The organism is Methylorubrum rhodinum, from assembly GCF_014199935.1.
GTDB lineage: Bacteria > Pseudomonadota > Alphaproteobacteria > Rhizobiales > Beijerinckiaceae > Methylobacterium > Methylobacterium rhodinum.
Genome location: NZ_JACHOP010000026.1, coordinates 1 through 57,144, shown reverse-complemented (window position 1 = coordinate 57,144; position 57,144 = coordinate 1). Strand labels below are relative to the sequence as shown.

Below are 57,144 nucleotides of genomic sequence, written 5' to 3'. Positions count from 1 at the left end.
CGCACGATTGCCCCGACACCTGCTCGATGCTGTTCGACGTCAAGGACGGCCAGCTCCAGGGCGTGCGCGGAAACCCGGATCATCCGATGACCCGCGGCGGCCTCTGCGTGAAGCTGAAGGATTACGAGAAGCGCCACTACCATCCCGACCGGCTGCTCTACCCGATGAAGCGGGTCGGCCCGAAGGGCTCGAAGGCGTTCGAGCGCATCAGCTGGGACGAGGCGCTGGACACCATCGTATCGCGCTGGAAGGGCATCATCGACCAGTACGGCCCGCAGGCCATCGCGCCCTACAGCTATCTCGGCAACCAGGGCCTCGTGCACGGGCTCAACGGTGGCGACGCCTTCTTCAACCGCATGGGCGCCACCGTCACCGAGCGCACCTTCTGCGGCGAGGGCTCCTGCACCGCGTGGCTCCTCACCGTCGGCCCGACCGCCGGCCTCGACCCGGACAGCTACATCCACTCCAAGTACATCGTCATCTGGGCCTGCAACTCGGTCAGCACCAACCTGCACCACTGGGCGATCGTGAAGGACGCGCAGAAGAAGGGCGCCAAGGTCGTCGTGATCGACACCTACGCCTCGCGCACCGCCAAGGCCGCCGACTGGCACATCGCCCCCAAGCCCGGCACCGACGGCGCGCTCGCCATGGCGCTGATCAACTCGATCATCGAACAGGGGCTGGTCGATCAGGACTATGTCGACAATTACACGGTCGGCTTCCCCGAGCTGAAGGAGCGCGCCAGCACCCGCACGCCCGAATGGGCCGCCGAGATCACCGGCGTCTCCGCTGACGACATCCGCAAGCTCGCCCGCGAGATGGCGACCGAGCAGCCGGTGGGCATCCGCATCGGCGTGGCGCTGGAGCGGCATTACGGCGGCGGCCAGACCATCCGGGCGGTCGCCTGCATCCCGGCGCTGACCGGCGCGTGGCGCCATGTCGGCGGCGGCATCACCCAGTTCGGCGTCTGGGAGCACCCCTACAAGTTCGACGTCATCTGCCGCCCGGACCTGATCCCGGAGGGCACCCGCGTCGTCTCGAACCTGCAGATCGGCCGGGCGCTGACCGGCGAGATGCAGCTCGACCCGCCGATCCTATCGATGATGTGCTGGAACTCGAACCCCGTCACGCAGGCGCCCGAGACCGACAAGATCGTCGAGGGGCTGATGCGCGAGGACCTGTTCATGGTCTCGGCCGAGCATTTCATCTCCGACACCGCCTCCTACGCCGACATCCTGCTGCCGGCGACCATGGGCGCGGAGATGGAGGACATGATCCTGTCCTGGGGCCACCTCTACCTCACCTACAACACCAAATGCGCCGAGGCGCCGGGCGAGGCGATCCCGAACAACGAGATCTTCCGCCAGCTCGCCGCGCGGCTCGGCTACGAGGAAGAGAACTTCAAGTGGACCGACTCGGAGTGCCTCGAGCACTACGTCGATTGGTCGTCGCCGGCCTGCGAGGGCATCGATCTGGCCTACATGCGCGAGCACGGCTTCGCCCGTCTCAAGGTCGGCACGCCGGACGACCGCGCGCCGCACCGGAAAGGCAACTTCCCGACGCCGACCGGCAAGTGCATGTTCATGGTCGAGGGCGCCACGAACTTCGTCGCCCCCCCGTTCCGGCAGATGTACGAGGGCTTCCAGCCCGGCGAGGCGCTCGACCCGCTGCCCGACTACCTCGGCCCGCGCGAGTCGCACACGAACGATCCCGAGCTCGCCAAGCGCTTCCCGCTCAACATCGTCTCGCCGAAAAGCCACTACTTCCTGAACTCCTGCTACGCGAACATGGAGGACAAGCAGAAGGGCCAGGGCGAGCAGTTCGTGATGATCAACCAAGCCGACGCCGACGCCCGCGGCATCCGCAACGGCGACCGGGTCCAGGTCGGCAACGACCGCGGCGCCTTCAAGGGCGTGGCGCGCATCACCGACGACGTGAACGCCGGCATCGTGGTGGCGACGCTGGGCTACTGGCGCCAGCTCAACGAGGGCACGGTCAACAGCATCTCGTCGGGCGCCTTCACCGACATGGGCCACGCGCCGTCCTTCTCGGACAATCTGGTCGAGGTCTCGCGCTCGAACTGACCAGCGCTTCTCTCCTCCCCCTTGCGGGGAGGAGTTGGAGGTGGGGGTGGTTCAGGAGGGACCGCGACGCCTCATCCTGCCCGACCCCCACCCCGAACCCCTCCCCGCAAGGGGGAGGGGACGTGCCTTACCGTCCCGACGGCTGCCCCTTGGCCCGCCGAAACGCATCGGCCAGCGCCCCACCCCGCTCCGGCTGGGAAGCCTGCGGCGCCGGCTTATGCGCCACGGGAGCCGGTCGCGGCCCGGCATTACGCGGGGCCGCCAGCGTCCCGTCCACCGGATCGTCCAGCCGCATCGACAACCCGATGCGCTTGCGCGGCCCATCCACCGACAGCACCAGAACCCGCACCACGTCGCCCGCCTTCACCACCTCGGCAGGGGAGGCGATGCGGCGACGCGCCATCGCCGAGATGTGCACGAGTCCGTCCTGATGGACGCCGACATCGACGAAGGCGCCGAAGGCCGCGACGTTGGTGACGACGCCCTCCAACTGCATCCCCGGCTTGAGGTCGGAGATCTTTTCGACGCCCTCCTGAAAGCTCGCGGTCTTGAAGGCGGGGCGGGGATCGCGGCCGGGCTTTTCCAACTCAGCGATGATGTCGCGCACGGTCGGCATGCCGAAGCGCTCGTCGGCGAAGCGCTCAGGCGCGAGCCCGCCGAGGACAGTCGAATTGCCGATCAGCACCTTGATGTCGCTCTTCGTCGCTTCGAGGATGCGCCGCACCACCGGATAGGCCTCCGGGTGGACGCCGGAGCGGTCGAGCGGGTCGGCCCCGTCGGGGATGCGCAGGAAGCCCGCGGCGAGCTCGAACGTCTTGGGGCCGAGCCCCGGCACTTTCTTGAGCGCCGCGCGGGTGCGGAACGGGCCATTGCCGTCGCGGTGGGCCACGATCTTGGCCGCCACCGACTCGCCCAGGCCCGACACCTGGGCGAGAAGCGGCACGGAGGCCGTGTTCACATCGACGCCGACCGCGTTCACCGCGTCCTCGACCACGCCATCGAGCGAGCGCGACAGCTTCTGCTCGCCGATATCGTGCTGGTACTGGCCGACGCCGATGGATTTCGGGTCGATCTTCACGAGTTCGGCCAGCGGGTCCTGAAGGCGGCGCGCGATCGAGACGGCGCCGCGATGCGACACGTCGAGATCGGGCAGCTCCTTGGAGGCGATGGCGGAGGCGGAATAGACCGAGGCGCCGGCCTCCGAGACCATCACCTTGGCCATGGACAGGTCGGGGTTGGCGGCGAGAATCTCGGCGGCGAGCCGGTCGGTCTCGCGCGAGGCGGTGCCGTTGCCGACCGCGATCAGCTCGACACTGTATCGGCGGCAGAGTTTTCCGAGCGAGGCCACGGCCTCGTTCCAGCGCCGCTGCGGCTCGTGCGGATAGGTGGTCTCGACCGCGAGCACCTTGCCGGTGGCGTCCACGACGGCCGCCTTCACGCCGTTGCGGTAGCCCGGATCGAGCCCGAGGGTGGCGCGGCCGCCCGCGGGGGCGGCCAGCAGCAGGTCCTTGAGGTTGCCGGCGAACACCTTCACGGCGGCGTCCTCGGCGCGCTCGAACAGGCGGGTGCGCAGGTCCGCCTTGATGCCGGTGCGGATCTTGGTGCGCCAAGCGACCCGCACGGTCTCCAGCAACCACGCATCGGCCGGGCGCCCGCGGGCCGAGACGGCGTGGCGGCGGCACACCGCCAGCTCGAACGGGCCGGGGAGGCCGGAGGGCGAATCCTCGCCCTCGGCCGCGAGCCCGATCTCCAACACCTCCTCGGCCTCGCCGCGAAACAGCGCCAGCACCCGGTGCGAGGGCATCTTCTCGAGGCGCTCGCGCCAGTCGAAGTAATCCGCGAACTTCTGGCCCGTCGCCCCCTTGCCCTTGCGCACGCGCGAGACCGCCTCGCCGGTGCGCCAGAAGTCCTCGCGCAGGCGCCCGATCAGGTCGCCATCCTCGGCAAAGCGCTCGATCAGGATGGCGCGGGCGCCCTCCAGGGCGGCCTCCGTGGAGTCGATGCCCTTGTCGGCCGCGACATAGGCTTGCGCCGCCCGCTCGGGATGCGTCTCGGGCTTGGCCAGCAGAATGTCGGCGAGAGGCCCCAAGCCAGCTTCGCGGGCAGTCTGCGCCCTGGACCGGCGTTTGGGGCGGAACGGCAGGTAGATGTCTTCCAGCCGCGCCTTGGTCTCGGCGCCGGCGATGGCCGTGGCGAGGTCGGGCGTCAGCTTGCCCTGTGCCCGGATGCTCTCGGTGATGGCGGCGCGGCGCTCGGCGAGGTCCCGCAGGTAGACGAGGCGCTCGGCGAGCGTGCGGAGTTGCGCGTCGTCGAGCGAGCCGGTCGCCTCCTTGCGGTAGCGGGCGACGAAGGGGACCGTGTAGCCGCCGTCGAGCAGCTCGACCGCCGCCGCGACCTGCCCCTCGCGGACGCCCAACTCCTCGGCGATGAGCCCGTTCACGCTCTTCGTCACGGCCATCGAGCGGTCTCCATCGCGCCGGCAGGGGGGATGGGGATAAAGCGATGGCGGGCAGACGCAAGGCGAAAGCGGGTCAGGGGAGAGCGCCCGACTTGGCACGACGCCGTGCTGACCAGCGCCTCAAAACCACCGCCGTCATTCCGGGGCCGCGCAGCGGAACCCGGAATCCACCCATGATGCGGGATGCCCGGTTTGAGCTGCGCCGTCGCGGCCAGTCGTGGATTCCGGGTTCGCTTATCAGCGCCCCGGAATGACGGGGAGGTCCTCGGAAGCCCTGGCGATCAGGACAAATCATCATCCGGCGCGATCAACAGCGCGTCGCGCCGCATGGCAGCCCGCTCGTCCGCCTCCTCGCGGCACTTCAAGACATGGCCGGCGCGGTTGACCACCTGCAGGTTCGGCGCGCCCCAGTAGCCGAGCAGGAACGGCCAGGGCAGGTCGCGCTCCTCGCGCCAGACCCGGTAAAGCGGCAAGCAGTGATCGACCTCCGCACCCCGCAGCAGGCGCTTGCCCGTGACGGCGCAGCGGTGGCGCTGGCGCGCCTTCAGCGCCTTGAGATGGTCGCTCGGCGCGCACCAGAATTCCCAGGCGATGACACAGGCGGCGTGCCAGCCGGCCCGCCGGCTCGGCGCGCCGTCGCCCGCCAGATCGCGGTGCCAGCCGAAGCGGAAGACCGCCCCGCCGCAGACGCGGCAGGCGCCGGGGCCGGGGGCGTGGGCATCCTCGCGGTAGGGCGCTGGCGGCACCCGGAAGCTCGCGGGCCGGCCCTCGCCACCACCCACTTGCCACGTCCAGCCCTCCGGCGCGCCGGTGCGGGCGGCGAGCGCGCGGGCGAGGCGGTCGGCGCGCAGCACGTGATGGCGCCAGTAGCTCGCCACCGCCCGGCTCGGCGTCGGCGGGATCAGCGGACGCGTCAGCGCATGGTGCAGCACATGCGCGGGAAAGCCCGGCCGCAGGGATTTTTCCAGCCGCGCTCGGGCCGCCGCGTTGCGGCTCTCGCGCCATTCCGATGTCGCCATGGGAGTGGCCTAACCCGACGCGCCGGGGCGGGCGCTCGGGGTTGTCGATGGCGATGGAACGATCAGGGTCATGGCGCGCGCATATCCCTCCCCCTTGCGGGGAGGGGTAGGGGTGGGGGTCGGGCAGGATCGAGCGACGCGGTGCCGTCTGCACCACCCCCACCTCCTACCTCCTCCCCGCAAGGGGGAGGAGAGCGCGCGTGCCGTCCATCGCGAGATGCGGTCGGGAATGCGGAGATGGATTGCCCGCCGTCGCTTCCGGGCCACAGGCGGGCCGGATCGTGCCCCTCCGCACACCCAACTCAGGCACTGAGAATGAACGTTCATTGACATGAGAATGAACGTTCACTATCAACCTCCACAGCGCAGGAGGTCCCCGTGAGCGTCTCTCTCGATCGTCATTGGGAAGCGGCTACCGTTCGCCCGAACCGGCTTCAGCTCCGGGTCCTGCGCGTCGCCCAGGAAATTTGCACGCCGGCCAACCTCGCCCTCTGCCTCGTGGTGGCCCTGGCATGGCTCGCGCTGGTCGGCTGGACCGGAGCCGGCCAGACGGGCTGGCAGGCACGGCTCTGCGCCGACCTCGATCTCCAGCCCCGCGCCTGCGCCCTGTTGCCCGGAGCCTCCTCGTGAGCGCGAGCGCCGCCATCGAGCCCCGGATCGAGCCGACCTCCGCACAGGCCGCGCGGCAGGCCCACATCCTCGACGCGGCGGAAGCCTGCTTCGTGCGCAACGGCTTCCATCGCACGACGATGCAGGATCTCGCCCGCGAGGCGGCGATGAGCCCCGGCAACATCTATCGCTACTTCGATTCGAAGGAGGCCGTCGTCCTGGGGCTGGCCGAGCGCGACCGCGAGCGCGGCGCCGTGCTGGTCGAGGCGCTGGAGCGCAGCGGCGACCGCCGCGGCGTCCTCTTTGGCATCTTGGCTGCCTACTTCACCGAGATGAGCCGCGGCGCGGCGATCCTGCGCCTCGATCTCTGGGCCGAGGCGACCCGGAACCCGGCCATCGGCACGATGATCGAGCGCGGCGACGCGGAAGGGCGCACGTGGCTGATCGAGACGTTCTCGGCCATCGCGCCGGGATGCGACGCCGCCGGCCTGTTCGCGGCACTCGCCCCCCTGATGAAGGGGATCATCGTCGATCGCGCCCTCGACCCTCATTACGAACCCGGCCCGGCCGTCAGGCAGTTGCTCGCCCTGATCGATGCGGGCCTTGCCGAGAAGGCCGCCGCATGAGCGCCGCCCGCCGCCTCTTCCTCTTCGCCGCCGCAGGTCTCGCCATCGCGGCGGCTCCGGCAGTGCGAGCCGAGACCGCGCCCGCCGTGACGCCGCGCGCACCCGCGGTCAGCGTGGTCGAGGCCGCGCGCCGCGAGATCGTCGAGAGCGTCGTCGTCACCGGCACGCTGGTGCCCCGCGACGAAATCCTCGTCTCGCCGGAGATCGACGGCTATCGCATCGTCGAGCTGCTGGTGGAGGAGGGCGCCCGCGTCGCCAAGGGTCAGGTGCTCGCCCGCCTCAACCGCGAGCTGATCGACCGCCAGCTCGCCCAGCAGGCGGCGCTCGTCGAGAAGGCCAAAGCCGCCGTGCCGCAGGCGCAGTCGAGCATCGAGCAGGCCGAGGCCGCCGAGACCGAGGCGCGCCTGTCGTTCGAGCGCGCCAAGTCCCTGATGCAGACCGGCAATGCCACGGCGGTGGTGATGGAGAGCCGCACCGCCGCGCTCCGTCAGGCCGAGGGCAAGCTGACCTTTGCCCGCAACGGCCTCTCGATCGCCAAGGCCGACCTCGCCCAGGCTTTAGCCCTGAAGGCCGAGCTCGAATTGCGGCTTGCCCGCACCGAGATCCGTGCCCCGGAGGCCGGCATCGTCAGCCGCCGCACGGCGCGGGTCGGCATGGCGGCCTCGTCCGCCGCCGAGCCGCTGTTCCGCCTGATCGCGCGCGGCGAGATCGAGCTGGAGGGCGAGGTGATCGAGACCAAGCTGCCGCTCCTGCGCGAGGGCGCGCCCGCCTTCATCGAGATCGGCGAGGGCGAGCGCGTGTCGGGCTCCGTCCGCGTGGTCTATCCGGAGGTCGACCGGGCAAGCCGGCTCGGCAAGGTGCGGGTGCGCCTCGATCCCGATCCGCGCCTGCGCATCGGCACCTTCGTGCGCGGCGCGGTCGAACTCGCCCGCACCCGCGGCGTCACCGTACCCCAGGCCTCCGTCCTCTACGGTGGGGCTAAGCGCAGCTCCGTCCTCGTCGTCGCCGACGACCGGGTGGAATCGCGCGAGGTCCGCACCGGCCTGTCCGACGACGACGACATCGAGATCCGCGCCGGGTTGAACGACGGCGAGCGCGTCGTCGCCCGCGCCGGCAGCTTCTTGCGGGACGGCGACAAGGTCCGCCCGGTCTCCGTCGCGGCACGGGCTCCGGCGGTCGCCGCCGCCCCCGCGCCGCGGGCCACCGCCGACGCGCGCTGAGGCGCGTCCGCTTCTCCTGAAAGACATGAGCGGGTCGCCCCGATGCGCCTGAACGTCTCCGCCTGGGCGATCCGCAACCCGATTGCGCCCCTGGTCCTATTCCTCGTGCTGATCGTGCTCGGTCTCGTCAGCTTCCGAGGGCTGGCGGTCACGCGCATGCCCAACGTCGACGTGCCGATCGTCTCGGTCACGATCACGCAAGGGGGCGCGGCGCCCTCCGAATTGCAGACGCAGGTCACGAAGTGGGTCGAGGACTCGATCGCGGGCGTGCGCGGCGTCAAGCACATCACCTCGGCGATCACGGAGGGCTCCTCCGTCACCACGGTCGAGTTTCGGCTCGAAGTGAACACCGACCGCGCCGTCAACGACGTGAAGGATGCGGTGTCGAAGATCCGCATCAACCTGCCGCGCACCATCGACGAGCCGGTGATCCAGCGGGTCGAGATCACCGGCCTGCCGATCCTGATCTACGGCGTCACCGCGCCGGCCATGACGCCCGCCGAACTCTCGTGGTTCGTCGAGGACAAGGTCGCCCGCACCCTCCAGGGGGTGAAGGGCGTCGGCGGCGTCGAGCGCGTCGGCGGCGTGGCGCGCGAGATCCGCATCACGCCCTTGCCCGACCGGTTGCTCGCGCTCGGCATCACCGCGGCGGAGGTGAACCGGCAGGTGCGGGCCACCTCCGTCGACATGGCGGGCGGGCGCGGCGAGATCGGCGGGCGCGAGCAGTCGATCCGGACGCTCGCCGCCGCCCGCACCATCCGCGACCTGAAGGCCACCACCATCGTCCTGCCCGGCGGGCGCAAGGTTCGGCTCGACGACCTCGCCACGGTCGAGGACGGCATCGAGGAGCCGCGCACCTTCGCCCGCTTCAACGGCGAGCCGGTCGTCGCCTTCTCGGTCTCCCGCGGCTCCGGCGCGAGCGACGCGGAGGTGGCGAAAGGCGTCGAGCAAAAAATCGCGGAGTTCCGCGAGAGCTATCCCGACATCCGCTTCGAGACGATCGATTCGTCGGTCGCGGCCACCATCGGCAGCTACGATTCGGCCATGCACACCCTGATCGAGGGCGCGCTCCTCGCCGTGATCGTGGTGCTGCTTTTCTTACGCGACTGGCGCGCCACGCTGATCGCCGCCATCGCGCTCCCGCTCTCGGTCTTCCCGACCTTCTGGGCGATGGACGCGCTCGGCTTCACCCTCAACGGCATCAGCCTGCTCGCCATCACGCTGGTGACCGGCATCCTGGTCGACGACGCCATCGTCGAGATCGAGAACATCGTCCGCCACATGCGAATGGGCAAATCACCCTACCGCGCGGCGATCGAGGGCGCCGACGAGATCGGGCTCGCCGTCATCGCCATCACGGCGACGCTGATCGCGGTGTTCGCGCCGGTCTCGTTCATGGGCGGCATCGCCGGGCGCTACTTCATCCAGTTCGGCCTGACCATCGCGGTCTCGGTGTTCATGTCGCTGCTCGTCGCGCGCCTGATCACCCCGCTGCTCGCCGCCTACTTCCTGCGCGACCACGGCCATGCGGAGGAGCGGGAAGGGCCGGTGATGCGCGCCTACGGCCGGCTCGTCGGCTGGTCGGTGCGCCACAAGTGGATCACGCTGTTCGTCGGGCTCGCGCTTTTCGTCGGCTCGCTCGCCTCGACCAAGCTCTTGCCCTCGGGCTTCATCCCCAAGCAGGACAACGCCCGCACCCTGTTCATGATCGAGCTGGCGCCGGGTGCGCGCCTGCCCGACACCATCGCGGTCGCCGACCGGGTGGTGGAGCGCATCCGGGCACTGCCCGAGGTCACCTCGGTCTTCGTGGACGGCGGACGGCAGGCCGGCGGCAAGAAGGAGACGCGGCTCGCGACGCTGATCGTCAACCTCACGCCGAAGAACCAGCGCGACAAGCGGCAATGGACGCTGGAGGCCGAGATCGCCGGCCTGCTCGCCGACGAGCCCGACATCCGCTCGTGGACCCTGCGCGACAACGGCCAGCGCGATCTGGCCCTTGTCGTCGGCGGGCCGGACGTGGCGGTGGTGAGCGAGGTCGCGGCCAACCTCCAGCGCGACATGGCGGCGATCCCGCACCTCGTCTCGGTGATGTCGACGGCACCCCTCAACCGCACGGAGGTGCGCATCCGCCCCAAGCCCGGAGCGGCGGCCGATCTCGGCGTCGCGACCGACACCATCGCCGAGACCGTGCGCGTCGGCACCATCGGCGACATCGGCCTGAATCTCGCCAAGTTCAACGCCGCCGACCGGCAGGTGCCGATCCGGGTGCAGCTCCCCGAGAGCGCCCGCGGCGCGGTGGCGCGGCTCGAAAACCTCAAGGTCCCGGCCAAGAACGGCACCGCCGTGCCGCTCGCGGCGGTGGCCGACATCGAACTCGACCAGGGGCCGGGCGCGATCGAGCGCTACGACCGCGTCGTGCGCGTGGCGGTGGAAGCCAACATGGAGGGCTCGGACGCCCTCGGTTCGCTCATCGAGCAAGCGTTGAACACGCCCACCGCCAAAAACCTGCCGCCCGGCGTCACGATCCGCCAGACCGGCGACGCCGAGATCATGCAGGAGGTGTTTTCCGGCTTCCTCCTGGCGATGGGCGCCGGGATCATGATGGTCTACGCGGTCCTCGTGCTGCTGTTCGGCAATTTCTTGCAGCCGCTCACCATCCTGTTCTCGCTGCCCCTCTCCATCGGCGGCGCCATCCTCGGCCTGTTGATCTTCAAGATGCCGATCTCGATGCCGGTCGTCATCGGCATCCTGATGCTGATGGGGCTGGTGACGAAGAACGCGATCATGCTGGTGGACTTCGCCGTGGAGGAGATGCGCGCGGGCGTGGACCGCGTCACCGCCATCGTGGATGCCGGCCGCAAGCGGGCGCGCCCCATCGTCATGACCACCATCGCCATGGCGGCCGGGATGGTGCCCTCGGCCATGGCCTTCGGCGTCGGCGGCGAGTTCCGCGCGCCGATGGCGGTGGCGGTGATCGCGGGTCTGATCGTCTCGACGCTGCTCTCGCTCGTGTTCGTGCCCGCGGTGTTCCTGCTGATGGACAGTTTTGGGAGTCTGGTCGGGCGTCTGCTGGGCCGCTTCGTCGGCCCGCGGGACGAGGCGCCGTCCCACGGGCACGCCGTCGCGCCGCATCCGGGAGAGTGACGACCTGGGTTCGGGTGAGGAGCGATTTGGCCAAGCCTCACCGCCGTCATTCCGGGGCGCCGATAGGCGAACCCGGAATCCACGACTGGGCACGACAGTTCAGCTTCAGCCGGGCACGCGCATCACGGGTGGTTTCCGGGTTCCGCTGCGCGGCCCCGGAATGACGGCCCGAAGATGGGAAAGGCAGCCCAGCGGTCCGCGCTGACGCGGGTGCCTCGCCTTGTCGCCGCGAACCCTGATGAAGGGCGCGGCTCACGCCATCGCGCGTCCTCACGGACCGCGATACGCCGACCGGCCCGCGCATCGCCCCCTCGCGCGGGTCGGCCGGTCGTGTCAGACGGACAACAGCGGGCAGGGGAGTTCTTCGAGGTGGGGCAGGCGGCGGAGGCGGCGGGCGGGCGCCCCTGGACGCGGGCGCGCCCGACCCTGCGGCAGTTGCGCCTCGCCAGCGGCCTCGTGCTGTTCGCCTACGTGCTGAGTCACCTGCTCTGCCACGCGCTCGGCAACGTTTCGCTGGGCGCGCTCCATGCCGGGCTGAAGGTGAAGGTCGCGCTGTGGCGCAACCCGGCGGCGCTGGTCCTGCTCTACGGGGCGCTCGCCGCCCATCTCGCGCTGGGCCTGCACGCCCTCTACGAGCGGCGGCTTTTTCGGCTGCGGCCGGGGGAGACGGCGCAGCTCCTGCTCGGGCTCGCGGTACCGCTTCTCCTCCTCAACCACGTCGTCGGCACGCGGGTCGCCTGGGGCGCCGAGGGGCTGGAGCGGGGCTATCCGCAGGTGCTGTGGATGTTCTGGGTCGCGAGCCCGGCGGGCAGCGGCGTCTCGCTGACGCTCGGGCTCGTCGCCGCGTGGCTGCACGGCTGCCTCGGCCTGCATTTCTGGCTCCGGCTGAAGCCCGCCTATCCGCGCCTCGCCCCCTGGCTGCTCGCGGGCGCCGTGCTGGTGCCGGTGCTGGCTCTGCTCGGCGCGGTGCAGGGCGGGCGCGCCGTGGCGCTCGCCGCCGCCGACCCGACGTGGCGCGAGCGGGTGTTCGATGTCCGGCGCGTCGGCGACGCAGGCCAGATCGAGCGGCTCGACGCCATCCGGCGCGGACTGTTCGGGAGCTACGTCGGCGCGCTCGTCCTCGTGCTGCTGGCGCGCGGCCTGCGCACCCTCGCGGAGGTGCGCGGCGGCCTCGTGCGGATCGGCTATCCCGACGGGCGCGTCGTGCGGATGCCGCGGGGAGCGAGCGTCTTGGAGGCGAGCCGGCGCGGGCGCATCCCGCATGCCAGCATCTGCGGCGGGCGCGGGCGCTGCTCGACCTGCCGCATCCGCGTGGTCGACGGGGAGCGCGGGCGCTTCCTGCCCCAGCCCGAACGCACCGAGCGCATGGTGCTGGAGCGCATCGGCGCGAGCCCCGGCATCCGGCTCGCCTGCCAGCTCCGGCCCGACCGCGACCTGACCGTGGCGCCGCTGTTCACGCCCCATGCCCGCGGCGCGATGGCGGGCCTGTCGGAGCGGGCCGGGACCGGCGAGGAGCGCTTCGTCGTGGTGCTGTTCGCCGACCTGCGCGGCTCGACCCGGCTCGCCGAGGAGCGGCTCGCCTACGATACGGTGTTCGTCATCAACCGCTTCCTCGGCGCCGTCGGCCACGCGGTGCGGGCGCAGGGCGGCAGCGTCAACCGGCATCTCGGCGACGGTCTGATGGCCCTGTTCGGCCTCGACGGCGATACGCAGAAAGCCGCCCGCGCCGCGCTCGCCGCGGTCGAGGTCATCGAGCGGGAAGTCGAGCAGCTGAACCGCATGCTCGCCGCCGACCTCGGCGAGCGCCTGCGCTACGGGCTCGGCCTGCACGCGGGCACCGCCATCGTCGGCGAACTCGGCGACGAGGCCGACGCCCGCTTCACCGCGCTCGGCGACACGGTCAACGTCGCCGCGCGGCTGGAATCGCTGACCAAGCCGATGGGTCAGGTCGCCATCGTCTCGGAGGCGGTCTACCGCGCGGCGGGCATCGAGCCGGGTGACCTGACCGAACTGACCCTGACGGGCCGCGCCCAGCCGCTGCGGGCGCGGCTGATCGGGGCGGGCGGGAGGATTCGGAACGGTTGAGGTTCCCCCGTCGTTGAGAGCCCGATTTCATCTTTCGGAGGACGCTATGCGGAACACTCTTCTCGCCGCCGCCGCCCTGACGCTGGCCGGCCTCACCGGCGCCGGCGCACAGACCACCGTGATCGAGCGCGACGCGCCGGACCGGGTCGTGGTCGACCGCCCCGCCACCACCTCCTCCACCACGGTCGAGCGCCGCGAGAGCACCACCACCGGCTGCTCCAGCAAGACGGTGACGAAGGAGAACGACATGGGCGACCGCAAGACGGTCACCAAGGAGACCTGCGACTGATTCCTGTTGGAATTTTTGGGTCCTGAACGAAAGAACCCGCCGCGATCCCCCGCGGCGGGTTCTCTTTTTGTCGTCGTGACGGCGCGGGGCGGCCCCGAGGCGATCCACCGGGGACCGCCTCGGGTCTTCCATCCTCAGGCGTGGGCCAAAATCGCCAGCAGCAGCAGGGCGATGATGTTGGTGATCTTGATCGCCGGGTTCACCGCGGGGCCGGCCGTGTCCTTGTAGGGGTCGCCGACGGTGTCGCCGGTCACCGCGGCCTTGTGGGCCTCGGAACCCTTGCCGCCGTGGTGGCCGTCCTCGATGTACTTCTTGGCGTTGTCCCAGGCGCCGCCGCCGGACGTCATCGAGATCGCGACGTAGAGGCCGGTGAGGATCACGCCGAGCAGCGACGCGCCGACGGTCGCGAAGGCCTGCCCCTTGCCGGCGATGGCCTGGATCACGAAGAACAGCACCACCGGCATCAGCACCGGCAGCAGCGAGGGGATGATCATCTCCTTGATCGCCGCCCGCGTCAGCATGTCGACGGCCCGGCCGTAATCGGGCCGGTCAGTGCCCTGCATGATGCCGGGCTTCTCGCGGAACTGACGGCGGACTTCCTCGACCACCGCGCCGGCGGCGCGCCCCACCGCCGTCATCGCCATGCCGGCGAACAGGAACGGGATCAGGCCGCCCAAGAGCAGGCCGACCACGACGTAGGGGTTGGAGAGCGAGAAATCGACCGTGACGCCCTGGAAGAAGCGGTACTGCGTCGGGCTGGCATTGGCGATGAAGTAGTTCAGGTCCGAGGTGTAGGCGGCAAACAGCACCAGGGCGCCGAGACCCGCCGAGCCGATGGCGTAGCCCTTGGTGACGGCCTTGGTGGTGTTGCCGACCGCGTCCAGCGCGTCGGTCGCCTTGCGCACGTCGCCTGGCAGGCCCGCCATCTCGGCGATGCCGCCCGCGTTGTCGGTGACGGGGCCGAAGGCGTCGAGCGCGACGATGAAGCCGGCCAGCGCCAGCATGGCGGTCACCGCGATGGCGATGCCGAACAGGCCGGCGAGCGCATAGGTGGCGATGATGCCCGCCACGATGACGATCGCGGGCAGGGCGGTCGATTCGAGCGAGATCGCCAGTCCCTGGATCACGTTGGTGCCGTGGCCGGTGACCGAGGATTCGGCGATCGACTTCACCGGGCGGAAGTTGGTGCCGGTGTAGTACTCGGTGATGACGACGATCAGCGCCGTGATGACGAGGCCGAGCACCGCGCAGCCGAACAGGGCGCCCGACGAGAAGGTGAGACCGGTATTCGTCGTGAAGGTGGTGGAGAAACCGCCGAACAGGGCGAAGTTGACGGCCGCGATGGCCGCGACCGAGAGCACGCCCGCCGCGATCAGGCCCTTGTAGAGCGCGCCCATGATCGACTGGTTGGCCCCGAGCTTGACCGCGTAGGTGCCGGCGATGGAGGTGACGATGCAGGCCGCGCCGATGGCGAGCGGATAGATCATCATGGTCTCGAGCACGGCCGGGTTGCCGGCGAAGAAGATCGCGGCGAGCACCATGGTGGCCACGACCGTGACCGCGTAGGTCTCGAACAGGTCGGCGGCCATGCCGGCGCAATCGCCGACGTTGTCGCCGACATTGTCCGCGATGGTGGCCGGGTTGCGCGGATCGTCCTCGGGGATGCCGGCCTCGACCTTGCCGACGAGGTCGCCGCCGACATCGGCGCCCTTGGTGAAGATGCCGCCGCCGAGGCGGGCGAAGATCGAGATCAGCGAGGCGCCGAAGCCGAGCGCGACGAGCGCGTCGATGACCTCACGGCTGCCCGGCGCCAGCCCCGCGCCGCGGGTCAGGTAGAGGTAGTAGAGGGCCACACCCAGGAGCGCGAGGCCGGCGACCAGCATGCCGGTGACCGCGCCCGACTTGAACGCCACGTCGAGGCCGCCGCCGAGCGACTGCGTCGCGGCCTGCGCGGTGCGGACGTTGGCGCGCACCGACACGTTCATGCCGATGAAGCCCGCCGCGCCCGAGAGGACCGCGCCGATCAGGAAGCCGATGGCGACCTTGATCCCGAGGAAGTAGGCGAGGAGCCCGAACAGAAGGATGCCGACGAGGCCGATCGTCAGATACTGGCGCTTGAGATAGGCCTGCGCGCCCTCGGCGATGGCGCCTGCGATCTCCTGCATGCGCCGCGTTCCCGCGTCCCGTCGCATCACGTCGCGGATGGTCACGACACCGTAGGCGATGGCACAGAGCCCCCCCGCGATGATCAGCAAGAGTGCGGTCATTCGTGCGTCCTTGGATTTTGATTGTGGTGTTCCGAGCCTGGCCGGGATGGCCGTGGGACGTGCTGCTCGGGTCTTTGAGGCGCCCTCCCTGAAAGAGCGGCACTTGATTGCCAAACTTCAGCGTGGAGCGCAAACGCCCGACACGGCCGAAACCCGTTTCGTCGGCGAAGTTGAGCGATCGCAACAGAATTTTACTTTTTGCAGCGCAGTCATTGCGGCGCACAAGAGGCGCGCTTCTTATGAAATGAGAAGAGTTCCGATCGCCGGCTCCGGGTTTCCGCTTCACGCCGGCATTGCGCGGCGCAGCCGAAGCAATCGAGAGCGCGACGCTACCGAAAAGGGCGAAACGGATCGTCGGAAGATCTGTTTCAGCCGCACGACCCATGCGGATGGTGCGGAGCGCTGGATCGCTCCGGCTCCGCCTCGCGACGGACGGCGCGGGTCTCCCGAGACGATCGTCGCGCGCGGACGGCGGCGATGCTAGAGGGATCGCCCGCGTAAAGAACCCCGAAGGCCAGCCGCCCCGTGAGCCGACCCGAAGCCGAGATCGACGTCGCCGTCGAGGATCCCCGCTGGGCGGAGGCGGTGCCCGACCTCGAAGCCTTCGCGGTCCGGGCCGTCGCGGCGGGGCTCGCCATCGCCCCCGATTCGCCGAACGGCCCGGTCGAGGTCAGCGTGCTGCTCACCGACGACGCTTCGGTGCGGGACTTGAACCGCACGTGGCGCGGCAAGGACAAGGCGACCAACGTCCTCTCCTTCCCGGCACCGGCGCAACCCTGCCATCCCGGCGCGCCGCGCCCCTTGGGCGACGTCGTCCTTGCGTATGAGACGCTCGTGCGCGAGACTGGCGAGCAGTCGAAGCCGCTCGCGCATCATCTCGCCCACCTCCTGGTCCATGGCACCCTTCACCTCCTCGGACAGGACCACGAGACCGGCGAGGCGGAGGCCGAGGCCATGGAGGCGCTCGAAGTCGCCGCCCTTCGCACCCTCGACATCCCCGACCCCTACGACGGGTGAACCGCGGTCCCTCCGGCCGTCCCGATCCCTCCGACACAGAGACCGATGACCAACGACCGAAGTCGCGGCGCGGCCCTTGCCGCGCCGACCGCCGACGCCGAACCGCCCCCGCGCGAGGCGTGGTACGACCGTCTGCTCAGCGTCTTCCACCTGCGCCCGCGCGATTCGCTGCGCGCCGGCATCGAGGAGGCGCTGGCCGAGCCCGATACCGGCGAGGATGCGTTCTCGCCCCTCGAACGGGCCATGCTCAAGAACGTGCTGGGCCTGCACAAGGTGCGGGTCGACGACGTGATGCTGCCCCGCGCCGACATCGTCGCGGTCGCCGTCGAGACCAGCCTCGGCGACCTGCTCAAGCTGTTCCGCACCGCCGGCCATTCGCGCCTGCCGGTCTACGGCGAGACGCTCGACGATCCCCGCGGCATGGTCCACATCCGCGACTTCGTCGAATACCTCGCCGCCAAGGCCGAGGCCGCCCCGCGCCGGGCCTCGCCACAGGCCGCCGCGCATGCCACGGCAGGCGCGCCGGACGCGGCGGCGGAAGCGAAACCCGCCCCGCGGCCCCGGCGCCAGCCCACCGCGCGGGCGCTGCGTGGGCTCGATCTCGGCAAGGTCGATCTCTCGGCGACGCTCGCCTCCACCCGTATCCAGCGCCCGGTGCTGTTCGTGCCGCCCTCCATGCCGGCGATCGATCTGCTGGTGCGGATGCAGGCGACCCGCACCCACATGGCGCTCGTCATCGACGAGTACGGCGGCACCGACGGGCTGATCTCGATCGAGGACCTGATCGAGATGGTTGTCGGCGACATCGAGGACGAGCACGACGTGGCCGAGGGCCGCCTCGTCCTGCGCCTGGAGGGCGAGTCGGAGGCCTTCGTGGCCGATGCCCGCGCCGGCCTCGCCGAGGTCGCCGAGACCACCGGCGTCGATCTCGTCGCGGCGGTCGGCGAGATGGCCGAGGAGATCGATACGATCGGCGGCCTGATCGTGACGCTCGCCGGCCGCGTGCCCTCCCGCGGCGAGGTGATCGCCGGGCCCGGCGACATCGAGTTCGAGGTGCTCGACGCCGATCCCCGCCGGGTGAAGCGGATCAAGCTCCAGCGGACGCCGGCGAAGATCGGCACCGTGGTGCCGCTCGCCCTGCCGCCGCCCCGCTCGGCCGTTCCGGACGGGCCGCAGGCCGCCGAATCCGGCCATTGATCCCGTGACGAACCAGCCGTGAGCCGGTCATGACAGCGCGTTCCGTCCGCGTGGCCGGCGAGGCCGCGCGCCCGGATGCGGCGCGCCCCGGCCTCCTCGACAGGCTGGCCCATTGGGTCATCCTCAGCCACGGTTGGGGCCGGTTCGCGCTCGCCGTCGCGGCGGGCGCGCTCGGCGCGCTGGCGATGCCGCCCTTCGGACTATTCCCCCTGCTCGTCGTCTCGCTCACCCTCGCGGTCTGGCTGATCGACGGGGCGACCGTCGGCGGCTCGCTCCGGCGCACGCTCCAGAGCAGCGCCGGGCTCGGCTGGGCCTGGGGCTTCGGCTACTTCACCGCGGGCCTGTGGTGGCTCGGCGCCGCCTTCCTCGTGGAGGCGGACCAGTTCGCCTGGGCGATGCCGCTCGGCGTGCTCGGTCTGCCCGCGGTGCTGGCGCTATTCTTCGCTCTCGGATTCGCGGCCGCGCGGCTGCTGTGGTCGCGCGGGCCCGCCCGGATCGCGGCGCTCGCCTTCGGGCTCGCGGGCGCCGAGTGGCTGCGCGGGCACCTGTTCACGGGGTTTCCCTGGAACACGCTCGGCATGGCGCTCGGCTCCAACCTGTGGACGATGCAGGCCGCCTCGCTGATCGGGCTCTACGGGCTGACGCTGCTCACCATCCTGATCGCCGCCGCCCCGGCGACGCTCGCCACCGGCACCACGGCGCGCGGACGTTTTGCGCCCTCGCTCGCGGCCCTCATCGCGCTGGCGGGGCTCGCCGGCTACGGCGCCCTGCGGCTGCCCTCCGCGCCCGACCCGACGGTGGCGGGGGTGCGCCTGCGGCTGATCCAGCCGAACGTGCCGCAGGACGCGCGCTTCCGCGCCGACATGCGCGACGAGATCGTCGGCAAGTATCTGGAGATGAGCGACCGGGCGCTCTCGCCGGAGCGCACCGGCATCAGTGACGTCACCCACCTGATCTGGCCGGAATCGGCCTTCCCGTTCCTGATCCAGCGCGACCCGCAGGCGCTCGGGCGGATCGGCGCGGCGCTCCCCGAGGGCAAGCAGATCGTCACCGGCGCGGCGCGGGGGCGCGAGCCGCTGACCCGCGAGACCGCGGTGTTCCACAATTCGATCCTGACGATCGGCCCCGGCGGGCGGATCGGCGAGGTCTACGACAAGGTCCACCTCGTGCCCTTCGGCGAGTACCTGCCGGGGCCGCTCGACGCGATCCTCAGGGCGGTGGGCCTGCGCCAGTTCGTGGCGGTGCCGGGCGGCTTCACGCCGGGCCACCGCGAGGGCCAGCGCATCCTCGCCGTGCCGGGCCTGCCGCCGGTGGCGGCGACGATCTGCTACGAGGCGATCTTTCCGGGCGCGATCCTGCCGCCGGTATCAGGCGACGCAGCCCCCGCGGTGCCGGGGCTGATCCTCAACCTGACCAACGACGCATGGTTCGGCGACACGCCGGGGCCGCGCCAGCACTTCGCCCAGGCCCGCCTGCGGGCGGTGGAGGAGGGGCTGCCGCTGGTGCGCGACGCCAATTCCGGCATCTCGGCGGTGGTGGACGGCCACGGCCGCATCCTCGGAAGCCTGCCGCTCGGCACCGAGGGCGTGCTCGATTCCGCCCTGCCCCAGCGGTTGCCGGGGCGCACCCTCTACGCGGGCCTCGGCGATCTGCCGTTCGCCCTGATGCTGTCCGCCTCTCTGCTGACGGCGCTGGCCGGGCGTTTCCGCCAAGTCTGATGAGACGATCCGGCAATTGAGGCAGCGCCGGATTTAATCCCATCACTTTCAATCACCTGAGACACTTAGCCGTCGGAGCCCAATACGGTCTCGGACGTTTGAACCGGAGAGAGGAGGCGTGCGGCCGGTCACGAGACCGCAAGACGACGCCTCCGGGAACGGGAATTCACAAAATGAAGCGTATTCTCATAGGCTCGGCAGCCCTGGTCGGAGCGTTCGCCTTCCTGCCCGCGGGCGCCGACGCCCGTCCGGGCGGCCCGGTCATCGGCGCGGCCGGCATCGGCGGCGGCCTCGGCTCCGGCGGCATCGGTCGTGGCGGCGGTGGCTTCAGCGGGGGCGGTGGCGGCTTCAGCGGCGGTGGCGGCGGCTTCAGCGGCGGCGCGATCCGCGGCGGCGGCTTCGGCGGGGCCGGCCTGGGCCGCGGCGGCTATAGCGGCGGCGCCCTGACCGGCGGCGGCATCAACCCGAACGGCGGTGCGATCGGCGCGGGCGGCTATCCGGTTGGCACCAATCTCGGCGGCGGCATCCGCCCCGGCAATCCGGGTTACGGCGGCGGCGTGGGCGGGGTCCGTCCGGGCAATCCCGGCTACGGCTACAACCGTCCGGGCTACGGCTACGGCAACCGCTACGGCTGGCATCGCGGTCGCGGCTACGGCTATGGCGGCATCGGTCTGGGTCTCGGACTCGGCCTGGCCGGGGCCGGCTATTACGGCGGCTACGGCTATCCGGGCTACGGCTATGGCGGCTACTACGATAACGGCTACTACGCCCCGGCCGGCTATTACGGCACGGAGACGGTGGTGGAAGCCGCGCCCGCCCGCGACGACGAGTACTGCGCCCGCCGCTTCAAGACCTACGATCCGGCGTCCGGCACCTATATCGGCAAGGGTGGCATCCGCCGCTCCTGCCCATAACCGGCGCGACGGGAGGCCGGCCTCGCCGGCCTCCTCGCACAAGAAAATCCCGCCCGACCTCAGGTCCGGCGGGATTTTCTTGTGCCGATCCCTCGGGCGGCACGCCGCCCGAGGGAAGACTTCCAAAAGACTTACTCGGCGGCGACCTTGTGCGAAGCCTGGCTGCCATCGGTGTAGGTCTCAGGCGTCAGGCGCTTGCCCGGGGCGGCGCGGCCCGGCAGCGGCGGCAGGGCCTTGGCCTTCTCCAGATCGATCCCGGCGCCTTCCGCGACGCGTCGGCCGTAATCCTCGTCGGCGTGCCAGAAGTGCCAGACCATCCGCAGTTGGATGGGCTCCGGGCACTGCTTCATGTCGGCGACGAGGTTGGCGATCAGGTCGTCGCGCTCCCAGTCCTCGAACGAGCGGTAGCGCACGCCGGCCTGGGTGTAGTCGTCCTCGGTGCGCGAGGTCTGGTAGCGGCCGAGCCGCCCCTCGACCGGCTGGTGGTAGTCCTTCGCGGGCTTGGGCGCCTCGGCGAGGCCCTCGCCGATCGTCGAGGGCTCGTAGTTGATGTGCCGGTTCTTGCCCGTGCCGTCGACGCCGTAGGTCATCTGGCCGTCGCGCTGGTTCGAATAGACCTTCACGCCGGGCTGCGGCGCGTTGATCGGCAGCTGGAGGTAGTTGGCGCCGACGCGGTAGCGCTGCGTGTCCGAGTAGGACAGCGTACGGCCCTGGAGCATCTTGTCGTCCGAGAAGTCGATGCCGTCCACCAGCACGCCCGTACCGAAGGCCGACTGCTCGACTTCCGCGAAGAAGTTGTCCGGCACGCGGTCGAGCACCATCCGGCCGACGGGCAGCAGGGGGAAGTCCTCGGCCGGCCACAGCTTGGTGTCGTCGAGCGGATCGAACGACAAGTGGTCGTTCGGGCCGTCGGGCATGATCTGCACGCAGAATTCCCACTCGGGGAAGTTGCCGGCCTGGATGTTGTCGTAGAGGTCGCGCGTGGCGTGGCCGACATCCTTGCCCTGGATCTCCGCGGCCTGGGCCGAGGTCAGGTTGCGCACGCCCTGCTTCGGCTCCCAGTGGAACTTGCAGAGCACCGCCTCGCCCCGGTCGTTGACGAGCTTGTAGGTGTTGACGCCCGAGCCTTCCATCTCGCGGTAGTTGGCCGGGATGCCCCAGGGCGACTTCAGATGCGTCACCATGTGGATCGACTCGGGGTGCTGGGCCACGAAGTCGAAGAAGCGCCACGCCTCCTGGCGGTTCGTCACCGGGTCCGGCTTGAACGCGTGGATCATGTCGGGGAACTTGATCGCGTCGCGGATGAAGAAGACCTTGAGGTTGTTGCCCACGAGGTCCCAATTGCCCTCGACGGTCTTGAACTTGACCGCGAAGCCGCGCGGGTCGCGCTCGGTCTCGGGCGATTCCTTGGCGCCGGCCACGGTGGAGAAGCGCACGAACATCGGCGTCTTCACGCCGGTCTCGTTCAGCACGCGGGCGCGGGTGTACTTGGAGGCCGGCTCGTTGCCGATCTTGCCGTAGGCCTCGAAATAGCCGTGCGCCCCGGCGCCGCGGGCGTGGACCACGCGCTCGGGAATCCGCTCGCGGTCGAAATGGGTGATCTTCTCGATGAACTGGTAGTTCTCAAGCGTCGCGGGCCCCCGCTCGCCGACCGTGCGCGTGCTCTGGTTGTCGCGGACCGGATGGCCCTGGCGGGTCGTCAGAATCGGGCGGTTCTCGCTCATGCGGTACTCTCTCCTCGGTGGAACGGCGGGCGGCCCGGCCCCGTGGGGCAGGCGAATAGCCTGGAACCGTTCTGGGTTGCCGGTATGACCTCTGGATGACCCATTGGCAAATGCATCGTCACAAAGAACATGATAGATGCAGCCTATGAACCTCTCCGGCCTCTCGCTCCGTGACCTCGAATACGTCGTGGCTGTCGCCGACGAGGGCCATTTCGGCCGCGCGGCCGAGCGCTGCAACGTCAGCCAGCCGACGCTCTCGGTGCAGGTGCGCAAACTGGAGAACACGCTGGGGCTGGCCTTGTTCGAAAGGTCCAACCGCGGCGTGCTCCTGACCCTGGCCGGGCAGGGCATCGTGCGGCAGGCCCGCGTGGTCCTGGCCGAGGCGCAGCGCCTGCTGGCGCTCGCCGTCGAGGGCCGCGGCTCGCCGCTGACCGGGCGGCTCGTGCTCGCCGCGATCCAGACGCTCGGGCCCTACTACTTCCCGCTGATCCTGCGGCTGCTGCGCCAGGAATTCCCGCTGCTGACGCTGGCCCTCTCCGAGGCCCGCACCGCCGAGATCCTCGATGGGCTTCGCGACGGGCGCATCGATGCGGCTTTGCTCTCGCTGCCGGTGGCGGCCTCGGGGCTGACCCTGTCGCCGCTCTTCGTCGAGCCCTTCCGTCTCGCCTGCCCGGTCGATCATCCGCTGGCGCAAGGGGCGCCGCCGCGGGCCGATATGGTCGGCGGACCGGACCTGCTGCTCTTGGACGAGGGGAATTGCCTGCGCGACCAGACCATCGCGGCCTGCGGCGCGCCGCGGGCGGTCGGGCGCCACGCCACCAGCCTGGAGACCCTGCGCTCGATGGTGGCGGCGGGCGCGGGCTACACCCTGATCCCGGCGCTCGCGGTTCCTGCCGGCCCCGATCCGAGCGGGCTCACCGTGACCCGCCCCTTCGAGGGGGAGGGGCCCGGCCGCACCGTGGCGCTCGCGTGGCGCTCCAGCGATCCGCGGGCGGCCGGGCTCGCCGCGCTCGCCGCGTTCTTTCGCACGCACGCGCCCGCGAGCACGCGGGCGTTTCGGGAGGGGGAAGAATTGGCGGGCGGCGCCTCAGCCTGATCCAACCCGACCGCCCCCGGCCAGCCCCCCGATCCGCTCCGCCGCGAACCGCTCGCGCAGCCATGCGGCGGCCGGGCCGCAGGGGCGCTGCTTGTGCCAGACCAGTTCCAGCGCGATCGGCCAGTCGCCCTGGTCGAACTGCAGGTCCGGCGTGACGAGGTAGGGCGCCGTCTGCGAGGCGGCGATGACGTGGTCGGTGACGAAGGCCCAGCCGATGCCGTGCTTGACCATCTCCAGGATCACCCAGTGGCTCTCGACCCACCACACCTCGGCGGCGACCCGCAGGCGGCGCTTCTCCGGGCCGTCGCTGCGGGCGGCGACCAGGATCTGGCGGTGGCGCTTCAGCTCCTCCCACTCCACCCGCTCTTTCGCCAGCGGATGGTCGCGCCCACAGACGAGCTTGAGCGGCACCCAGCCGATGGTCTGGAAGCCGAGTTCGGTCGGCAGCACCTCCTGGCGCCACATCACGCCGAGATCGGCCGCGCCCGACTGCACCATGCGGCTGACATCCTCCATCAGCGGGAACAGCAGTTCCAGCTCGACGAAGGGGAAGCGCTTCGCGAAGTCGGCGAACAGGGCGCCGAGCGCGTGCTCGGGATAGATCTCGTCGATCGCCACGATCAGACGGCTCTCCACCCGCCGCTCCAGGCTGCGCGCCACGCCGATCAGGTGCTCGCGCCGCTCGAGCACCACGCGGGCCTCCGAGAGCAGCCGTTCGCCCGCCGCGGTGAGCACCGGGTTGCGCCCGGCCCGGCTGAACAGCTCGACCCCGAGATCGGTCTCGAGGTTGGCCACCTGCGTGCTCACGGCGGACTGCGCCTTGCGCAACGTCCGGGCCGCCCCGGAGAAGGAGCCGGCCTCGGCCGCCGCGACGAAGGCCTGGAGCTGATCGAGCGAGACCGCCATCCATCTGTTTTTCCGATACGTCCTAACTTGATCCTCGGGTTACCGCAGATAGAACACCCCGGACAACTTCTCTCACCCGAGGGCCAGACCATGCGCAGCACGCGCGACCGTATTCGCCACGCCATCCTGTTCGAGCTTCTGGGGCTCGCCCTCATCATCCCGCTCGGCAGCCTGCTGTTCGGCCTGCACGGCTCCGACATGGGCGTGATCGGCATCGGCAGCGCGCTCGCCGCGACGATGTGGAACTATCTCTACAATCTCGGCTTCGACCGGGCGATGCAAAGGTGGATCGGCCATACGCGCAAAAGCCTCGGGCTGCGGGTCGGTCACGCCCTGCTGTTCGAGGCGGGTCTGCTCGTGATCCTGCTGCCGCCGATCGCGTGGTATCTCGACATCAGCTTGGCCCAAGCCTTCGTCATGGATCTGGCCATCGCGATCTTCTTCGTGGTCTACGCCTTCACGTTCAACCTCGGCTACGACCGGGTCTTCCCGCTGCGCGGCTGGGAGGGGGCCGCGGCGCAGCCGTCGCGCTGACCCCATCCGCGGCGCGCCGTGACAGGCGCGCCGAACCGGTGTAGCGGCGGCTCGACGTTTTTCGCCGCTCACGCTCCCCTTGATCGACAGACCGCAACTTTTGGGCTGGGCGGCGCTCGTCGCGGCCTCCGGCCTGCTCGGCTGGACCTTGAGCCGTGCGGGCTTTCCCGCCGCCTTCCTGCTCGGGCCGATGCTGGTCGCGATCGTGTTCGGCGTGCGCGGCGCGCCGATCCGGGTGCCGCGGCTCGGCTTCCTGGCGGCGCAATCGTTCATCGGCTGCCTCGTGGCGCATTCGGCGACCGGCGAGATCGCCCGGACTCTCCACGACGACGGCCTCGTCATCCTCGCCGTCGTCCTCGTCACGGTGGCGGTCGCGGCCGGCGTCGGCGTCGTGCTCACCCGCTTTCAGGTGCTGCCCGGCACCACGGCGGCCTGGGGCTCGTCGCCGGGCGGGGCCGCCGCCATGGTGGCGATGGCGGAGGATCACGGCTCCGACGCCCGGCTCGTCGCCTTCATGCAATACGTGCGCGTCGCGGTGGTCGTGGTCTCGGCCTCCCTCGCCGCGCGGCTCCTGACGGATGGGTCAGCGTCGGCATCCGCCCCCGGCCATGCGGCGCCCGCGGCCCTCTCGGTCGCCGCCACCCTGGTCATCGCGGTGGTGGGGGCGAGCGTCGCGACGTGGCTGCGCCTGCCCTCGGCGGCGCTGATCGGGCCGATGGGGCTCGGCGCCGGGCTCCACGCCGCGGGGCTCGCCGACCTCGCCCTGCCCGAGCCGCTGCTGGCGGCGGCCTATGCCGGCATCGGCTGGTATGTGGGCCTGCGCTTCACGCGAGCCACCGTGCGCACGGTGCTGCACGCCCTGCCGAGCGTGCTCGCCGCGACTCTGGCGATGGTGTCGATCTGCGCGCTTTGGGCCTGGGGCCTGACCGGGTGGCTGTCCATCGACTACCTCACGGCCTTCCTCGCCACGAGCCCCGGCGGGCTCGATTCGGTGGCGATCATCGCGGTCGGCTCGAAGGTGGACGTGCCCTTCGTGCTGGCCGTGCAGACCCTGCGCTTGTTCGTGGTGCTGCTCACCGGGCCGATCCTCGCCCGGTGGATCGCCCGCGCGGCGCCGGAGGGCAGATGATGACGGCGCTGTGGCTCGCCTTCCTGAATTCCTGGCGCGGCCTCATCTACGGCGCGCGCACCGAGCGGGCGATCCGGCTGGAGCTGGTGCTGCTGGCCCTCGGCGTGCCCGCCGCGCTGATGCTCGGCGGCTCGCTCTGGGTCCGGGTCGCGCTGCTGGCGAGCCTGCTGCTGATGCTCGGCGCCGAGTTCCTCAACACGGCGGTCGAGAAGCTGTGCGACCACCTCCACCCGGACCGCCACGCCCGCATCGGCATCGTCAAGGATCTGGCCTCCGCGGGCGCCTTCCTGACGCAGGGGATCGCCGCGCTGGTCTGGGCGGCGGCGGTGATCGACCGGTTCTGACTCAGTCCGCGGTCAGCGGCATCGCCTCGACGACCGTCTCGGCGAGACCCCGCCCGGCGAGCGCGCGGGCGAGCGCCGAGTTGAGACCGGTGCCGCCGGTGAAGACCGCGAGCCCTTCCGGCGCGTCCGGCGCATCGGCCGGCTCGCCCATGAGCTGCACCACCCGGCGGGCGATGGCGGGCGCCGGGTCGATCCACGTCACCGGCCAGGGGGCGAGACGCTCGAAGCGGGAGAGCAGCAGCGGATAATGAGTGCAGGACAGGCACACCACGTCGGTGCGCCGCCCGTCCTCCCGCTCGTCGAAGCAGGGGGCGATCTCGGCGAGGATGTCGGAATCCGCCACCTTTGCGCCGGCCATCTCGGCCTCGGCGTAGCGGGCGAGGTTGACCGAGCCGACGAGGCTCACCGTGCAGGTCGCGGCGTAGCTCTTCACGAGGTCGCGGGTATAGGCGCGGGCCACGGTGCCGGGGGTGGCGAGCAACGAGACCAGCCCGGAGCGGGTCAAGGCGGCCGCCGGCTTGATCGGCGGCACCACCCCGACGAAGGGCGTGACGAAGCGCTGGCGGAGTGCGGGCAGTACGACCGTCGAGGCGGTGTTGCAGGCGATCACCACGAGATCGGGACTGTGGAGCGCGATCAGCCGCTCCATCACGGTCAGCACGCGGGCGACGAGCTGCGGCTCGCTCAAGCGGCCATAGGGGAAGGCCGCGTCGTCGGCGGCGTAGAGATAGGCCGCGTCGGGCCGGGCGCGGCGCACCTGCTCCAGCACGGTCAGTCCGCCGAGGCCCGAATCGAACACGAGGATCACCGGCGGCAGGTGGTGCGCCGGACGCATCGCGGCACGTGTCGCGGAATTCGTCGCGGAATTTGTAGCCCCTGCCATCAGATCGATCCGCATGACCGTCACCCGGGCCCGCTCACGGCGAATGGAAGAGAACAGTCTCCGGGCCGGACGGTTAAGGACACCTCACTGCGGCTGCAAAAAGGCCGCGCTTCCTCTCGGCCAAGGGCCGGGTGCGACGAACGGGCCACCGCCCTCGAACGTTGCCCTGCAGCAAACACTGACTATTTGCGCCGCTCGACGGGGGAGGAGTTTTTTCGCATGGCCGCCAGCGCAGCACTTCCTCACTCCGGGCCGCCGAGAGCGGCCTTCCCGCCACCGCCCCTTGACGCCCGGCCCGCCGACCGGGACGCCTGGATCGCCGCCTTCCGCGCGGTGCGCGACGAGACCGAGCGGCGCGCCGCTCTGCTCTCGCCGGAGGACCAGCAGATCCAGTCGATGGAGGATGCGAGCCCGACCAAGTGGCACCGCGCCCACACGACGTGGTTCTACGAGCAGTTCCTCCTGGCCGAGCACCTGCCGGGCTACCGCGCCTACGACGAGCGGCTGCACTACCTGTTCAATTCCTATTACGTGCAGGCCGGGCCGCGGCAGCCGCGCTTCCTGCGGGGGATGATCACCCGGCCGACCGCCGAAGAGACCGCAGGCTACCGCGCCCATGTCGACCGCGCCGTCACCGTGATGCTGCGCGAGGCCTCCGACGAGGCGCTCGAAAAGATCCTGCCGGTGCTGGAGATCGGGCTCTACCACGAGCAGCAGCATCAGGAATTGATGCACACCGACATCCTGCACGCCTTCGCGCAGAACCCGCTCGATCCGACCGTGGACGCCGCCTGGGCGATGCCCAAGCCGCAGGCAAAGCCCGGCCGATCTGCCTTGGAAAAGGGCATCGTCCGGATCGGCCACGACGGCACCGGCTTCGCCTTCGACAACGAGAGTCCGCGCCACGAGAGCCTGATCCTCGGCGGCGCCATCGACCGCGCGCTCGTCACCAACCGCGACTGGCTCGGCTTCATCGCCGACGGCGGCTACACCCGGCCCGAGCTGTGGCTCAACGACGGCTGGCTCTGCGTCCAGCGCGACGGCTGGGAGGCGCCGGGCTACTGGCGCCGCGAGACGGACGGCTGGTCGATCATGACGCTCGCCGGCCGCCGGCCGGTCGATCCGGACGAGGCGGTGCGCCATGTCAGCTATTTCGAGGCCGACGCCTATGCCCGCTGGGCCGGGCGCGACCTGCCGACGGAAGCCGAGTGGGAGGTCGCCGCGCGCGAGGGCCTGATCGACGACGCCTTCGGCCTCGTCTGGCAATGGACCCGCAGCGCCTACGGCCCCTATCCGGGCTATCGCCCGGTCTCCGGCGCGCTCGGCGAGTACAACGGCAAGTTCATGTCGGGCCAGGTCGTGCTGCGCGGCTCCTCGGTGGCGACGCCCGAGGGCCATGCCCGGATCGGCTACCGCAACTTCTTCTACCCCCACCAGCGTTGGCAGTTCACGGGCCTGAGGCTCGCGGACGCGACCGCCTGACGCCGGAGCATCGGCCCGAAAGGTGGGACCCAGCTTTCGGAAAAAGCCGATGCGGCACAAGTATCTAGCGACCCCTATCGCCTTCCGCTCTACCGGAGTGTCTGCGTGACGATCGATCCCCGCCTGAGCGCCGAAGCGCCGACCGTATCGCTGCCCGAGAACGGCCTGTTCCTGACAGATGTATGGGACGGCCTCGCCGCGAACCCCAAGACGCTCTCGGCCAAGTACTTCTACGACGCCGCCGGCTCGGCCCTGTTCGAAAAAATCACGGTCCTGCCGGAATATTACCCGACCCGCACGGAGCTGCGCATCCTCGACGAGCGTGGCCCCGAGATCGCGGCACACCTGCCCGAGGGCGCGGCGCTGGTCGAATTCGGCAGCGGCTCCACGGTGAAGCTGCGCCGCTTGCTGCGGCACCTGCCGGGCCTGTCGGCCTACGTGCCGGTCGACGTGTCCGCCGAGTTTTTACGCGAGCAGGCCGAAGCGCTGCGGGCCGACCTTCCCGCGCTGCCCGTCGCGCCGGTGGTGGCCGACTTCACCCGGCCCTTCGCCCTGCCGCAGAGCCTATCCGACCGGCCGCTCGCCGGCTTCTTCCCCGGCTCGACCATCGGCAATTTCGAGCCCGCGGAGGCCGCTCGCCTCCTCGACGGGTTCGGCCGCATCCTGGGGGAGGGGGCGACGCTGATCGTCGGCGTCGATCTGGTGAAGGACCGCGCCGTGCTGGAGGCCGCCTACGACGACGCGGCCGGCGTCACCGCGGCGTTCAACCTCAACCTGTTGCATCGGATCAACCGCGAGCTGGCCGGCGACATCGATCCCGAAACCTTCGCGCACCGCGCCGTCTTCACCGAGGCGGAGTCGCGCATCGAGATGCATCTCGTCAGCCGTGTCGCACAGACGATCCACGTCGCGGGCCGCGCCTTCGCCTTCGCCGAGGGCGAGTCGATCCACACCGAGAACAGCTACAAGTACACGATTGCCAGCTTCCGGGCGCTCGCGGCGCGGGCCGGCTGGTCGGCCGTGGAGGCCTGGACCGATGCCGACGGGCTGTTCTCGGTCCACGCCCTGCGCCGGATGGGCTGAGGGCACAGGTCCCGGCTCAACCGTTCGGCCGCCGTCGTTCCGGGTTCCGCTCCGCGGCCCCGGAACGACGGCGGCGACGATGGAATGCGCACCGTGTCGATCAAATCCTGCAAGCGCCCGCCAGCGCCTCGTTCTCCGCCTGCGAGAACAGCCGCGAGCGGATGTGGAACCGCTTCTCGCGGCCGTTTTCCAGGGAAAACATGCCGCCGCGGCCCGGCACCACGTCGAGGATGATGTGGGTGTGCTTCCAGACGCCGAACTGCGAGCGCGAGATGAAGAAATCCGCGCCACCGACTTGGCCGAGATGGACGTCGCCGTCGCCGGTGATGAAGTCGCCCACCGCGTAGCACATCGGCGAGGAGCCGTCGCAGCAGCCGCCCGACTGGTGGAACATCACCGGGCCGTACTCGGATTTCAGCTCCGCGATCAGTTCCAGCGCGGCCGGCGTCGCCGTGACGCGCAAGGGCGTGCCCGCGTTGTCGGCCTGCTCGGCGGTGACCGGATCGACGGTCTCGGCCGGGTGGGGCGCCTGCTCGCTCATGGTCGTCTCTCCCTGTTCGTCTCTCGTCTTATCTGCGTCCGGCTCGACGGAAATCCACGAATCCGGTGCTTTTGGACGAGAGTAGCAGAGCGAAGGAGCGTCCGGACATTCGCCCTTGGGCTCACCCGACCCAACCTTCGTCCCCCCTTCGGCGATGCGCCGGCTCAGCCTCGCATGGGATTCACGCGCATGATCACCGGCCCGATCCTTGCTCGGCTCCGCCCCGTCCGGTGACCGAGAAGAATCCGCCGAGGATCCGTCATGACCCAACCCACCCCCGCTCTCGCCGCGCCCGCGGTGAAGACGACCTGCCCCTATTGCGGGGTCGGCTGCGGCGTGCTGGCCACGCCGGACGGGCAGGGCGGGGTGGGAATCGCGGGCGATCCCGAGCATCCGGCGAATTTCGGCCGCCTCTGCTCCAAGGGCTCGGCGCTCGGCGAGACCGTCGACCTGCAGGACCGGCTGCTCAAGCCCATGGTCGACGGTCAGGCGGCGTCCTGGGAAGGCGCGCTCGGCGCCGTCGCGGGCGGCCTCAAGCGCATTGCCGAGCGGCACGGGCCGGATTCGATCGCCTTCTACCTCTCGGGCCAGTTGCTGACCGAGGATTACTACGTCGCCAACAAGCTGGCGAAGGGCTTTCTGGGCACGCCCCACGTCGACACGAACTCGCGGCTCTGCATGTCGTCGGCGGTCGCGGCCCACCGCCGCGCCTTCGGCTCCGACACGGTGCCGGGCTGCTACGAGGATCTCGACGAGGCCGACGTGATCGTGCTCGTCGGCTCCAACGCCGCGTGGTGCCATCCCATCCTGTTCCGCCGGATGATCGACGCCCGCAGCAAGCGCGGCACGCGGATCGTCACGGTCGATCCCCGCCGCACCCAGACCGGCGAGGAAGCCGACCTCCACCTCGGCATCGACCCCGGCACCGACACCGCCCTGTTCTCGGGCCTCCTCGTCCACCTCGCGAATGCCGGGAAGCTCGATGTCCGCTTCATCGAGGAGCACACCGCCGGCTTCGAGGGCGCCATCGAGCGCGCCCGCCAGATCGCGCCGAGCGCCGCGGCCACCGCGCAGGCGACCGGGCTCGCGGAAGCGGACGTCCAGGCCTTCTTCGATCTGTTCGCCAAGACCCAGAAGGTCGTCACCGGCTTCAGCCAGGGCGTGAACCAGTCGGCGCAGGGCACCGACAAGGGCAACGCCATCATCAACTGCCACCTCGCCACCGGGCGGATCGGGCGACCCGGCATGGGCCCGCTCTCGCTGACGGGTCAGCCCAACGCCATGGGCGGGCGCGAGGTCGGCGGCTTGGCCAACATGCTGGCCGCCCACATGCATTTCGCCCCCGAGGAGGTCGACCGCGTCCGCCGGTTCTGGAAGGCACCCAACATCATCACCGGCGAGGGGATGAAGGCGGTCGCCCTGTTCGAGGCCATCGAGCGGGGGAAGATCAAGGCGCTGTGGGTGATGGGCACCAACCCGCTGGTCTCGATGCCGCGGGCCGACCGCATCCGCGAGGCGATTGCCGGCCTCGATCTCTACGTCGTGTCGGAGGCGATCGCGACCAGCGACAGCGCGCGGGCGCGTGCCAAGAAGACCGTGCTGCTGCCCGCGCTCGCCTGGGGCGAGAAGGACGGCACAGTGACGAATTCCGAGCGGCGCATCTCGCGCCAGCGCGCCTTCCTCAAGGCGCCGGGCGAGGCGCGGGCTGATTGGGCGATCATGGGCGACGTCGCCCGCCGCCTCGGCTTCGGCGACGCCTTCTCCTACCGCACGGCGGCCGAGATCTTCCGCGAGCACGCCGCGCTCTCGACCTTCGAGAACGACGGCACCCGCGACTTCGACATCGGGGGGCTGGCCGAGATCACCGACCGCGCCTACGACGCGCATCCTCCGGCGCAATGGCCGCTGCCGAAGCGCGAAACCAAGGGCCGCGCCCGGCTCTTCACCGACGGGCGCTTCTTCACCTTCGACCGGCGCGCCCGCTTCGTCGCGGTGCAGCCCCCGGCTCTGGCGCAAGCCGCGAGTGCGGCGCGCCCGCTGGTTCTCAACACCGGCCGGGTGCGCGACCACTGGCACACCATGACCCGCACCGGCAAAAGCCAGCGGCTCTCGGGCCACCGCGCCGTGCCCTTCGTCGAGGTCCATCCCGACGACGCGGCCCGCTTCGGCCTCAAGGACGGCGGCTTCGCGCGGGTGACGACGGAAGCCGGCCATGCCACCGTTGAGGTGACCGTGACGGACGGCGTGCGGCCGGGCTCGGTCTTCGTGCCGATGCACTGGAGCGACATGACGGCCTCCGACGGCCGCGCCGCCGCGCTCGCCCGCGGCGTGCCCGATCCGGTCTCCGGCCAGCCCGAGCTGAAGGCGACGCCCGCCGCCATCGAACCGATCGCCTACCGCTCCCGCGGCTACCTGCTCACCCGCACGCCGCTGAGCGCGCCCGCCGGCTGGTGGTGGGCGCGGGCAACCGTTTTGGGCGGCTCCGGCCTGATCTTCGCCACGCAGGAGGGCTCGCGCGAGATGGCGCTGGCGATCCGCGGGCTGTTTCCGGGCCAGGAGTTGGCCGAATACGTCGATCACGCCCGCGGGCTCTACCGCTGCGCCGTCTACTCGGACGGAAAACTCGTCGCCGCCCTCTCGGTCGCGCCGGGCGACCGGCGGCCGGACTGGGAACTCGCCAAGCAGGTGTTTGCGCAACCGGACATCGAGGCGGTGGATCGGCGCACCCTGCTCTCGGGCCGAGCGGCCGGTGCCTCCTCGGGCCCGGTGGTCTGCGCCTGCCACGGCGTCGGGCTCGACGTCATCACGGCGGCCATCGCGGGCGGCGCCGGCTCGGTCGAGGCGGTGGGCGCGGCCTGCAAGGCGGGGACGAATTGCGGCTCGTGCATCCCAGAGATCCGCAAGCTCCTGCCCGGAGCGCTTGCGCGCAACGCCGCCTGAGCGCACATTTTTGGCGAGCCGTCCCACTCCCGCCCTCATCCTGAGGTGCTGGAGCGAAGCGGAAGCCTCGAAGGAGGCCTCCAGGGATCGTGCGTCTTCTGGAGCCCTCCTTCGAGGCTGAGCGACCGCTCAGCACCTCAGGATGAGGGCGCGGATGGGACGAAGAGGCGACCCCTCCCTCGTCCCCGATTTAGATCACGGATACGGCGTCTCTCGTCATGAGCACACCCCGCCAACCCATTGAGACCCGCGCCGGCCTCGAACCGCTGGCCGTGCTGCCGGTCTTCGTGCCGCTTCAGGACAAGCGGGCGGTGCTCGCCGGCTCCAATGCGGGCGCGCCATGGAAGGTGAAGCTCCTGGCCGCCGCGGGCGCCCGCGTCGATGTCTACGCGGAAGAGCCGAGCGAGGAGTTGCGCGGCGTGCCGGCCGAGATCGCCGCCGGCTCGGTGACCCTGCACGAGCGCCGCTGGACCCCCGAAGACCTGCACGGCGCCGCCTTCGCCATCGGCGCCATGGAGGACGAGGACGATTGCGTCGCCTTCGTCGCCGCCGCACGAAAGGCCGGCGCCATCGTCAACGCGGTGGACCGGCCGCATCTGTGCGATGTGAAGTTCGGCGCCATCGTCAACCGTTCGCCGCTCGTCGTCGGCATCTCGACCGAGGGCGCCGCCCCGGTCTTCGGCCAGACCGTGCGGGCGCGCATCGAGGCGATGCTGCCGCGCGGCTTCAAGCACTGGGTCGGCGCCGCCCGCGACTGGCGCGAGACCGTCTCGGCCCGCTTCCACGGCTTTTCCGAGCGCCGCGGCTTCTGGGAGCGGTTCACCGATCGCGCCTTCGCCGAGCCGGATCGCGCCCCGACGCAGGCCGATCTCGACGATCTGATGGGGCAGGCCGAGGCGCTGCCGATGGGCGGGGCCGTCACGCTGGTCGGCGCCGGACCGGGCGACGCCGAACTCCTGACCCTCAAGGCGCTGCGCAGCTTACGCAACGCCGACGTGATCCTCTACGACGACCTCGTCGCCCCCGAGATTCTGGACTACGCCCGCCGCGAGGCCCGCACGATGCTCGTCGGCAAGACCGGGCACGGCCCCTCCTGCCGCCAGGACGACATCAACGCGCTGATGGTCTCGCTGGCCAAGACCGGCAAGCAGGTGGTGCGGCTCAAATCCGGCGATCCGCTGGTGTTCGGCCGGGCCGGCGAGGAGATCGAGGCCTGCCGGCTCGCCGGAATCCCCTGCACCGTGGTGCCGGGCGTCTCGGCAGCGCAGGGGGCGGCGGCTGCGCTTGGCGTCTCCCTGACCCACCGCGACGCGGCGCGGCGCCTGCAATTCGTCACCGGCCACGACCGCCGCGGGGCGCTGCCGGACGACCTGAACTGGGGCGCGCTGGCGGACAAGAGCGTCACCACCGTGGTCTACATGCCCAAGCGCACGCTCGGCGCGCTCTTGGAGCGGGCGATCACGGAGGGTCTCGCGCCGACGACGCCGGCCCTCGTCGTCTTCAACGCCACCCGCCCCGGCCAGCAGACGGTCGCCGGCACCGCCGCCGACCTCGCCGAGAAGGTCGAGGCCTCGGGCTACGAGGGCCCGGCGATCCTGATGGTCGGCGAGGCGCTCGGCCGCCGCGAGGCCGGCACGGCGCTGCCGGGGCCGGAATTGCAGGCGGCGGCATCGTAGGCCGCCCCACCGCCGTCATCCCGGGGCCGCGCAGCGGAACCCGGGATCCACCCGCGATGCGCGGCGTCATGAAGCGTCGTGTCCAGTCGTGGGTTCCGGGTTCGCTTCGCGCCCCGGAATGACGGGCCGTCGTGATCGTCCAGACGGCCATAAGCCTTGCGGACGCCACTCGCTCAGCCGAGTCGGAACTCCCACCGCGGCATCCGAGGGGCTTGCCGTGGACGGATCAGCCGTGATGATGCGCGCGCCCGATGCCGCTCCCCCCAGGCGAAGAACACCATGTCCCCGTCCCGCCGCGTCCTCCTGCCCATCGCCGCCTTCGTGGCGGGCCTCGTCGCGCTGTCCGCGGCGGCCGTGATCACGCTGGTGCCGCAGGCGCGCCAGGGGGTCGCCGCGAGCGCCATCGGCGGGCCGTTCACCCTGGTGAACCAGGACGGGAAGACCGTGACCGAGCGCGACTTCGCCGGCACGCCCTACCTGATGTTCTACGGCTTCACCCATTGCCCGGACATCTGCCCGACGACGCTTCAGCAGATCAGCGACGTGCTGGCCGCGATGGGCCCGAAGGCGGACCGGCTGAAGGTCGCCTTCGTCACCGTCGATCCCGAGCGCGACCGGCCGGAGACGCTGAAGACCTACCTGGCGAGCTTCGATCCGCGCATCGTCGGCCTCACCGGCAGCCCGGAGCAGGTGGCCGCGGCGGTGAAGAGCTTCCGGGCCTACGCCAAGAAGGTGCCGGGGCAGGGCGACGACTACACCATGGAGCACACCGCCCTGGTCTACCTGATGGACGCGAACAATAGGTTCGTCGGTGCGGTCGCCCTCAACCGGCCGCCGCAGGAGACGGCCGCGGAGTTGAGCAAGCGGCTGTGACCCCTCTTCCCAGGGCGCCGGAGCGCGACGTGCGGGACAGGCCGTGCTCGGTCTTGTTCCAGCGGTGGGGATGGCGGGCGAGTTCGATCACCGCGAGCCACGCGGCGGCGCTCACCAGCAGGAAATAGAGCGGCAGCAGCGGCACGAACCACATCAGGTCGCCCCAGCCCCGGCGATGGCAGCCGACGAAGCCCGGGATCAGGATCGCGGCGAGCCCACCCAGAAAGATCGTCCAGGCGCCGGCATGGGTGGCGTGCGCCAGCACGCCGGCCTCGGGGCCGGGCGCGCCGAGGATGAGTTCAGCGAGCCCCGGCCCCATCATGAACGGATAGAACAGGGCCGAGGCGACGGTGCCGGGCAGGAGCGCCAGGGCGCACAGGCTCTCGACCGGGCCGAGCCGGCGCCACGTCGCCAGCGGATCGCGCCCGTGGGTGAAGCTCGTCTGCAGAAACCCCTTCATCCAGCGGGTGCGCTGGCGCAGCCACGCCTTGAGGTGCTTCGGCGCCTCCTCGTAGGTCGCGCTCGGCAGGTCGCCGACATGGTAGCCGGCGATCGCCAGCCTCATGCCGAGATCGGCGTCCTCGGTGACGTTCCAGGCGTCCCAGCCGTGCAGTTCGCGCAGCACGCGGGTGCGGAAATGGGTGGAGGTGCCGCCGAGCGGCGTCGGCACCCGCCACGCCGCGAGCGCCGGCCCCAGCACCTCGAACAGGGCCGCGTACTCGATGGCGAAGAGGCGCGGCAGCAGCCCGTCGCCCTGGTTGTCGATGACGAGATGGCCTTGCAGGCAGGCCGTCGAGGCTGGCGCGCGGGAAAACAGCGTGGCGGCGCGCCGGAGTTGGTCCGGCTCGACCACGTCCTCGGCGTCGTAGACCACGAGGTGATCGCCGCGGGCCAGCGGCAGGGCGGCGTTGAGCGCCCGCGGCTTGGTGCGGGGTTGGCCGTCCGGCACCACCACGACCTCGAACCGGGCCGGCAGCGGCACCGCGCGGAAGGCCGCCAGCGTCTCGGTGTCGTCGGCCTCCAGCAGGAACTTGATGTCGAGCTTGGCCGCCGGATAGTCGAGCCGGCCGAGCGCTCGCACGAGGCGGGGCACCACCGCGGCCTCCCGGTAGAGCGCGACCAGCACCGTGTAGGTCGGCAATACCTCGTCCGGCAGGAGATCGGGCGTCGGCTCGGCCGCGTCGCCCGCGATTCCGACTGCGGCGAGGCGGACGGTGAGCATCGCGAGCATGCCGGCCTGGATCAGCATCAGCAGAACGAGGCTCGTCAGCGTCGGCAGCCGCGTCAGCAGCACGATGAGCGCCAGCACGAGCCCGGCGAGCGTCAGGTCGAAGGTCTGGGGGCCGGGCCGGCACGACCATTCGGGGCGGTGCCGGGCGAGCCCGTCGGAGGCGTCCTCCGCAATCCCTTCACCGACCCGCGCGAACACCGCCGCCCGCAGCCGCGTCGGCGTGGTGAGGGCGGGCGGGTGCTCGAGGTACGACGCCGCCTCGATCAGCCGGGCGATGGCGAGGCCGCGTGGCGCGGCGACGATTCTTTTGGGATGATCGGGGGCGAGAGGCGCGGCACCCGCGGTGAGCACCTGCGGGTAGCGCAGTCCCGCGTCGAGCCGGATCGGCCCGTCGAGGAACTCGGTGCCGAGGTGGCGGGCCAGTGCGCGGTAAAAGTCGTCCTCGGCGATCCGGCCTTCGTTGAGGAGCACGGTCGCGGCGTCAGTCCCGAGCTTTTGCGCGAGCGCGGCGGCGCGGTGCAGCGCGGCCGACGGGAGGAGGCCCGTCAGGAAAGCGATCTCGGTCGGCAGCGGGGCCGATCGTGCGAAGTGGAACAGGGCGGCGGCTCCCTGCGGGCCCGCGCCGTGCTAGGGAGAGGCATGGGCCGGGACCTCTCTACACACGTGTATCGCTCCGCCGCCTCAACCCGAGCGTCAAGGCGCTCGCCTGGGTTGAGCGCCGTTCTGTTAACGTGCGTTAACCTTTTGCTCGCGGACGTTGCACAGGCGCAACAGCCGACCCCGGCGGCGGCCGGCCCCGCCGTCACCATCCCGAACTTCTGGAATCCCCGCGCCCGCGGCGAGCGGGTGGACGCGCCGCAGACCGGCCGGGCAGTGCGGTTCATGACCGACGACGAGTTCCCGCCGCTCCACTTCGCCGGTCCCGACGGGGCGCCGACCGGCTTCGCGGTGGAACTGGCCCGCGCGGTGTGCGAGCGCCTCGCGATCGCCTGCACGGTCCAGGCCCGCCGCTTCGACACCCTGCTCGACGCGCTGGCCGACAAGCAGGGCGACGTGGTCGCCGCCGCGGTGCCGCTGACGCCGGGCCTGCGCGCCCGCTTCCTCGCCACGCGCCCGTATTTCCGCTGGCCAGCCCGCTTCGCCGTGCGGAGCGCCGGCAGCCTGCCCGCGCCCTCGGTCGCCGCTCTCGCGGAACGCACCGTCGGCGCCGTCGAGGGCAGCGCGCACGAGGCCTATCTCAAGGCGTTCTTCCCGAAGGCTGTCCGAAAGACGTTTCCCGATCTCGCGACGGCGGAAGGCGCGCTGAAGCGCGGCGAGGTCGAGTACCTGTTCGCCGACGGGCTCAACCTCGCCCTCTGGTTCAACGGCCAGGATTCGGAGAATTGCTGCGCCTTCACCGGCGGCGCCTACCTGGAGAACCGCTATTTCGGCGAGGGCATCGGCCTCGTGACCCGGACCGAGGACATTGCCCTGTCGCGGGCGCTCGACGACGCGTTGCAGCGGGTGTGGGACGACGGGAAGTATGCGGAATTATACCTGCGGTTCTTTCCGGTGAGTCCGTTCTGAGCGCCGCTTCGTCCCATCCATCCCCCTCATCCTGAGGTGCGCAGCGAAGCGGAGCCTCGAAGGAGGGCTCCAGGAATCGCGGCGCTTTCTGGAGCCCTCCTTCGAGGCTGCTTCGCAGCACCTCAGGATGAGGGGATGGGTGGGATGAAAGGGGGGCTTCAGCGCCCCCCGGCCGCCCGCCGCGGCGCGGGTGCCATGCGCCCGCCGCCCGCATCCTCCTCGAACAGCTCGGCCAGCTTCTCGGTCATCGCGCCGCCGAGTTCCTCGGCGTCGATGATCGTCACGGCGCGGCGGTAGTAGCGCGTCACGTCGTGGCCGATGCCGATGGCCAGCAGCTCCACGGGGGAGCGCGTCTCGATCTCCTCGATCATCCAGCGCAGGTGGCGCTCCAGGTAGTTGCCGGGGTTGACCGAGAGCGTCGAGTCGTCGACCGGGGCGCCGTCGGAGATCACCATCAGGATGCGGCGCTGCTCGGGCCGCGCCAGCAGGCGCTTGTGGGCCCAGTCCAGGGCCTCGCCGTCGATGTTCTCCTTCAGCAGCCCCTCGCGCATCATCAGCCCGAGGTTCTTTCGAGCCCGGCGCCACGGCGCGTCGGCGCTCTTGTAGACGATGTGGCGCAGGTCGTTGAGGCGGCCGGGATTGCCCGGCTTGCCGCCGGCCAGCCACGCCTCGCGGCTCTGGCCGCCCTTCCAGGCGCGGGTGGTGAAGCCGAGGATCTCGACCTTGACGCCGCAGCGCTCCAGCGTGCGGGCGAGGATGTCGGCGCAGGTCGCCGCCACCGTGATCGGGCGCCCGCGCATCGAGCCGGAATTGTCCAGCAGCAGCGTGACGACGGTGTCGCGGAAATCGGTGTCCTTCTCGCGCTTGAACGAGAGCGGCTGGAACGGATCGGTGACGACACGGACCAGCCGCGCCGGATCGAGCTGGCCCTCTTCGAGGTCGAACTCCCAGGCGCGGCTCTGCTGCGCCAGCAGGCGGCGCTGGAGGCGGTTAGCGAGGCGCCCGACCACGCCCTGGAGATGGGCGAGCTGCTTGTCGAGGTAGCTGCGCAGGCGCGTCAGCTCCTCGGCGTCGCACAGCTCCTCCGCCTCGATGATCTCGTCGAAGCGCGGGTTGTAGACGCGGTAATCCGGGCCGGTGCGCTCGTTGCCGCGGCTGGTCGGCGGGCGCCAGGATTCGGAGGCTTCCTCCGATTCCGCGTCCTCGGCTTCTTCGGGCATCTCGCCCGAGGGCGCGTCGGCGGATTCGGTGGCGCCTTCCTCCAGCTCGTCGGCGGCCTCGTCGGTCACCTCGATCTCGGCGCGGTCGCCTTGGCTCTTCTCCTCGGCCTCGCCCTCGCTCGGGGTCTGCTCGTCGTCCTGCGCTTGGTTCTCGTCCTCGTCGGTCTCGTCGTCCTGATCGAGCGGCGTCTCGTCCGCCATGTCGAGGGAGGAGAGCAGGTCGCGCACCGAGCGGGCGAAGCCGCGCTGGTTCTCGATGGCGCCGAGCAGCCCGTCGAGGTTCTTGCCGGCGCGCGCCTCGATGTGCTCGCGCCACAGCTCGACGATCCGGGCGGCGGCCGGGGGCGGGGCCTGGCCGGTCAGGCGCTCGCGCACCATCAGGGCCACCGCATCCTCCATCGGCGCGTCGGCCCGGTCGGTGATGTTCTCGTACTTGCCGCCGCGGTGGTAGCGGTCCTCCAGCATCGCCGTGATGTTGGAGGCGACGCCCGCAAGGCGCCGCGAGCCGATCGCCTCGACGCGGGCCTGCTCGACGGCGTCGTAGACGGCGCGCGCCGCCGCGTTCTCGGGGGCGAGGCGGCGGTGGACGCCCGTGTCGTGGCAGCCCAGCCGCAACGCCATCGAATCCGAATGGCCGCGCAGGATCGCGGCATCCTCGGCGGTGAGCCGCCGGGTCGGCTCGGGCAGGCGCGCCTTGTCGCCGATCAGCGCCGGGCGGTCGCTGGCATAGGTGACCTCGATCTCCGGCCGCTTGGCGATGGCGCGCAGGCACCCGGCCACCGAGCGCTTCAGCGGCTCGGCCCCGGGCTCCTTGCGCTCGCCGGACTTGTTGCGGTTGGTCAGGGCCATGGCGTTACGGATTCACCGGAATCGGGTTCGGGACGCGCCCTCGAAAGGAGCCGCGGCGGCGGGGCGCCGCGGCTCGGCCCGTCAGCTCAACGCGACGTTGAGCGCGCTCTCGGGCAGTTCCTTGCCGAAGGCGCGCTGATAGAACTCGGCCACCAGGGGCCGCTCCAGCTCGTCGCACTTGTTCAGGAACGTCACCCGGAAGGCGAACCCGATGTCGCGAAAAATGTCGGCGTTCTCGGCCCAGGTGATGACCGTGCGCGGGCTCATCACGGTGGAGAGGTCGCCGTTCATGAAGGCGTTGCGGGTCAGGTCGGCCACGCGCACCATGCGGTTGACCGTGTCGCGGCCGGCCTCGCTCCGGTAATGCGTCGCTTTCGAGAGCACGATGTCGACCTCGCGGTCGTGCGGCAGGTAGTTGAGCGTGGTGACGATCGACCAGCGGTCCATCTGGCCCTGGTTGATCTGCTGCGTGCCGTGATAGAGGCCCGACGTGTCGCCGAGGCCCACCGTGTTGGCGGTGGCGAACAAGCGGAAGCCCGGATGCGGGCGGATGACGCGCTTCTGGTCGAGCAGCGTCAGGCGGCCCGACAGTTCGAGCACGCGCTGGATCACGAACATCACGTCCGGGCGGCCGGCATCGTACTCGTCGAAGACGAGGGCGACGTTGTTCTGCAAGGCCCAGGGCAGGATGCCGTCCTGGAAGGCGGTGACCTGCTTGCCGTCACGCAGGACGATGGCGTCCTTGCCGACGAGGTCGATGCGCGAGACGTGGCTGTCGAGGTTGATCCGGATGCAGGGCCAGTTCAGCCGCGCGGCGACCTGCTCGATATGGGTCGACTTGCCGGTGCCGTGATAGCCGGTGACCATGACGCGGCGGTTGCGCGCGAAGCCCGCCAGGATCGACAAGGTGGTCTCGCGGTCGAAGATGTAGTCCGGGTCGAGATCCGGCACGTGCTCCTCGGGCTCCGAGAAGGCCGGGACCTTTAGGTCGAGGTCGATGCCGAACACCTCGCGGACGGAGACCTGACGGTCGGGCAGGGAAGCGGGCGTTTCGTCGGACAGCATACGGGACCTCATCGGTGCGGCCGGCGGGGGCATCGGGCCCGGCGCGGTCGCGCTTTGCATCGTCTCGGGATCGTCAGCTTTACGGGCCTCGGGGCCGTCTTCCTTAATCGCCGCCCCTCGGCATCGCCAAGGGGGTCGCAAAGGGGGTACGGCGTCAAGGCGCTTGAGGCGCGATATAGAACCCCCGCGCGGAATGTCCGCCCTCGCTGCGGCGATGGAGACCGGCGCCGGGTGCATCCTTCGTGCCGGCTCAACACATCCGTCAGCACAGGCCGGCGGCGCGCAGCACGTCGTGGGCGCGGATGATGTCGCGCAGGCGCTCCTCGAACGAGCGGTCGCCGCCGTTGGCGTCCGGGTGGAAGCGCTTCACCAGCGTCTTGTACTGCGCCTTGATCGCCGCGGTGTCGGCGGTCTCGTCGAGGCCCATCACGTCGAGCGCCTTGGTCACGGCGGCGGAGTGGCGCGGGCGCTGCGGCTCGGGCGCGGCGGCGCGGCGGCCCGCATTCCCGCCGACGCCGTTGGCGCGCAGGATGCCGAGCGGATCGGCGTAGGCCCAATCGCGCTCGGCCTCCGGCTTGTCGGCCTTGGGGTTGGCGCCGGCCTTGTCGGCGCCGGCTCCCGCGGCGTTCACGCCCATCGACCAAGTCGGGCGATGGCCGACCATCGCGTCCTTCTGGTAGGCCTCGACCGCGGCGTCGTTCATGCCGTCGAAGTAGTTGTAGGCGGCGTTGTAGGCGCGCACGTGGTCGATGCAGAAGCGGTAGTACTGCCCCTCCTGCCTGCGCCCCTTCGGCGCGCGGTAGAGGCCCGCCCCGGTGCAGCCCGGCGCGTCGCAGGCGGCCTCCGTGGTCGCGCCCGTGCCAGCGCTCGCCTTCGCCCGGCCCCCCTTCGGACTCGCCTTGGAGCCCTCCTTCGGGTCGTCGCAGGTCGGTTTGATGCGGATGCTGTCGAACAGGGGCGAGTTGAGATCCATGACGGGCCGATTATGAGGGGCGGACGCGCCGACGGACAAGGCCGTCGGGCCTGATGACGCATGCATCGATGCGGGCTTGACGGCCCGCGGCGCGAAACGACGCAAGAAACCGAGAAGAAACCGAAGGGACGTTCGAAAATGGCCGAGACCCTGAGGGACTGGATCGCGGAACGCTTGAGCGCCGAACTCGCGCCCGCGCATCTGGAGGTGATCGACGAATCCCACCTCCATGCGGGCCATTCCGGCGCGCGGCCGGGCGGGGAGACGCATTTCCGGCTGGACGTGGTCGCGGCGGCGTTCGAGGGCAAGAGCCGGATCGAGCGCCACAGGCTGGTGAATTCGCTGCTGGATGAAGCGTTTAAACGGGGCCTGCACGCTCTGGCGGTGCGGGCCCGCACGCCGGCCGAGGCGGCCTAGCCGGCAAGGTGGCAACCGGATTTCGGCAAAGGCCGATGCGCTTCGTACTCAGCCTCGTGGTCGCAGCTGTCCTTGTGTCACTCGGATATGGCTTGGGCTGGGTCGCGTCCTATCATCTCGGGGATCACGGCGACGTGGAGAGCGCCCTCTTAAGTGTGCTCACCGTACCCCTCGGAGTTATCATAGGCGCTGTTTCAGGCGCGATCCTGCTATCAAAACAGGTTGGGCCGCGATTACCGCCGGGCAAGCCCCTCGATAATCAGAGCGGCTGCTCAGGGTCGGAAGTGCCCCCAACATAGCCGAGCCGATGAAGTTTTGACCTTAGTGTAAAGATGGGAGGGCGCCGTGGCGCTCGTCTGCACGCCGCAGATCGCAATCGACGAATCCGAGATCGAGGAGAGCTTCGTGCGCGCCTCCGGTCCCGGCGGGCAGAACGTCAACAAGCTCTCGACCGCGGTTCAGCTGCGCTTCGACGTGCGCCGCTCGCGCAGCCTGCCCGACGCGGTGGCGGTGCGGCTGATGCGGCTCGCCGGTCGGCGCCTGACGGGGGAGGGGGTGCTGGTGATCGACGCTCGGCGCTTCCGCACCCAGGAGCGCAACCGGGCGGATGCCCGCGAGCGGCTGGCCGCCCTGGTGGCCGAGGCCGCGGTGCCGCCGACGCCCCGGCGTCCGACCCGGCCGACGCTCGCCTCGAAGAAGCGCCGGCTCGAATCGAAGAGCCACCGCGGCAGCATCAAGCGGCTGCGCGGCGGCCCGGGTGACGACGGATGACCGATCAGCGCGCGGCGGGCGCCGTCGCGGTGGGCTCGGCCTCCGGATGGGCATCGGGCTGCGGCGCGGCGACGCCGGAGACGTAGGGCGTATCCTTGAGGATGATCGTCAGGACCAGGGACAGGAGCGCCAGGGCCGCCGCGAAGCCCGCCGGGAACAGGAAGGCCCGCTCGCCGAACCAGTGATGCAGGAAGCCGCCGAGCACCGCGCCGGTGCTGAGCGCGCCCCAGAGCGGCGCCTGGATCCAGAACGAGGGCGCCGGCTTGTGCAGCAGGATGTTGGCCACGCCCGCGCCGAAGCGCACCACCGTGCCGGTGACGTAGGTGAGCGCGAGGCTGCGTCCGGCCTCGTCCTGCAGGGTCGCGTTCTGGATGCCGAGCGCCAGCACGATCGGGTAGGCGTGGAGCGGGAAGGCGTCGGTGCCGAAGGGGACGTAGAGGCCGCCGGCGAACAGGGCGGCCTGGATGACCAGCAGCACCGAAAGCCGCCAGCGGCCCGACCACGCGGCGATCAGGGTGCCGAGGAAGGCGCCGAAGCAGAAGATCGCGATGACGCTGGCAAAGCGCGTCGTGCCCGTCCAGTCGTAGCTGGAGACGGCGGCGCCGAAGCGGGTGGTGTTGCCGCTCATGAACGACATGAACAGCTGCGAGTATTCGAGGAAGCCGATGGAATCGGCTGTTCCGGCAAGGCCGGCCAGCGTCAGGGCGAAGGGCACTCGCGTCACCGGACTCGCCGGAAATGCCTTGTTCGTCTCGTCGGCCATCGTTCACCCTGGAATGCTGCTTCGCAGCACAACGGAACCGAGGCCGTCTCGTTGCACGCGCGTGCGCCGGATCAGTTATCCTGCACGTTCAAGCTTTTTTGTAGGATGAGAACGCGCCCTGGGACGTCTATCTTTTTCTGCCGTCGGATAGCGGCCTGCTGCATTGCAACAATCACGAGGCCCGCGGTGCGGGCGGATTCGCGCAGATGCGCGTCGCCATGGGCGTAGCGCCCGTCGGCCCCGAGCACGATGCCCTCGCCGGCCTCGGGCGACTGCACCGTGAGGATTGCGAGCCCGCCCGGCGCGAGGACGCGGGCGATGCCACGGAGCGCGGGAGCGAGGTCGCCGAGATAGATGAACACGTCGGCCGCCGTCACGAGGTCGGCCGAGCCCGGCGGCTCGGCGGCGAGGAAGGCGACAAGGTCGGCCTCGCGGAGGCGGGCATAGAGCCCGGTCCGGCGGGCCTGCGCCAGCATCGCCAGCGACAGATCGCAGCCCACGAGCTGCCCGACCCGGCCTTCGAGCGCGCGGCTCATCAGGCCGGTGCCGCAGCCGAGATCGAGCGCGCGGGGGAAGTGGCGCGGTGCGTCGGGGAGGGCGTCGAGGGCGTCCACCATCATCTGCGGGCCGCGATAGCCGAGTTCGTCCACGAGATGGCGCTCGAAGCGCGGCGCGTAGCCCTCGAACAGCGCCCGGACGTAGGCCGGCCCGATCGCAGTGGCGGCCTCGACGGCCCCCAGCCCCGCGAGATGCAGGCGGCTGCCCAGCACGTCGTCGGGATCGAGCGCCAACGCCCGTCCGAACGCCTCCAACGCGGCCGCCCGCTCGGCCTCGGCACCGCTTATGGCGAACGTGGCCGCGCGGGCGCGCCCGAGAAGCACCCAGGCGGGGGCATAATCGGAAGAAATCTCCAGCGCCTGTTCGGCCATCTCGGCGGCGCCCGCCGCGTGCCCTTCCGCGAGGCAGGCCTCGGCATAGGCGTAGCGCCGGTCGGCGAGGAGATTTCCGGAAGAGCGCTGATGCGACATCGGGTCGGGTGATGAGGAAGGGCGGACCGCTGCCCTATATCCCGGCCGATGCCGCAGCGCGCCTCCGATCTCCTCACCCTCACGCGGGAAGGGCTCTACTGCCCGCTCGGGCGCTTCCACGTCGACCCGACCCGGCCCGTGGAGCGGGCGCTGATCACCCACGGCCATGCCGACCATGCCCGCGCCGGCCACGGCTCCGTGCTGGCGACCGACCAGACGCTGCGCATCATGGCGACCCGCTACGGCGAGGATTTTTGTGAGCGGCGCGAGGAAGCGCCGCTGGGCAAGCGCATGCGCATCGGCGACGTCACCGTGTTCTTTGCGCCTGCGGGCCACGTGCTCGGCTCGGCGCAGATCGCCATCGAAGGGGAGGGCGGCCGCATCGTCGTCTCGGGCGACTACAAACGGGCCCCCGACCCGACCTGCCTGCCGTTCGAGGTCGTGCCCTGCGACGTGTTCATCACCGAGGCGACCTTCGGCCTGCCGGTGTTTCGCCATCCCGACACGCGGGACGAGGTGCGCAAGCTCCTGGATTCGGTGAAGCTCTTTCCGGAGCGGGCCCACATCGTCGGCGCCTACGCGCTCGGCAAGGCGCAACGGGTGATGGCGCTCTTGCGCGAGGAAGGCTGGGACCGGCCGATCCACCTGCACGGCGCGATGGAGCGCCTGACCGCCCTCTACAAGGAGGAGGGCATCCCGCTGGGAGACACCCCGAAGGTGGTCGCCGCCGAGCGCAAGGATCTGCACGGCGCGATCGTACTGTGCCCGCCCTCCTCGATCCAGGATCTGTGGTCGCGCAAATTCCCCGATCCGGTCACCGCCTTCGCCTCGGGCTGGATGCGGGTTCGCGCGCGTGCGCGCCAAAAGGGCGTCGAGCTGCCGCTGGTCATCTCCGACCATTCCGACTGGCCCGACCTCTGCCGCACGATTCTCGATACGGGGGCCGAGGAGGTGTGGGTCACCCACGGGCAGGAGGATGCGCTGGTGCATTGGTGCGGCACGCGAGGGCTTCGCGCCAAGCCGCTGCATCTGCTGGGTTACGGCGACGACGGCGAGGCCGAGCCCGATCCCGCCGCCAGCCCCGCCCTGGAGGAGGCCTCGTCGTGAACGACTTCGCCGCCCTCCTCGACCGCCTCGCCTACGAGCCGCGCCGCAACGCCAAGCTCCGGCTGCTGCAGGATTTCTTTGCCGGCACGCCCGACCCCGAGCGCGGCTGGGCGCTCGCCGCCATGACCGGCGGGCTGACCTTTCGCGAGGCCAAGCCCGCGCTGATCCGGGGGCTGGTGGAGGAGCGGGTCGATCCGGTGCTGTTCGCGCTGTCGCACAACTATGTGGGCGATCTGGCAGAGACGACGGCCTTGATCTGGCCGGGGCCGGAGGAGGGCGCCCCCTCTCCCCGCACGCGGGGAGAGGGTCGAGCCCCCCTTGTTGGGGGCGAGACGAGCGGTAGCGGGGGTGAGGGGGCGTCTACGGTTGAGACTCCATCGGACAAGCCCCCTCACCCCCGGCTGCCGCCTCGCTTCGGCGACGACAAGGTCGCCGAAGCCCTCTCCCCGCACGCGGGGAGAGGGGATGCGCCCGGCCCCGGCCACAACAACCCGCCCCCCCACGTCCCCACCCTCGCCGAGGTGGTGGAGACGCTGGCCACCACCCCCAAGCGCGCACTCCCCCAGCACCTCGCGAACTGGCTCGACGCCCTCGACGAGACCGGGCGCTGGGCGCTCCTGAAACTCGTCACCGGCAACCTGCGCGTCGGCGTCTCGGCGCGGCTCGCCAAGACCGCCGTCGGGGCGCTCGGCGGGCACGAGGCGGATGCGGTCGAGCAGGTCTGGCACGGGTTGAAGCCGCCCTACGCGGCGCTGTTCGCCTGGGTCGAGGGACGGGCCGAGCAACCCGAAAACCTGAACCCGGCGCCGTTCCGCCCGCCGATGCTGTCGCACCCGATCGAGGAGGAAGCCGACCTCGACAAGCTCGATCCGGAGGCCTTTTCCGCCGAGTGGAAGTGGGACGGCATCCGCGTCCAGCTCGCGGGCGGGCGCGACACCAAGGGGCAACAAGTCCGAAAGGTCTATTCGCGCACCGGCGAGGACATCACGCACGCCTTTCCCGATCTCGCCGAGGCGATCACGTTCGAGGGCGCGATCGACGGCGAGTTGCTGATCCTGCGGGATCACCGGGTGCAGAGCTTCAACGTGCTGCAGCAGCGCCTCAACCGGAAGGCGGTGACGCCCAAACTCCTCGAAGACTTCCCCGCCCATGTCCGCGCCTACGATCTGCTGGCGGCGGACGGCGAGGATCTGCGCACGCTGCCCTTCGACGAGCGGCGCGCGCGGCTCGAAGCCCTGGTGACGCATCTCGACCACGCCCGCATCGACCTCTCGCCGGTCGTGCCCTTCGCCATCTGGCCGGACCTCACCGCCGCGCGGGCCGACCCGGCCTCGGTCGGAGCCGGCGCGGATGCCGACGCCATTGAGGGCGTGATGCTCAAGCGCCGCGACAGCGCCTACCTGCCGGGCCGGCCCAAGGGCCCGTGGTGGAAGTGGAAGCGCGCGCCGCACATCGTCGATGCCGTGATGATGTACGCCCAGCGCGGCCACGGAAAACGCTCGTCGTTCTACTCGGACTACACCTTCGGCTGCTGGCGCGAGGGGGAAGCGGGCGACGAGCTGGTGCCGGTCGGCAAGGCCTATCACGGCTTCACCGATGCCGAGCTGCAGAAGCTCGACCGCTATGTCCGCAACAACACGATCAAGCGCTTCGGCCCGGTGCGCGAGGTGACCCACGGGCGCGAGGCCGGGCTCGTTTTGGAGATCGCGTTCGAGGGCGTGCAGCGCTCGAGCCGGCACAAATCGGGCGTGGCCATGCGCTTCCCCCGCGTCAGCCGCATCCGCTGGGACAAGCCGGCGGCCGAGGCCGACCGGATCGACGTGCTGGAACGCATCCTGGCCCGCGGCGAGCGCGAGACTTTTCCAGGCGCGACATTGGAGGCATCGGAATGAGGCAATCGGGCCGGATCGGGCCGCTCCAGGGCTTTCAGGCCGGCGAGGCGACCCGCCAAGCGAGCGCGACGGTGACCGTCGCGACACCGGGGCAGGGGTTCACGGACGTTACCGAGGCGGTCACGGCCTTCGTGCGCGAGAGCGGCATCCGCACCGGCGTGGTCAGCGTGTTCTGCCGCCACACCTCGGCGTCGTTGACGATCCAGGAAAACGCCGACCCCGACGTGCGCACCGATCTGATGACGGCGCTCGACGGGCTCGCGCCGCGCCACGGCCACTACGTCCACGGGATGGAAGGGCCGGACGACATGCCGGCCCATATCCGCACGATGCTGACCGATTCCGGCCTCACCGTGCCGCTGCGTGACGGGCGCCTCGCGCTCGGCACGTGGCAGGGGATTTACTTGATCGAGCACCGCGACCGGGGGCACCGGCGCGAGATCGTGCTGTCGGTTGTGGGCGCCTGATCAGCGGTCGCGCAGCAGCAGATAGAGGGCGTGCAGCGAGCCGGGGATGTAGAACAGCAGGCACAGCAGGATGTTGAAGAGGAACTGCAATCCGAAGCCGTTCGTCATCAGCACCGAGATCGGCGGCAGGAAGAACGCGATCAGGATTTTGATCAGGGTCGACAAGGGGCAGGCTCCAAGCGCGGTGTGCGGCTCGGGCCAAGAACGTAAGCGGAGCGGTTGAGTTCCACCGGCTCCGATCACGGATCGGCGTAGCCTTACGGTCCGATCAGCTTGATGAAGGCGGCTCCGGCGCCGAAGAACGCCGCGCCAGCCGCCATGCAGCCGAGGATGATCTGCCAGGGCGCGAGGGCGCGATCCCGCTCCAGCTTCAGCGCTTCGGCGGTGAATTTCGCCTGCTCCGCCATGAGCTTGTTCTGCTCGGCCGTGAATTTGTTCTGCTCCGCCGCGAGCTTCGCCTGCTCGGCGGCAAATTTGCTCTGTTCCGCGAAGAGCTTCGACCGTTCGGCGGACATCCGGTCCGCTTCGTCGAGCATGCGGCGGATGCGGGCGCGCTGCTCCTCGAAGTCGAGATCGGCAGGTCCCGCGGACGCGCTCATCGAATGTCGTTCCGGCTGCGGCCGCGGATGATCCGCGGCCGATGATAAGATCGCGAGCGGCCCTCACACCGTCAAGACGGTTCTACGCCGCCCGCTTCAACGCGTCGTAGAACCGCCCGCCATTGCCGGCCATCTGCAAAAGATTGTCCGGCGGGGTGAAGCGGGGGCCGTGCTTGGCTTCCAGCGCGCGGGCCAGCTCCACGAAGGCGGCGGCCCCCATGAAGTCGATGTAGGACAACGCCCCTCCCGTGAACGGGGCGAAGCCGAAACCGAGGATCGAGCCGACATCCGCCTCGCGCGGATCGGTGATGACGCCCTCCTGCACCGTGCGGGCGGCCTCCAGGGCCTGGGCCACGAGGAAACGGTGCTTCAGCTCGGTCACGTCCACATCGTCCGGGTCGAGCCGGTTCGGCTGAATCTCGGACAGGCCCGGCCAGAGCTTCTTCTGGCCGCCCTCGGGATAGTCGTAGAAGCCGCGCTTGTTCTTGCGCCCGAGCCGGCCGCGATTCTCGACCACCTCGGTCAGCAGTCGCTTCTGGTCCGGGTCGATCGCGGCCTCGCCGAGCTGCGCCTCGGTGGCCTTGAGGATCTTCAGGCCGAGATCGAGCGCCACCTCGTCGTTGAGCGAGAGGGGGCCGACCGGCATGCCGGCCATGCGGCCGGCATTCTCGATCATGGCGGGCGGCACGCCCTCCATCAGCATCTTGTGGCCTTCCTTGACGTAGGCCAGCACGCAGCGGTTGGCGAAGAAGCCGCGGGCATCGTTGACGACGATGCCGGTCTTCTTGATCGCCCGCACGTAGTCGAGCGCGGTGGCCACCGCGCGGTCGCCGGTCTGCGTGCCGCGGATCACCTCGACCAGCAGCATCTTCTCGACCGGCGAGAAGAAGTGGATGCCGACGAACTGCTCGGGGCGCTTCGAGACCTTGGCGAGCCCCGAGATCGGTAGCGTCGAGGTGTTGGAGGCGAAGATGGCGTGCGCGGGCAAAGCCGCCTCGACCTTGCCGATCACCTCGGCCTTCACCGCGGGGTCCTCGAACACCGCCTCGACCACGAGGTCGCAATCCCCCAGTGCGGCGTAGTCGGGCGTGGCGGTGATGCGGGCGAGCAGCGCGTCGCGGTCGGCGGTCTTGGCCTTGCCGCGGTTGATCTGGCCGGTGATGAGCTTGTGGCAATGCGCCTTGCCGGCATCCGCCGCGGCCTGGTCGCGGTCGATGAGCACGACCTCCATGCCGGCCTGCGCCGTGACGTAGGCGATGCCCGCGCCCATGAAGCCCGCGCCGACGACGCCGACCTTGCCGATCTTCGAAGGCTCCACGTCCTTGGGACGGCGGGCGCCCTTGTTGATCTCGCCCATGGAGATGAACAGGGTGCGGATCATCGCCTGCGCCTCCTTGGTGCGCAGGATGTGGGCGAAGTAGCGGCTCTCGACCCGCAAGCCCAGATCCATCGGCAGCTGCAGGCCCTCGTAGACCGAGGCCAGGATCGCCTTGGCGGCCGGATAGTTGTCGTGGGTTTCGCGGCGGTAGATCGCGTTGGCCGGCGGCCAGATCATCATGCCGGCGGGCGAGTAGACTTTTCCGGAGGGCGCCTTGAACTTCGGCACATCCCAGGGGGCCACCGCCGAGCCGCCATCGCGAATCCAGGCTTTCGCCCGTTCGACGATCTCGGCCGCCGGGGCGACCTCGTGGGCAAGCCCCATGTTTCGGGCCGCGAGCGGACGGATCTGCTCGCCCTTGAACAGCATCTGCAACGCGTCGCCGGTCTGCATCAGGCGGGCGACGCGCTGGGTGCCGCCGCCGCCGGGAAACAGCCCGACCTTGATCTCGGGGAGCCCCACGCGGGTCTTGTCGTCGTCGGCCAGCACCCGGTGATGGCAGGACAGGGCCAGTTCGAACGCACCGCCGAGGCACAGGCCCTGGACGGCCGCCGCGAACGGCTTGCCGCAGGTCTCGAGCTTGCGGAACACGAGGCTGAGGCGGCGCGAGGCCTCGAAGAAGTGGCGCATGGCCGCCTCCTCGCCGTCCGCCGCCTTCAGGCGCTCGTACTCGGCGCCGAGCCCCTGGAGCATGGTGAGGTCGGCGCCGCCCGAGAAGTTGGGCTTGCCCGAGGTGACGACGCAGCCCTTGATGTTCGCGTCCGCGACGACGGCGTCGACGATGGCCTCCAGCTCGTCCATCACCGCCATGGTGATGACGTTCATCGAGCGACCCGGCATATCCCAGGTCGCGAGCGCGATGCCGTCGGCATCGGTCTCGAAACGGAAGTTGGTCTGAGCTTCGGTCATCGCTGAGCCTCGAAGTGTGCTGGGCCGTATCGGAATCTTAAGACGGAAGATCCATCGTAGGTGGTGAAGGCGTGCGGACGATGCTCCGAGCCCCACGGATTGATCCATGAATACGCTGGCTGCGCCGCGCCTTGCCTGCCGAGCCTGCCGCGACGGGACCGAACTCGGCTTCGCCTTCACCATGGCGTTCCAGCCCATCGTCGATGTCGCGAACCGACGGATCTGGGGCTACGAGGCGCTGGTGCGCGGACCGGGCGGCGAGGGCGCCGGCTCGATCCTGTCGCAGGTCACCGAGGAGACTTTGTACCGGTTCGATCAGGCCGCGCGGGTCAAGGCCATCGAGCTGGCCGGGCGCCTGTTCCCCCAGGGGAGCGACACCAAGCTGTCGATCAACTTCATGCCGAACGCGGTCTACGAGCCGGCGGCCTGCATCCGCGCCTCGCTGGAGGCAGCCCGCCGCGTCGGCTTCGGCCACGAGCGGCTGCATTTCGAGTTCACCGAGAACGAGCGCTTCCGCGACATCGCCCATGTGCAGACGATCGTCACCGAGTACCGGCGGCAGGGCTTCCTCACCGCGCTCGACGATTTCGGGGCGGGCTATGCCGGCCTCGGCCTGCTGGCGAACTTCCGGCCCGACCTGATCAAGCTCGACATGGATCTCGTGCGCGGCATCGACGCCGATGCGGGCCGGCGCACCATCGTCGGCGGGATCGTGCAGATCGCCCGCGGCCTCGGCATCGGGGTGATCGCCGAGGGGATCGAGACGGCGGCCGAGGCGCAAGCGCTGCATGGCCTCGGCATCGACCTGATGCAGGGCTACCATTTCGCGCGGCCCGCGCTCGAGGCCCTGCCGGAGGTCGCGGGGCTGGCGGCCGGGGGCACGCTGCGGCGCGTCGCCTGACGCCCGCCTCCCCCCGCTCCCGACCGCTTGGCGCATCCGACGAACCTGTATCCTACTTGGCCGGGATCGGCATGCCGCCCGGCGCGCCGCCCTTCTGGTCGCTGGCAGCCGCCAGCGTCAGCATGTTGAGGAGCCGCGTCACCACCGCCTGCGACAGCAGGTTGATCTCCGACTTCGGGTCGGCGTTGACGGCCTGGAACTTCTGATAGGTCGGGTCCTCGTAGATGGCGCCGAGGCGCTTCAGCTCGTCGAGGCTGAACTTGTCCGCGTACTGCTTCGACAGGCCGTCGAGCAGTTCGCCGCGCTGCTTGTCGAACTCGGCCCGGGCCTCCTTGCGCACGGTCTCGGCGCGCTCCTCGGGCATGGTCGAGACGGTCTTCTCCAGCGCGCCGCCGAAGCCGGTGTCGAGGTTCTTCAGCACCGTCTTCTCGGTCAGCGTCTTGGCGACCGCGAGCTTGTCCGAGGCGTCGTCGGCGCGGGCGCCGAGCGGCAGCGCGAGGGCGGCGGCAAGGCTCAGGGCGGCGATCTTGGTCTTCATCGTGGCGTCTCTCCCGTGTTGGTCTTTCTTCCCCGCGCCCGACGAAAGGGCGCGGCGTGGGAGGCCCTTAGCAGCGTTTGCGCGGAGAGGGCAGGGCGGCGCGGCGCCGCCCGCCCGGATCAGACCCGCTCGATGATCGTGGCGGTGCCCATGCCGGCGCCGATGCAGAGCGTCACCAGCGCGCGCTCCTTGCCGGTGCGCTCCAGCTCGTCGAGCACGGTGCCGAGGATCATCGCGCCCGTCGCCCCGAGCGGATGGCCCATGGCGATGGCGCCGCCGTTGACGTTCACCTTAGCCGGATCGAGGTCGAAGGCCTGGAGGTAGCGCAGGACCACCGAGGCGAAGGCCTCGTTGATCTCGAACAGGTCGATGTCCGACAGGTCCATGCCGGCCCGCGCCAGCACCTTCCTCGTGACATCCACGGGGCCGGTCAGCATCAGCGCCGGATCGGAGCCGATGTTGGCGAAGGCCCGGATGCGGGCGCGGGGCTTCAAGCCCGCGGCATCGCCGGCTTCCCGCGAGCCGATCAGCACGGCCGCCGCCCCATCGACGATACCCGACGAGTTGCCCGCGTGGTGGACGTGATCGACCGCCTCGACGTCCGGATGGGCATCGACCGCGACTGCGTCGAAGCCGCCCATCTGGCCCATCTGGACGAAGGAGGGCTTGAGCTGGCCGAGCGACTGCATGTCGGTGGAGGGTCGCATGTGCTCGTCGCGGTCGAGCAGGGTGATGCCGTTGATGTCGCGCACCGGCACGACCGAGTCCTTGAACAGCCCCTCGGCCCAGGATTTCGCCGAGCGCTTCTGCGACTCGACGGCGTAGGCGTCGCAGGCGTCGCGGGAGAAGCCGTACTTGGTGGCGATGAGGTCGGCGGAGATGCCCTGGGGCATGAAGAACGACTTCACCGCAATGGCAGGATCGACCGGCCACGCCCCGCCCGAGGCGCCGATGCCGATGCGGCTCATCGACTCGACGCCGCCGCCCACCGTCATGTCGTGCTGGCCGGCCATCACCTGGGCGGCGGCGAAGTTGATCGCGTCGAGGCCCGAGGCGCAGAAGCGGTTGATCTGCACGCCCGGCACGTGGGTGCCGTAATCGGCGACCAGCGCCGCGGCGCGGGCGATGTCGCCGCCGGCCTCGCCGACCGGATCGACGCAGCCGAGGATCACGTCGTCGACTAAGGCCGTGTCGAGGCCGTTGCGGTCCTTGAGCGCGCGGAGCGCCGTCTCGGCGAGACGTAGCGCCGTCACCTCGTGCAGCGACCCGTCCGGCTTGCCGCGCCCGCGCGGGGTGCGGACGTGATCGTAGATGTAGGCCTCGGGCATGTGCGCTTCCTCGTGTCCGTCCCAATCCGCGCGGTCTTCCCCTCCCCCTTGCGGGGAGGGGTCAGGGGTGGGGGTGGTGCAGGAGGCACCGGAACGCCTCATCCTGCACCACCCCCACCTCCGGCTCCTCCCCGCAAGGGGGAGGAGAGGGAGCCACGCGTTTAAAACGCCTCCGCCGCCAGCGCCATGGTCGTCTCCGACCCGGCCTTGATCCGCGCGAGCCTTAAGCTGGTCTCCGGCAGGGTCCGCTCCATGAAGAAGCGGCCGAGCACCAACTTGGCGTCCATCCGCTCGGCGTCGCGGCCCTCCGCCTTGGCCGCCAGCGCCGCCTTGGCGATCCTGCCCCACATGTAGCCGAGCACGACGGTGCCGAGCAGGTGCATCAGGTCGGTGGCACCGGCACCCGCGTTGTCGGGCTTCGAGAAGGCGTTCTGCATCAGCCACATCACCACCGCCTGGAGGTCGTTCAGCGCCGGCTGAAGGGGCGCGACGAACGGCTTCATGCCATCGTCCTCGGCATGGTCCTTGATGAAGGTCTGGACCTCGGTGAGGAAGGCCATCATCGCCCGGCCGCCGTCCTTGGGCAGCTTGCGGCCGATCAGGTCCATCGCCTGGATGCCGTTGGCGCCCTCGTAGATCATGGCGATGCGGGCATCGCGCACGAACTGCGACATGCCCCATTCCTCGATGTAGCCGTGGCCGCCGAACATCTGCTGCGCCTCGACCGCGTTGGCAAAGCCGCGATCGGTCAGCACGCCCTTCACCACCGGAGTCATCAGTCCGAGGAGGTCGTCGGCGAGTTGGCGCTCGGTGGCGTCCTGCGAGCGGTGGGCGATGTCGGATTGCAGCGCCGTCCACAGCACCAGCGCGCGGGCCGCCTCGTTGAAGGCGCGGATCTGCATCAGGGTGCGGCGCACGTCCGGATGGACGATGATCGGGTCGGCGACTTTCCCCGGCTCCTTGGCGCCGGTGAGCGCGCGGCCCTGGAGGCGCTCGCGGGCGTAGGTCACGGCGTTCTGGTAGGCGGCCTCGGACTGGCCGAGCCCCTGGACGCCGACGGCCAGCCGCGCCTCGTTCATCATCACGAACATGGCGTTGAGCCCGCGGTTCGCCTCACCCACGAGCCAGCCCTTGGCGCCGTCGTAGTTCATCACGCAGGTCGAGTTGGCGTGGATGCCCATCTTGTGCTCGATCGAGCCGCAGGACACGCCGTTGCGCGCGCCGAGCGAGCCGTCCTCGTTCACCAGGAACTTCGGCACGACGAAGAGCGAGATGCCCTTGGTGCCCGCGGGCGCGCCCTCGATCCGGGCGATGACGAGGTGGACGATGTTTTCGCTGAGGTCGTGCTCGCCCGCCGAGATGAAGATCTTGGTGCCCGACAGGCTGTAGGAGCCGTCGGGGTTCGGCACCGCCTTGGTCTTGAGGAGCCCCAGATCGGTGCCGCAATGCGGCTCGGTGAGGTTCATGGTGCCGGTCCAGGCGCCCTCGACCATCCTGGGCAGATAGGTCTCCTTCTGCGCCTGCGAGCCGTGGACGAGGAGCGCGGCGATCGCCCCCTGGGTCAGACCGGGATACATGCTGAGCGCGAGGTTGGCGCCGGAGACGAAGTCCTGCATCGCCGTGTTGATCACGTGCGGCAGGCCCTGGCCGCCGAACTCCTCCGGCACCGACAGGCCCATCCAGCCGCCCGCGGCGTAGGCGTCGTAGGCCTGCTTGAAGCCCTTCGGGGTCGTGACGCTGCCGTCCGGGTGTCGGGTGCAGCCCTCGCGGTCGCCCGGCAGGTTGAGGGGGGCCAGCACCTCGCCCGCGAGCTTGCCGGCCTCGGACACCACCGCCCGCAGCACGTCCGACGAGGCGTCGGCGAATCCCGGCAGGTTGTCGTGACGGTGGATCGCCAGAACGTCTTCGAGGAGGAACAAGGTGTCCTCGACCGGGGCCCGATAGCTCGGCATCGCGTCCGCCTCCCGCAGGAATCTTCTGGCAGGCCGCCACCCGGGCCACACCGATAGTTCATATGTAAACTATCTCTCCGGAGCGGCGCAAGGGCCGGCCGCGGTTTCCCCGATTTCAAACACGGATTGGTGAAGCGTCGCTTGAACACGCACCACCGTCATTCCGGGGCTCGCCGCAGGCGAGAACCCGGAATCCACGACTGGCCGCGACGATGGCAGCTCGAACCGGGCACCCCTCATCACGGGTGATGGGGTGGACGGCCCCCGACGGCATCGTGTGTGCCAGATTGAGGTCGTTGCAGATCTCAAGCGAGGAGGCCGTCCATGGAGCA

Annotated in this window: 47 protein-coding genes (1 of these 47 only partly in view); 28 read left to right on the top strand and 19 right to left on the bottom strand. The window is 70.4% G+C overall.

What is annotated here, in order from left to right; all coding sequences use genetic code 11:
- Positions 1 to 2,084: the 3' portion of a molybdopterin-containing oxidoreductase family protein gene (locus HNR00_RS21660; RefSeq protein WP_183572959.1), read on the top strand. The gene continues 79 nt to the left of window position 1, outside the view; only the last 2,084 of its 2,163 coding nucleotides appear in the window; the start codon falls outside the window, past its left edge; its stop codon occupies positions 2,082 to 2,084.
- A 127-nt stretch (positions 2,085 to 2,211) separates the two neighbouring features.
- Here HNR00_RS21660 and HNR00_RS21655 read toward each other — a convergent pair whose 3' ends face one another.
- Together HNR00_RS21655 and HNR00_RS21650 are read right to left on the bottom strand one after the other, a co-directional pair.
- Positions 2,212 to 4,542 (bottom strand): Tex family protein, encoded by a 2,331-nt coding sequence (locus HNR00_RS21655; protein WP_183572957.1) that lies wholly within the window; start codon positions 4,540 to 4,542, stop codon positions 2,212 to 2,214.
- 281 nt (positions 4,543 to 4,823) lie between these two features.
- Positions 4,824 to 5,561, bottom strand: coding sequence for a hypothetical protein (locus HNR00_RS21650; protein WP_183572955.1), 738 nt, complete (start codon positions 5,559 to 5,561; stop codon positions 4,824 to 4,826).
- A 378-nt stretch (positions 5,562 to 5,939) separates the two neighbouring features.
- On the opposite strand from HNR00_RS21650, the gene HNR00_RS21645 reads away from it, so the two are divergent.
- From HNR00_RS21645 to HNR00_RS21620, 6 genes are all read left to right on the top strand, one after another.
- Positions 5,940 to 6,191, top strand: coding sequence for a hypothetical protein (locus tag HNR00_RS21645; RefSeq protein ID WP_183572983.1), 252 nt, complete (start codon positions 5,940 to 5,942; stop codon positions 6,189 to 6,191).
- On the top strand, positions 6,188 to 6,796 hold the full coding sequence (locus tag HNR00_RS21640) for a TetR/AcrR family transcriptional regulator (RefSeq protein ID WP_312886099.1): 609 nt from the start codon (positions 6,188 to 6,190) through the stop codon (positions 6,794 to 6,796). The genes HNR00_RS21645 and HNR00_RS21640 overlap by 4 nt, the downstream gene beginning before the upstream one ends.
- Entirely contained in the window at positions 6,793 to 8,016 is a 1,224-nt protein-coding gene (locus HNR00_RS21635; protein ID WP_183572951.1) for an efflux RND transporter periplasmic adaptor subunit, read from the top strand. Before HNR00_RS21640 ends, HNR00_RS21635 begins: the two co-directional genes overlap by 4 nt.
- Before the next feature lie 42 nt (positions 8,017 to 8,058).
- Complete coding sequence (locus HNR00_RS21630) at positions 8,059 to 11,160, top strand: efflux RND transporter permease subunit (protein WP_183572949.1); 3,102 nt, start codon at positions 8,059 to 8,061, stop codon at positions 11,158 to 11,160.
- 369 nt (positions 11,161 to 11,529) lie between these two features.
- Positions 11,530 to 13,245, top strand: a complete 1,716-nt coding sequence (locus tag HNR00_RS21625) for an adenylate/guanylate cyclase domain-containing protein (protein WP_312886101.1) — start codon at positions 11,530 to 11,532, stop codon at positions 13,243 to 13,245.
- Between the two features lie 46 nt (positions 13,246 to 13,291).
- Positions 13,292 to 13,534: a hypothetical protein gene (locus tag HNR00_RS21620; protein ID WP_183572945.1), complete on the top strand. Its 243-nt coding sequence runs from the start codon at positions 13,292 to 13,294 to the stop codon at positions 13,532 to 13,534.
- 134 nt (positions 13,535 to 13,668) lie between these two features.
- Here the strand turns inward: HNR00_RS21620 and HNR00_RS21615 are convergent, their stop codons facing one another.
- Entirely contained in the window at positions 13,669 to 15,801 is a 2,133-nt protein-coding gene (locus HNR00_RS21615) for a sodium-translocating pyrophosphatase (protein ID WP_183572942.1), read from the bottom strand.
- Between HNR00_RS21615 and HNR00_RS21610 the strand changes: the two genes are divergently transcribed.
- From HNR00_RS21610 to HNR00_RS21590, 5 genes are all read left to right on the top strand, one after another.
- Positions 15,779 to 16,285 carry a hypothetical protein gene (locus HNR00_RS21610; protein WP_183572941.1) on the top strand — a complete coding sequence of 169 codons (507 nt, stop codon included), beginning with the start codon at positions 15,779 to 15,781 and terminating at the stop codon, positions 16,283 to 16,285. The genes HNR00_RS21615 and HNR00_RS21610 overlap by 23 nt on opposite strands.
- Before the next feature lie 41 nt (positions 16,286 to 16,326).
- On the top strand, positions 16,327 to 16,818 hold the full coding sequence (gene ybeY / locus HNR00_RS21605; RefSeq protein WP_183572939.1) for an rRNA maturation RNase YbeY: 492 nt from the start codon (positions 16,327 to 16,329) through the stop codon (positions 16,816 to 16,818).
- Between the two features lie 45 nt (positions 16,819 to 16,863).
- Positions 16,864 to 18,015, top strand: a complete 1,152-nt coding sequence (locus tag HNR00_RS21600; protein WP_183572937.1) for a hemolysin family protein — start codon at positions 16,864 to 16,866, stop codon at positions 18,013 to 18,015.
- 29 nt (positions 18,016 to 18,044) lie between these two features.
- The gene (gene lnt / locus HNR00_RS21595; protein WP_183572935.1) at positions 18,045 to 19,733 is read left to right on the top strand and encodes an apolipoprotein N-acyltransferase; all 1,689 of its coding nucleotides are present in this window, start codon (positions 18,045 to 18,047) and stop codon (positions 19,731 to 19,733) included.
- 173 nt (positions 19,734 to 19,906) lie between these two features.
- Positions 19,907 to 20,647: a BA14K family protein gene (locus HNR00_RS21590; protein ID WP_183572933.1), complete on the top strand. Its 741-nt coding sequence runs from the start codon at positions 19,907 to 19,909 to the stop codon at positions 20,645 to 20,647.
- 131 nt (positions 20,648 to 20,778) lie between these two features.
- Here HNR00_RS21590 and HNR00_RS21585 read toward each other — a convergent pair whose 3' ends face one another.
- Positions 20,779 to 22,371 (bottom strand): catalase, encoded by a 1,593-nt coding sequence (locus tag HNR00_RS21585; protein WP_183572930.1) that lies wholly within the window; start codon positions 22,369 to 22,371, stop codon positions 20,779 to 20,781.
- A 145-nt stretch (positions 22,372 to 22,516) separates the two neighbouring features.
- Here HNR00_RS21585 and HNR00_RS21580 point away from each other — a divergent pair, with 145 nt between their 5' ends.
- On the top strand, positions 22,517 to 23,467 hold the full coding sequence (locus HNR00_RS21580; RefSeq protein ID WP_183572982.1) for a LysR substrate-binding domain-containing protein: 951 nt from the start codon (positions 22,517 to 22,519) through the stop codon (positions 23,465 to 23,467).
- On the opposite strand, the gene HNR00_RS21575 is transcribed toward HNR00_RS21580, so the two are convergent.
- The gene (locus HNR00_RS21575) at positions 23,459 to 24,373 is read right to left on the bottom strand and encodes a LysR family transcriptional regulator (RefSeq protein ID WP_183572928.1); all 915 of its coding nucleotides are present in this window, start codon (positions 24,371 to 24,373) and stop codon (positions 23,459 to 23,461) included. The two genes, HNR00_RS21580 and HNR00_RS21575, sit on opposite strands and share 9 nt — an antisense overlap.
- Before the next feature lie 90 nt (positions 24,374 to 24,463).
- Between HNR00_RS21575 and HNR00_RS21570 the strand changes: the two genes are divergently transcribed.
- The 3 genes from HNR00_RS21570 (at position 24,464) to HNR00_RS21560 (ending at position 26,380) form a co-directional block, all read left to right on the top strand.
- Entirely contained in the window at positions 24,464 to 24,907 is a 444-nt protein-coding gene (locus tag HNR00_RS21570) for a PACE efflux transporter (protein WP_183572926.1), read from the top strand.
- Between the two features lie 79 nt (positions 24,908 to 24,986).
- Entirely contained in the window at positions 24,987 to 26,036 is a 1,050-nt protein-coding gene (locus tag HNR00_RS21565; protein ID WP_210306620.1) for an AbrB family protein, read from the top strand.
- On the top strand, positions 26,036 to 26,380 hold the full coding sequence (locus tag HNR00_RS21560; protein WP_183572980.1) for a diacylglycerol kinase: 345 nt from the start codon (positions 26,036 to 26,038) through the stop codon (positions 26,378 to 26,380). The genes HNR00_RS21565 and HNR00_RS21560 overlap by 1 nt, the downstream gene beginning before the upstream one ends.
- Before the next feature lies 1 nt (position 26,381).
- Here the strand turns inward: HNR00_RS21560 and murI are convergent, their stop codons facing one another.
- On the bottom strand, positions 26,382 to 27,278 hold the full coding sequence (murI, locus tag HNR00_RS21555) for a glutamate racemase (RefSeq protein ID WP_183572924.1): 897 nt from the start codon (positions 27,276 to 27,278) through the stop codon (positions 26,382 to 26,384).
- A 204-nt stretch (positions 27,279 to 27,482) separates the two neighbouring features.
- On the opposite strand from murI, the gene egtB reads away from it, so the two are divergent.
- Both egtB and egtD read left to right on the top strand, forming a co-directional pair.
- Positions 27,483 to 28,745: an ergothioneine biosynthesis protein EgtB gene (egtB, locus tag HNR00_RS21550; RefSeq protein WP_183572921.1), complete on the top strand. Its 1,263-nt coding sequence runs from the start codon at positions 27,483 to 27,485 to the stop codon at positions 28,743 to 28,745.
- Between the two features lie 105 nt (positions 28,746 to 28,850).
- A complete protein-coding gene (gene egtD, locus HNR00_RS21545) occupies positions 28,851 to 29,828 on the top strand; it encodes an L-histidine N(alpha)-methyltransferase (RefSeq protein WP_183572919.1) in 978 nt (325 codons plus the stop codon).
- Between the two features lie 100 nt (positions 29,829 to 29,928).
- Here egtD and HNR00_RS21540 read toward each other — a convergent pair whose 3' ends face one another.
- Positions 29,929 to 30,369 (bottom strand): DUF779 domain-containing protein, encoded by a 441-nt coding sequence (locus tag HNR00_RS21540; RefSeq protein WP_183572917.1) that lies wholly within the window; start codon positions 30,367 to 30,369, stop codon positions 29,929 to 29,931.
- Positions 30,370 to 30,630: 261 nt separating this feature from the next.
- Between HNR00_RS21540 and HNR00_RS21535 the strand changes: the two genes are divergently transcribed.
- The 3 genes from HNR00_RS21535 to HNR00_RS21525 all read left to right on the top strand — a co-directional run bounded on the left by HNR00_RS21535 (position 30,631) and on the right by HNR00_RS21525 (position 35,858).
- Positions 30,631 to 33,309 (top strand): nitrate reductase, encoded by a 2,679-nt coding sequence (locus HNR00_RS21535; RefSeq protein ID WP_183572915.1) that lies wholly within the window; start codon positions 30,631 to 30,633, stop codon positions 33,307 to 33,309.
- A gap of 218 nt (positions 33,310 to 33,527) precedes the next feature.
- On the top strand, positions 33,528 to 34,985 hold the full coding sequence (gene cysG / locus HNR00_RS21530; RefSeq protein ID WP_183572913.1) for a siroheme synthase CysG: 1,458 nt from the start codon (positions 33,528 to 33,530) through the stop codon (positions 34,983 to 34,985).
- A gap of 279 nt (positions 34,986 to 35,264) precedes the next feature.
- Positions 35,265 to 35,858 carry an SCO family protein gene (locus tag HNR00_RS21525; RefSeq protein WP_183572911.1) on the top strand — a complete coding sequence of 198 codons (594 nt, stop codon included), beginning with the start codon at positions 35,265 to 35,267 and terminating at the stop codon, positions 35,856 to 35,858.
- Here HNR00_RS21525 and HNR00_RS21520 read toward each other — a convergent pair.
- Positions 35,809 to 37,560 carry a glycosyltransferase gene (locus HNR00_RS21520; RefSeq protein WP_312886098.1) on the bottom strand — a complete coding sequence of 584 codons (1,752 nt, stop codon included), beginning with the start codon at positions 37,558 to 37,560 and terminating at the stop codon, positions 35,809 to 35,811. The genes HNR00_RS21525 and HNR00_RS21520 overlap by 50 nt on opposite strands.
- 273 nt (positions 37,561 to 37,833) lie before the next feature.
- Here HNR00_RS21520 and HNR00_RS21515 point away from each other — a divergent pair, with 273 nt between their 5' ends.
- Positions 37,834 to 38,655 carry a transporter substrate-binding domain-containing protein gene (locus HNR00_RS21515; RefSeq protein ID WP_376770403.1) on the top strand — a complete coding sequence of 274 codons (822 nt, stop codon included), beginning with the start codon at positions 37,834 to 37,836 and terminating at the stop codon, positions 38,653 to 38,655.
- A 158-nt stretch (positions 38,656 to 38,813) separates the two neighbouring features.
- On the opposite strand, the gene cobT is transcribed toward HNR00_RS21515, so the two are convergent.
- From cobT to HNR00_RS21500, 3 genes are all read right to left on the bottom strand, one after another.
- Positions 38,814 to 40,724 carry a cobaltochelatase subunit CobT gene (gene cobT / locus HNR00_RS21510; protein WP_183572907.1) on the bottom strand — a complete coding sequence of 637 codons (1,911 nt, stop codon included), beginning with the start codon at positions 40,722 to 40,724 and terminating at the stop codon, positions 38,814 to 38,816.
- Positions 40,725 to 40,805: 81 nt separating this feature from the next.
- Entirely contained in the window at positions 40,806 to 41,789 is a 984-nt protein-coding gene (cobS, locus tag HNR00_RS21505) for a cobaltochelatase subunit CobS (RefSeq protein WP_183572905.1), read from the bottom strand.
- Between the two features lie 262 nt (positions 41,790 to 42,051).
- On the bottom strand, positions 42,052 to 42,762 hold the full coding sequence (locus tag HNR00_RS21500) for a J domain-containing protein (protein WP_183572903.1): 711 nt from the start codon (positions 42,760 to 42,762) through the stop codon (positions 42,052 to 42,054).
- Positions 42,763 to 42,900: 138 nt separating this feature from the next.
- Here HNR00_RS21500 and HNR00_RS21495 point away from each other — a divergent pair, with 138 nt between their 5' ends.
- Both HNR00_RS21495 and arfB read left to right on the top strand, forming a co-directional pair.
- On the top strand, positions 42,901 to 43,179 hold the full coding sequence (locus tag HNR00_RS21495) for a BolA family protein (protein ID WP_183572901.1): 279 nt from the start codon (positions 42,901 to 42,903) through the stop codon (positions 43,177 to 43,179).
- A 345-nt stretch (positions 43,180 to 43,524) separates the two neighbouring features.
- Positions 43,525 to 43,950, top strand: coding sequence for an alternative ribosome rescue aminoacyl-tRNA hydrolase ArfB (arfB, locus tag HNR00_RS21490; protein WP_183572899.1), 426 nt, complete (start codon positions 43,525 to 43,527; stop codon positions 43,948 to 43,950).
- A gap of 4 nt (positions 43,951 to 43,954) precedes the next feature.
- Here arfB and HNR00_RS21485 read toward each other — a convergent pair whose 3' ends face one another.
- Together HNR00_RS21485 and HNR00_RS21480 are read right to left on the bottom strand one after the other, a co-directional pair.
- A complete protein-coding gene (locus HNR00_RS21485) occupies positions 43,955 to 44,713 on the bottom strand; it encodes a YoaK family protein (protein ID WP_183572897.1) in 759 nt (252 codons plus the stop codon).
- Between the two features lie 71 nt (positions 44,714 to 44,784).
- Positions 44,785 to 45,741, bottom strand: coding sequence for a class I SAM-dependent DNA methyltransferase (locus tag HNR00_RS21480; protein ID WP_183572895.1), 957 nt, complete (start codon positions 45,739 to 45,741; stop codon positions 44,785 to 44,787).
- 48 nt (positions 45,742 to 45,789) lie between these two features.
- Between HNR00_RS21480 and HNR00_RS21475 the strand changes: the two genes are divergently transcribed.
- The 3 genes from HNR00_RS21475 to HNR00_RS21465 are packed head-to-tail and all read left to right on the top strand — an operon-like array spanning position 45,790 to position 49,207.
- Positions 45,790 to 46,848, top strand: coding sequence for a ligase-associated DNA damage response exonuclease (locus tag HNR00_RS21475; protein WP_183572893.1), 1,059 nt, complete (start codon positions 45,790 to 45,792; stop codon positions 46,846 to 46,848).
- Positions 46,845 to 48,740: a cisplatin damage response ATP-dependent DNA ligase gene (locus tag HNR00_RS21470; RefSeq protein WP_183572891.1), complete on the top strand. Its 1,896-nt coding sequence runs from the start codon at positions 46,845 to 46,847 to the stop codon at positions 48,738 to 48,740. Before HNR00_RS21475 ends, HNR00_RS21470 begins: the two co-directional genes overlap by 4 nt.
- Complete coding sequence (locus tag HNR00_RS21465; RefSeq protein ID WP_183572889.1) at positions 48,737 to 49,207, top strand: secondary thiamine-phosphate synthase enzyme YjbQ; 471 nt, start codon at positions 48,737 to 48,739, stop codon at positions 49,205 to 49,207. Before HNR00_RS21470 ends, HNR00_RS21465 begins: the two co-directional genes overlap by 4 nt.
- On the opposite strand, the gene HNR00_RS21460 is transcribed toward HNR00_RS21465, so the two are convergent.
- The 3 genes from HNR00_RS21460 to HNR00_RS21450 form a co-directional block, all read right to left on the bottom strand.
- Positions 49,208 to 49,372, bottom strand: coding sequence for a YqaE/Pmp3 family membrane protein (locus HNR00_RS21460; RefSeq protein WP_082552287.1), 165 nt, complete (start codon positions 49,370 to 49,372; stop codon positions 49,208 to 49,210).
- A 92-nt stretch (positions 49,373 to 49,464) separates the two neighbouring features.
- Entirely contained in the window at positions 49,465 to 49,806 is a 342-nt protein-coding gene (locus tag HNR00_RS21455) for a hypothetical protein (protein WP_183572887.1), read from the bottom strand.
- 82 nt (positions 49,807 to 49,888) lie between these two features.
- Entirely contained in the window at positions 49,889 to 52,093 is a 2,205-nt protein-coding gene (locus HNR00_RS21450) for an FAD-dependent oxidoreductase (protein ID WP_183572885.1), read from the bottom strand.
- A gap of 106 nt (positions 52,094 to 52,199) precedes the next feature.
- Between HNR00_RS21450 and HNR00_RS21445 the strand changes: the two genes are divergently transcribed.
- Positions 52,200 to 52,994, top strand: a complete 795-nt coding sequence (locus tag HNR00_RS21445; RefSeq protein ID WP_183572883.1) for an EAL domain-containing protein — start codon at positions 52,200 to 52,202, stop codon at positions 52,992 to 52,994.
- A 52-nt stretch (positions 52,995 to 53,046) separates the two neighbouring features.
- Here HNR00_RS21445 and HNR00_RS21440 read toward each other — a convergent pair whose 3' ends face one another.
- The 3 genes from HNR00_RS21440 to HNR00_RS21430 form a co-directional block, all read right to left on the bottom strand.
- Positions 53,047 to 53,532 (bottom strand): DUF2059 domain-containing protein, encoded by a 486-nt coding sequence (locus HNR00_RS21440; RefSeq protein ID WP_183572881.1) that lies wholly within the window; start codon positions 53,530 to 53,532, stop codon positions 53,047 to 53,049.
- Between the two features lie 119 nt (positions 53,533 to 53,651).
- Entirely contained in the window at positions 53,652 to 54,860 is a 1,209-nt protein-coding gene (locus tag HNR00_RS21435) for an acetyl-CoA C-acetyltransferase (protein ID WP_183572879.1), read from the bottom strand.
- Positions 54,861 to 55,021: 161 nt separating this feature from the next.
- Entirely contained in the window at positions 55,022 to 56,812 is a 1,791-nt protein-coding gene (locus HNR00_RS21430; RefSeq protein WP_183572877.1) for an acyl-CoA dehydrogenase C-terminal domain-containing protein, read from the bottom strand.
- Positions 56,813 to 57,144 lie beyond the last annotated feature (332 nt).

Bases quoted from the DNA above. Each gene is read 5' to 3' on its own strand.
- HNR00_RS21635 (WP_183572951.1), top strand. From the start codon at position 6,793: ATGAGCGCCGCCCGCCGCCTCTTCCTCTTCGCCGCCGCAGGTCTCGCC.
- HNR00_RS21430 (WP_183572877.1), bottom strand. From the start codon at position 56,812: ATGCCGAGCTATCGGGCCCCGGTCGAGGACACCTTGTTCCTCCTCGAA.
- lnt (WP_183572935.1), top strand. From the start codon at position 18,045: ATGACAGCGCGTTCCGTCCGCGTGGCCGGCGAGGCCGCGCGCCCGGAT.
- HNR00_RS21620 (WP_183572945.1), top strand. From the start codon at position 13,292: ATGCGGAACACTCTTCTCGCCGCCGCCGCCCTGACGCTGGCCGGCCTC.
- HNR00_RS21450 (WP_183572885.1), bottom strand. From the start codon at position 52,093: ATGACCGAAGCTCAGACCAACTTCCGTTTCGAGACCGATGCCGACGGC.
- HNR00_RS21585 (WP_183572930.1), bottom strand. From the start codon at position 22,371: ATGAGCGAGAACCGCCCGATTCTGACGACCCGCCAGGGCCATCCGGTC.
- HNR00_RS21615 (WP_183572942.1), bottom strand. From the start codon at position 15,801: ATGACCGCACTCTTGCTGATCATCGCGGGGGGGCTCTGTGCCATCGCC.
- HNR00_RS21650 (WP_183572955.1), bottom strand. From the start codon at position 5,561: ATGGCGACATCGGAATGGCGCGAGAGCCGCAACGCGGCGGCCCGAGCG.
- HNR00_RS21630 (WP_183572949.1), top strand. From the start codon at position 8,059: ATGCGCCTGAACGTCTCCGCCTGGGCGATCCGCAACCCGATTGCGCCC.
- HNR00_RS21500 (WP_183572903.1), bottom strand. From the start codon at position 42,762: ATGGATCTCAACTCGCCCCTGTTCGACAGCATCCGCATCAAACCGACC.
- HNR00_RS21570 (WP_183572926.1), top strand. From the start codon at position 24,464: ATGCGCAGCACGCGCGACCGTATTCGCCACGCCATCCTGTTCGAGCTT.
- HNR00_RS21580 (WP_183572982.1), top strand. From the start codon at position 22,517: ATGAACCTCTCCGGCCTCTCGCTCCGTGACCTCGAATACGTCGTGGCT.
- HNR00_RS21655 (WP_183572957.1), bottom strand. From the start codon at position 4,542: ATGGCCGTGACGAAGAGCGTGAACGGGCTCATCGCCGAGGAGTTGGGC.
- HNR00_RS21575 (WP_183572928.1), bottom strand. From the start codon at position 24,373: ATGGCGGTCTCGCTCGATCAGCTCCAGGCCTTCGTCGCGGCGGCCGAG.
- HNR00_RS21445 (WP_183572883.1), top strand. From the start codon at position 52,200: ATGAATACGCTGGCTGCGCCGCGCCTTGCCTGCCGAGCCTGCCGCGAC.
- HNR00_RS21455 (WP_183572887.1), bottom strand. From the start codon at position 49,806: ATGAGCGCGTCCGCGGGACCTGCCGATCTCGACTTCGAGGAGCAGCGC.
- HNR00_RS21440 (WP_183572881.1), bottom strand. From the start codon at position 53,532: ATGAAGACCAAGATCGCCGCCCTGAGCCTTGCCGCCGCCCTCGCGCTG.
- HNR00_RS21560 (WP_183572980.1), top strand. From the start codon at position 26,036: ATGACGGCGCTGTGGCTCGCCTTCCTGAATTCCTGGCGCGGCCTCATC.
- cysG (WP_183572913.1), top strand. From the start codon at position 33,528: ATGAGCACACCCCGCCAACCCATTGAGACCCGCGCCGGCCTCGAACCG.
- murI (WP_183572924.1), bottom strand. From the start codon at position 27,278: ATGCGGATCGATCTGATGGCAGGGGCTACAAATTCCGCGACGAATTCC.
- HNR00_RS21465 (WP_183572889.1), top strand. From the start codon at position 48,737: ATGAGGCAATCGGGCCGGATCGGGCCGCTCCAGGGCTTTCAGGCCGGC.
- HNR00_RS21435 (WP_183572879.1), bottom strand. From the start codon at position 54,860: ATGCCCGAGGCCTACATCTACGATCACGTCCGCACCCCGCGCGGGCGC.
- HNR00_RS21480 (WP_183572895.1), bottom strand. From the start codon at position 45,741: ATGTCGCATCAGCGCTCTTCCGGAAATCTCCTCGCCGACCGGCGCTAC.
- cobS (WP_183572905.1), bottom strand. From the start codon at position 41,789: ATGCTGTCCGACGAAACGCCCGCTTCCCTGCCCGACCGTCAGGTCTCC.
- HNR00_RS21485 (WP_183572897.1), bottom strand. From the start codon at position 44,713: ATGGCCGACGAGACGAACAAGGCATTTCCGGCGAGTCCGGTGACGCGA.
- HNR00_RS21540 (WP_183572917.1), bottom strand. From the start codon at position 30,369: ATGAGCGAGCAGGCGCCCCACCCGGCCGAGACCGTCGATCCGGTCACC.
- HNR00_RS21590 (WP_183572933.1), top strand. From the start codon at position 19,907: ATGAAGCGTATTCTCATAGGCTCGGCAGCCCTGGTCGGAGCGTTCGCC.
- HNR00_RS21610 (WP_183572941.1), top strand. From the start codon at position 15,779: ATGATCAGCAAGAGTGCGGTCATTCGTGCGTCCTTGGATTTTGATTGT.
- HNR00_RS21600 (WP_183572937.1), top strand. From the start codon at position 16,864: ATGACCAACGACCGAAGTCGCGGCGCGGCCCTTGCCGCGCCGACCGCC.
- egtB (WP_183572921.1), top strand. From the start codon at position 27,483: ATGGCCGCCAGCGCAGCACTTCCTCACTCCGGGCCGCCGAGAGCGGCC.
- HNR00_RS21525 (WP_183572911.1), top strand. From the start codon at position 35,265: ATGTCCCCGTCCCGCCGCGTCCTCCTGCCCATCGCCGCCTTCGTGGCG.
- HNR00_RS21495 (WP_183572901.1), top strand. From the start codon at position 42,901: ATGGCCGAGACCCTGAGGGACTGGATCGCGGAACGCTTGAGCGCCGAA.
- HNR00_RS21475 (WP_183572893.1), top strand. From the start codon at position 45,790: ATGCCGCAGCGCGCCTCCGATCTCCTCACCCTCACGCGGGAAGGGCTC.
- cobT (WP_183572907.1), bottom strand. From the start codon at position 40,724: ATGGCCCTGACCAACCGCAACAAGTCCGGCGAGCGCAAGGAGCCCGGG.
- HNR00_RS21535 (WP_183572915.1), top strand. From the start codon at position 30,631: ATGACCCAACCCACCCCCGCTCTCGCCGCGCCCGCGGTGAAGACGACC.